The following is a 47187-nucleotide window of genomic DNA, read 5'->3' as shown; positions in this document are numbered from 1 at the left end:
CCGGGGATGTTGATCCAGGGGTTGGCGTCGTCGTTGGTGTAGCGGTAGATGGCTCCGTTGGCGTTGACGCCCCACACGTTGGTGCGGGAGCCCGCCGAGATCCTCGTCAGTCCTCCGGAGATCTGCTTCCAGTGCGCCATGTCAACCGTCTCCATCCATTGGGGGTATTGCGCTGAACTCTCAGGAACACCTGTGGCACGGCCGGTCCGGGGGAGACCGGTGCACCTGTGGGGCGACGCTGAACGCGGAGGGTTTCGGCAGCCCGGACACCGGCCGCTGATCCCCCTTTCCTCTTCCGGAAAAGGGTCCGCTGAACGGGGCGGGCGCGGCGGTGTTCCGCCACTTATCAGTGGAACCGTGGAATTTCCGCCTTTCCCGAACTCGCGCGCCGCTTCCGTGGAGATGCCCGAGGGTGGGAGTAAGTAACCCTCTTGGGCCCGTTGCGGCCAATGTTCAAAACATTGTTCACGCACGAAAAGATTTGTGATATTGAGATGGCAAATGCACTATGGGTGGAAAAATATAAGATTTCCGAAATGTATTTCCGTGTGTCGACGGTGGTCCAGGGGTGTGGAGTGGTCGGGGATCAGGAGTCGGGGGCCGGACGCCGTTCGGCCGACGTCGTTGCCCGCGCGGGCTGTCCCGGCGGCGCAGGAACTCATCGCGAAGCGGTTCCGATCAGGGTCCCCACATGATCGGCCTCCGGGGCCGCCTCCTCCCACACGCGCACCTCACGGAACCCGTGACCAACCAGAATCTCCTCCCACACCGCGGGCTCGTAGGCCCACCGGTACACCCACACCCGGCGACCGTTGAACCCGCCTCCGTACATGCCCTGCACCCCGTACGACCCGGGAACCGCAGGAGCGTGGGAGAACACGAACCTTCCATTGGATTCCAGACGGTCGTGCACCAGCGGGAACAGCACGTCGGGGTCGGTGAACCAGGCCGCTCCCCACACCGAGTAGACGGCGTTCCACCGCTGGCCGGTCCCCGCCAGGAACTCGACCACGTCCGCGTGATGGAACTCCGCGCCCGGGTGTCCCCACCGGCGGCGGGCCCGCTCCACCGCCACCGGTGACACGTCCACTCCCGCGGCCCTCACCCCTCGGGAGGCCAACGCGGCGACGGCCGCCCCCTGCCCGGCCCCCAGCTCCAACGCGGAGGCGGGTTCCCCCAGTAGTTCGAACCCGGGCCCGTGCCCCGGGTACTGGGTCCACTCCAGGGCGGTGGCCAGTGCCTCCTCCGGCTCCTGTGGGGTGACGCCCTGGGCGTAGCGGTCCCAGTAGCTCTGGATGTCCGTGGTCGGGTTGGCCATGGCCGTGGTCCTCGCGGCTCAGGAGACAGAATCCGGACCAAGGTAGCCACGCCGCGGCCGGGACAGCAGGAGAACGGCGAAACAGACCGCCACCCGCGCAGGTGTCTACCTCGCCCGGGTTCGGCGCGGAACAGGCAGCGGCAGCCCGACTCGCGAGTACACGGGACGCCTTGGAAGGCGAAGCCGCTGGGTGTCCGGGGCGGGGTTCGCGAAGTCGGGTGTTTCCGGCCGTTTCTGCGTCTTTCCGAGGCGATCCCATGCCATGATTTTTGTGGTTCGATGATGACAACCGCCTACTACCGATGGGGAAGACACGTGGCTGAGCGCCAGACCGGCACAGTGAAGTGGTTCAACGACGAGAAGGGGTACGGCTTCATCACACCGGAGTCCGGGCCCGACCTTTTCGTTCATTTCAGGGCGATCGAGGGCACCGGCTTCAAGTCGTTGCAGGAAGGCCAGACGGTCAGCTTCGAAGCTGTCCAGGGCCAGAAGGGGATGCAGGCGGACAAGGTCCAGGTGGAAGGGTAGGCAAGGCCCGCCCGAACTGAAGCGCGCGAAGCCCCCGCACCCGGTCTCTCCCGGGTGCGGGGGCTTCGTCGTGTACGGCATATGAAGCGCGGCCCAGGCGGCCCCGGTCGGTGCCGGTGGCGTCCGCGCGGACCACCCGGCCGAGTCCGAAGTGCTGTACCGACCGGGGCGGGGATGGCCACCGGACCCGCGCCGTCCCACAGTGGTGCTTTTCTGTGCCAATCGGAGAATAAAGAGCAAAACCGCTTTATGTGAATTAGCGCGCAAGGCAGACAGTTCAGGCTTCTGGCATGTGCGGACTTGGGGGAAAATTACGCGAACTCGTGTTCGCTGCGCTAGCGTGTTCCCCGAAAAGGAAAATCCCGGTCGGTGCTACCAACACCGAGCCGGGATTTGGCCGACGCCTGCGTAAACAAGCATCCGGCTGCGCCACCTACCTGCTTCAACCAGGAAGGCGACTCGTTGTGGAGTCTACCGCCCCCACTCCCCGTGCCACCACCGAACGCCGTGATTCGGCCCGGTTTTTCGGCCCGCGTCAACGCCCCCGCGGGGCAATGCGCGGAATTGGTTTCATACCGGACATCTGGGTCAACGAAGCCCGCGAGGCCGGACTCTTCCCCACATCCCGCGCTTTCATCGCCGCCACGGTCATCGCCCGCGCCGCCGACCTCGACGGCCGCTGGTGCTTCCTCTGCCTGGACACCCTGGTCAGCCGGTCCGGCCACCTGCTCAGCCTCTCCGTGGCCAAGCGCGCCATCGCGGACCTCATCGCCGCCGGACTGGTCCGCAAACTCGACCCCGGTCAAACCGCGCCTTCTTCGCCGAGGACCTCAGGGAGCGCACCCGCTCACCCGACCGCCTTCCGCTCGTCCTCGAACTGCTGATCCCCGCCGAGGTCTTCCCCGATCCGGTCCGGGAGGAGATCAACGCCGTCCGCGCGGCCCTGGGGGAGGAGCCACTGGACGAGACCACCCGCCCCCGGATCAGGAAGGCCGCGACGGTTCGAATCGACCTCGGCGAGGGGTCGAATCGACCCGCACACCTGTATCCCATTCACCTCTCCTCCGACGAGCGCCCCGATTCCGTCCGGAGGAGCCCAGACACAGCAGGAGGGCCCGAACCCGCGCGAACGAGCACTCACGGACGCCCCCCGCGCACGCACCCTCCGCGCGGTCATCTCCCGCATGCCCAGCCCCAGCACGCACATCGTTCGCACGGACACCCCCTGCTCCGGCACGTCCCCGATGCCGCCCTCAACGACCCGCGCGCCGACCGGGCCGCCCTGACCCGCGCCCTGCTGCGCCTGCGCGACGCGGGCCTGACCGAACAGGAACTCACCGCCCTCGTCCGGGGCGCGGAGAGACTACGCCGCCCCTTCCCGGCCCTCATGCTGCGCCTGCGCGGCCCGGCCGAGGCCCGCGCCTTCCTCACGGGAGTCCTGGGCCGGGGGGTCACGCCCACGACGCCCCGGCAGGCGGGGATTCCCGCACCCCGGAGGCCCGCCGAGGAGAGCGGCCCCGACGACGGCGACCCCTTCGCCCGTCCGCCGGAGTTCGACGTGGACGCCCGGGGCACGGCGGTGCGCACCTGTCCCGACCACCCCGGCGTTCGCAACGTTCCCGGCGGCGCCTGTCGTGCGTGCGGCGGCCCCTGCCGGTCGGTGCCGGACGAACTCGTGCACCCACCGGCCCCGCCGCGACCGCCCGAGCCGGGCGGGGGAGGGGAGGGGCCGGGTATCGCGGAACCGGCGGGGGAGGAGACCTGCGAACTCGAACCGGCCCTCACCGCACGCATCCTGGTATCGCTCATGGGAGGCGGGCCGACCGCCGCCGACGCCGACCCCGCACGCGTGGCGGAAACCGTGCGGGGGACGCCGCCAGCGCACCCGCCCGCGCGTCAGGCGATCATCGACCGGCTCCGCCGACGGCTCGCCGCCCGATGCCCCGGCGGCGGGCACGGCCCAGCGGCAGACGCGGCACGGCGGACACGCGGCCCGTCAGCGGGCCTGGAGCGAGGCGAGGAACTCGTCGGTCCTTTGGACCTCGTCGCGGTCGTAGGTGCTGACGTTGGCGAGCACCTCGGAACCGCCGGTGCGGTCGAGGAGGTCGGTGAGCGCGTCCGCCACCTGCTCGGGAGTGCCCGCGATCGCGGAGTCCATCCAGCCGTGCACCTCCCTGCGCTTCCTCTCCCGGCTCGTCTCGCCCAGCAGCCGACGCACCTCCTCCACGGGTCGGAGCGCGCGGAACTCCCCGACCTCCCGCGAGTCCGCGTACGCCCAGGCCTCGGGCAACAGCAGGTCGCGGGCGCGCTCCTCGGTCTCCGCGACGGCGACGTCCACGTTCACGACCAGGTAGGGAGCGGGCGCGGCCGGGCTCGGACGGAAGTCCTCGAAGTAGGCGGCGATCCTGTCCGGGTCGCGAAGGACCGGCCCTCCGACCACCGCCGGAAGCCCCAGCTCGGCGGCGAGTGCCAGCCCGTTCCGGACGGCGAGCAGGAACACCGGCGGAGGCGCCACGCTGGGTTTGGCGGTGATCCCGGCCCGCCCGCCCAGGTACTCGCGGACCCTTTCGACCTCGGCCGGGTACTCGCCCTCGCCCAGGGCGGTGCGCCCGAGCGCACGCCGGATCGGAGCGGTGAAGCCGAGCGAACCGCCCAGCCCCAGGTCGATCCTGCCGGGGAAGAGCGCCTCCAGGAGCAGCGCCTGCTCGGCGATCACCAGCGGGCTGTGGTTGGGGACCATGACCCCGCCCGTGCCCAGGCGGATACCGCGCGTGCGGGCGCCGATGGCCGCGAGCAGCAGGGTGGGGGCCGAGCTGGCGATACCGGGCACCGCGTGGTGCTCGGCGGTCCAGAACCGGTGGAACCCGAGTTCCTCCGCGCGCACGGCCCTCTCGACGGTCGTCGCGATCGTCTGCGCGTCGGACTCGCCGCTGCGCGTCCGTGAGCGGTCAAGCAGGGAGACCCGCATCGGTTCTCGCCTCCGTCCGTGTGGTGGGACAGCGCATCTTCCTCCGCCCGGAGAGTACTCGCCGCGAGCGCGGATGCGGGTTCCGGGCTCCGGGCTCCGGGCCCGTCAGCGGTTCCCTCAGTCCGGTTCCGGACCGGTACGCACTCCCTCCCACCGGTCCGTCCGCGCGACCGACCGTCTTCGGAGGGGACGCAGGCACAAGCGGCCCCCGGGCGACGAACCGTCGCCCGGGGGCCGCACGCGCCAGCCGGTGTCAGACCCGGGTCATGGTGGAGTCGTAGCCGCCCCCGCCGGGGTAGACCCATGCGCCGGTGACGGTGTCGCCGTCGGCGCTGAAGGTGCCCTCGTAGTAGGCGGGGCCGCCCTTCGCGCCGCCCCAGATGGTCAGCCTGTCGCCGACCAGCTCGTAGGCGTAGTCCAGCGTGTTGCCGACCGAGTCGTAGAAGCGCGAGACCACGTCCGCGCCGACCGGTTCCCCGAACGGCCGCAGGTTGCCGATCACCTCCATGCCGGTGACGACCTGGCCGAACTGCGAGAGTTCGACGTGCTGGAGCAGGAAGAAACCGCCGGGCATCCACTCGTAGCGCACGGTTCCCTCGGCTCCGCCGGTGACCGTCCAGGTGCCGACCAGGCGGTCCAGGGCCCTGAGGTCGGCGCTCGGCTCGTAGGTCTCCGGCATCCCGTGGTTCTCCGACGTCTCGTGGGTCTCGTTCATCTCGGACATCCCGTTCTCCTTGTGTGTCGTGGCGGGTGTTCGCCGTTACCTCGGAGGCGCGGGCCGGTCCTCGACATGCTTTTGATGTGACTCAGGTCACCTTGCAATCGTGTCGAGAACCCCGGACCCGCCACGAGGTAGCGGCAGGAACCCACCAAGGAGGAACCCATGGCCACTACCGCCACCACCGCCGCGACCACCACCACTGCCCCCGCGGCCCGCCGTCCGCCCCCGTCCCCGCGCCGTGCCGTCTGACCGACCCGTACTCTTTCGCCCGAACGTTCGACAGAAGGAACCGCCATGAAGTACCTGCTGCTCAGCTACACCCCGGCCGCCGCCTGGGACGCCGCGACCGCCGAAACCCCCTCCGAGGAGGCGCTGGCGGCGTTCGCCGCCTACCAGGAGTTCGAGCGGGAGCTGATCGAGACCGGCGAGTTCGTCAGCAGCGAGGGCCTGGGGCACCCGGCGGTCAGCACCACGGTCCGCAGGGCCGACGGCGGCGTGGTGGCGACCGACGGGCCCTTCGCGGAGCTGAAGGAGGTCCTGGCCAGCTTCGCCGTGATCGACGTGGCCAGCCAGGAACGGGCCGTGGAGATCGGTTCGCGCATCGTCGAGGCGCTGGGTGAGCCGATCGAGATCCGGCCGATCATGGGCGAGGACTTCACGGCGTGAACGACCGCGACCGTGCGCAGCGGCGCCCGACGGTGGCGGACGGCCGGCGCGACGGCGGGCGGCGGCCCCCCGGCGTGGACGCGGACGTCGAGCACCTGCTGCGCACCGAGGCGCCGCAGGTGCTCGGCGCCCTGGTGCGGCGTTTCGGCCGCTTCGACGCCGCCGAGGAGGCGGTGCAGGAGGCGCTGCTCGCCGCGAGCCGGGCCTGGCCCGCCGACGGCGTGCCGGAGAACCCGCGCAGCTGGCTGATCCGCGTCGGCTACCGGCGCCTGGTCGACCTCCTCCGCGCCGAACAGGCCAGACACCGGCGCGAACAGGAGATCGGCGCCGCCGAACTGGCCATGCGGGAGCCGGACCGGCGGGCGGGGCCCGCCCGGGAGAGCGACGACAGCCTGGCCCTGCTGTTGCTGTGCTGCCACCCCGCGCTGAGCGCCGCCTCCCAGGTGGCGCTCACGCTGCGCGCCGTGGGCGGCCTGACCACCGCCGAGATCGCGCACGCCCACGGGACCTCGGAGAACACCATGGGAACGCGGATCAGCCGCGCCAAGCAGCAGCTGGCCCGCGCCGGAGCCCGCTTCACTCCGCCGACCGACGCCGACCGCGACAGCCGGATCACGGCGGTGGCGAAGGTGCTCTACCTGGTCTTCAACGAGGGCTACACGACCTCCGAGGGCGACCAGCTCGCCCGCGTCGACCTGACCGGGGAGGCCATCCGGCTGACGCGCATGCTCCACGACGCCCTGCCCGACGACGCCGAGGCCACCGGACTGCTCGCGCTCATGCTGCTCACCGAGGCGCGCCGTCCCGCGCGCACCGGCGGCCACGACGAGCTGGTGCCCCTGGACGAACAGGACCGGTCGTTGTGGAACGCCGACCTCGTCCGCGAGGGCACCGCGCTCATCGACGGTGTGTGGAACCGCGGTGAGGTCGGCCCCTACCAGCTGCAGGCGGCGATCGCTGCCGTGCACGCGGCGGCCCCGGTGCCGGAGCGGACCGACTGGGTGCAGATCGCGGTGCTCTACCTGTGGCTCGAACGGCTCAGCCCCACCGCTCCCGTGCGGTTGAGCCGGGTGGTGGCGGTGGCCAAGGCGTACGGTCCGGCGCGGGGACTGGCGCTGCTGGACGACCTCGACCGACGCTTCGGGCTCGGCCGGGACCCCCTGACCCGGCAGCGTGAACGCGCGGTGCGCGCTCACCTGCTGGAGACGACCGGGAAGGGGGAGGGCGCGGCGGCGCTGTACCGGGAGGCGGCCTCCCTGACCGGCAACCGGGTCGAGCGGCGGTTCCTGCTGGACCGCGCCGACCGCCTCGGCTGAGGGCGGGACCGCGACGCCGGTCGGCTCGGTCGTTCGCTGACGCCTCCGCCGGAGGGGCCTGCGGCCCGGGGCCGCAGGCCCAGTCCTGTGCTCACAGGCGTTCCGCGCTCACGAGCGATGATGAAGATCTACATCGTCAAGGCGACGGTTCGCCACCCCCTTAGGAGCCCGATCCCATGCAGCGCACGCCAATGGGAAAAAGTCCGGTGCCGAGGTCGCAAGGCGCCGTCAGTCCTCAGCCGCAGGAGCGCGAACCCCCGGCCGCGCCGGCGGCCGGGGCCCGCTTCCGCGGCACCGTCAGGGGTTGGAGTACATCTGCACCACGACGCGGTCGAAGCGGCGCGCCTTGAGGTCCTCACGGGTGATGGTCCAGTACAGGATCCCCATCGGCACCCCGACCCACTGCGCGAGCAGGACCCAGTCCTCAGGGCTGGACCACTGTTCGCCCTCCTCCGGGAACGCCGAGGCGCGTGCCGGGTCCCCGTAGCCGTCGAAGTCCGCGGCGTAGCCGCCGATCTGCCACTCGCCGCCCCCGTCGGTCTGCTCGGACCAGACCTCCTGCAACGTCTCCGCGTGGGGGTGCTGGGCGAGGGTCTCGTCCTCGACGGGGCAGGAGGGCAGTCCCACGCCGGGGACCAACCGCAGGTCACCGGTGCGCCGCAGCTCCTCGTCCAGGTCCTCGGGGGAGTCGTACTCGTAGGGCTCGTAGCTCGGTGAGGACTCCCGCTCCTCCACCGGCGTCCCCGCCGGGACGTACGCGGCGCCGCCCGGGATGACGAACTCGTCCAGCTCGACGTTCGCGAACAGGAGCAGGTGGCCGTCGGGCGGCAGCGGGATGTCGGTGGCCTCCGGCGGGATCGCGGCCAGGTCGAGCGTCGCGATGAGCTGGTGGTCGTCGCGGTTGTCGGGGTCGCCGTCCCACACCGTGCCCGGGGTGGGCGCGTCCGGCGGGAGCATCAGCGGAGTGCCGAGCCTGCCGACGACCGGGCCGCCGCCGTCGCGCGCCGTCCGCAGCTTCGGGCGGGCCAGCCCGAGCCACCGGGCGACGTCGTCCGCCGGAACCCCCTTGTCGAGCGCCTGCTCCCGGAACCTGTCCAGCCACCACAGCACCGACGCGGGCAGGGCCCTGACCGACGGGTGCAGCACCCCCGCGCCGAACTCCCAGCCGGGCTCCGGCGCCACCACGCCCGGCTCGTCCAGCCCCGCGAGCCACTCGGCGGCGGACGAGCGCGTCCCGGCGTCGGCGTCCGATAGCGCGGCCACCGCTGCCGCCCGGGCGTCCGGGTGGTCGCCGAGCACGCGCCGGGCCGCCAGCCGGTGGCGGTTCGCGCCGAGCGCGAGCGAGGTCAGGCGCGGGACCAGGGCCTCGGGGGCGGCCGGGAAGCGTTCGAGGATGGTCAGGATCATCGCCCTCGTGTCCACGGCGGACTCGTCCGGATGCCGCCTCCCGTCGCCGCCGTCGAGGTACTCGTCCGCCAGGTCCAGGCGCTCGGCGAACAGGGGCCACCAGCGCTCGGCGTCCTCGGGGGTCAGGAAGGCACCGATCTTGCGCCTGTGGGAGTCCGTGCGGGTGACCAGGAGCGAGGCGGTCCGCCGGTCCGCGTCGGACATCCCGGCAGCGCGGAACGCGTCACGCAGGGCGCGGACGTCGGGCATCAGCGCCGTCCTCCCCTCGACGCCGTGCCAGGAACGGTCCCCGTCGGACCCGCCCCCGGCCCCCAGCGTCCGCAGCTCCTCCGCCAGGTCAGCGTCCTGCGGTGCGGCGACGTCGGGCACGGGGACGGCGGCCTCCGCGGTCCTCAGCGCCCGCACCCGGGAGGCGGCCCGGCGCAGCAGCCGCTCGCGCTCGGGGTCCTGAGTTCCGGCGCCGTCCTCGGCCAGGACCTCCTCGATCGCCGCGGCGCCGCCGTCGAGGTCGGCCAGGCGGGCCAGGACGTCCGGCAGACGGTCCGGCGGTGCGGTCCGCAGGTGCCGTCGCAGCAGGTCCACCTGGCGGGGGCCGTCGATCCGGGCCAGGGCGGACAGTGCCTGAGCGCGAACGCTCGCCTCGGCGTCCACCGCCAGTTCGGCGGCGAGTTCCGCGTGCGTCTGCGGGCTGTGCGCGCACCGGTCCGCCACGTATCTGCGAGTGTTCAGAGCGGACCCGGTGACGACGTCCGCGAGCGCGTCGGCATGCCGGGCGAGGAACGCGACGCCCGCCTCGCTCTCCAGGAGCCGGTGCCGACGGAACGGCCAGTGGCGGGAGTCCGTGTACAGCAGCGCCGACAGGGCGGCGTGCACGGGAGTCCGACCGGGTGCGCCGCCCGCCCGGGCGACCTCGGTGAGGGTGTGGGCGTCCCATCGCCGCTGGGCGTCGTCGGCGTCGGTCCCGCCGTCCGCGCCCTGGACACGGAGCACGTCGTCGGCCAGCACGAGGAGCCACGACGGCTCCCCGGACGACGGGGCGTCGCCGGTGACCGCGTGCAGCACCTGTCCGAACCGGACGAGCAGGTCGATCGGCGCGAACCGGTAGAGCACCAGCCGTGCCGCGTCGGCCTCCCGGAGCGACCAGCCGGGATGCGCGTCGGCGACGGCGGCCAGCCGGTCGGCCGACCAGACCGCGTCCGGTTTGGCGACCATGTCGGCGCCGGTCGGCCGCTCCCGCAACGCCGCCAGGGCCTCCGGTCGGGTGCCGCTCAGCACGTGCTCGACGACCGGTTCGTGGGCCTCGGACAGCCGCAGCGGCGCGAGGCAGTCCCGTACCGCCGCCGCCACCCGGGCAGCGGTGTCCGTATCGCCGCCCGAGACAGCCGTTCCTGCTTCAGATTCGTACATGCCGGAAGACTAGGGGCAAGTTCGGACACACGCCTTCGCAGCCGCGTCTTCGGTCGGACCCGCGCCTACCGGATCGGGAGGTGGCCACCGAGGCACCCGGCGGCGGCGGACGGCCCGCCCCGTCAGAGCAAGCCCTTCAGGTAGGAGGCCGTGCGGCTGTCCGGGGCCGCCGCGACCTGCGCGGGCGTGCCCTGAGCGACGATCCGGCCCCCCTGCGATCCGCCGCCCGGGCCCAGGTCGATGACGTGGTCGGCGGTGGCCACGACCCGCATGTCGTGCTCGGCCGCGACCACGGTGGCGCCCGCGCCGACGAGGTCGCGCAGGCGGCCGACGAGGACGTCGGTGTCGTGGGGGTGGAGACCGGTGGTGGGCTCGTCGAGCAGGTAGACCGTGTCGGCGACCCGGCGGCGCTGGAGTTCGGTGGCGAGTTTGATCCGCTGGGCCTCGCCGCCGGACAGCTCCGTCGCGGGCTGGCCCAGGCGCAGGTAACCCAGGCCCACCCCGGCGAGGGTCTCCAGGGAGCGCCGCACCGACGGCTCCTCGGTGAAGAACCCCGCCGCCTCCTCCACCGACATCGCGAGCACGTCCGCGACCGTGCGCCCCCGGTACCGCACCCGGAGGGTGTCGTCGTTGTAGCGCGAGCCGCCGCAGGCCGGACAGGGGGCGTAGGTGGTGGGCAGGAACAGCAGCTCCACCGACACGAACCCCTCGCCCTCGCACTCCGGGCAGCGTCCCCCCACGACGTTGAAGGAGAACCGGCCGGGCCCGTAGCCGAGCGCGCGGGCCTCCTCGGTGGCCGCGAACAGCTTGCGCACCGTGTCGAAGAGCCCGGTGTAGGTCGCCAGGTTGGAGCGCGGCGTCCGCCCGATGGGCTGCTGGCTGACCCACACCACCCGGCCGTGTTCGGCGGCCAGGTCCGCGATCTCCGCCAGCAGGGAGGACTTGCCCGAGCCGGACACGCCGGTGAGGGCGGTGAACACGCCGAGGGGGATGTCGGCGTCCAGCCCTTCGAGGTTGTTGCGGGTGGCCCCGCGCAGCTCCAGGTGCCCGCCGGGGGTGCGGGGCCGGTGCTCCGGGAGGTCGCCGCCGAACAGGTAGCGGCGTGTCACCGACTCCGGGACCCCGCGCAGGCCGGGGACCGGGCCGCTGTACAGGACGCGCCCGCCGTGCTCGCCCGCCCCCGGCCCGACGTCGACGATCCAGTCCGCGCCGCGCACGACGTCCAGGTCGTGCTCGACGAAGCACACGGTGTTGCCCCCGTCGCGCAGGCGCCGCAGGGTCTTGGAGAGCGCCTCGACGTCGGCCGGGTGCAGGCCCGCGGAGGGCTCGTCCAGGACGTAGACCACCCCGAAGAGCCCCGTGCCCAGCTGGGTGGCCAGCCGGATCCTCTGGAACTCCCCGGTGGACAGGGTCGGCGCCGGTCGGGCCGCGCTCAGATAGCCCAGGCCCAGCTCCGCCAGAATCCCGACCCGTGCCGTGATCTCCCCGACCAGCGCCCCCGCCGCGCCCGGGTCCTCCGCCCAGGGGCGCAGCAGCGTCACCAGTTCGGTCAGGGGCAGCGCCGCCAGTTCGGCGATGGTGTGCCCGGCGAAGGTGACGCGCAGCGCCTCCTGTCGCAGCCGCCGACCGCCGCACTCCGGGCAGGTCCGGTCCACCATGAACTCGGCGGCCCTGCGCCGCCGGGCCTCACTGGCGGAGGAGGCGTACGCCTTGAGCACCAGCCTGCGCGCGCTGCTGTACTTGCCCTGGTAGGGCCGGTGGACACGCCCCGCCTCACGGACCGGGTGGACGGTCACCACGGGCTGCTCCTCGGTGAACAGGATCCAGTCGCGCTCGTCTTGGGGCAGCTCCCGCCAGGGCCGGTGGATGTCGTACCCGAGGGTGTCGAGGATGTCGCGCAGGTTCTTGCCCTGCCAGGCCCCGGGCCAGGAGGCGACCGCCCCCTCGGCGATGCTCAGCCCGGGGTCGGGCACCAGCGAAGCCTCGGTGACCTCGTGCTCGACCCCCTCGCCGTGGCACGTCGGGCAGGCCCCGGCCGCGGTGTTGGGGGAGAAGGAGTCCGAGTCCAGGCGCCGCGCCCCGGGCGGGTAGTCGCCCGCCCGGGAGAAGAGCATGCGCAGCGTGTTGGACAGCGTGGTGAGGGTGCCCACGGTGGAGCGGACCGAGGGCGCCGAGCGCGGCTGGGCGAGCGCCACGGCGGGCGGCATCCCGGTGACCTCGTCCACCTCCGGGGCCGGGAGCTGCTGGAGCAGGCGCCTGGCGTACGGCGCCACCGACTCCAGGTACCGGTGCTGGGACTCGGCGTAGAGGGTTCCGAAGGCCAGGGAGGACTTCCCCGACCCGGAGACGCCGGTGAAGGCGACCAGGGCGTCGCGGGGCAGCTCCGTGTCCACGTTCTTGAGGTTGTGGATGCGGGCGCCGCGCACCCGGATGCGGTCGTCGTGGTTGTCCATGGGACAAGGATTACCCGGTCACGGAACCGGAGCGGACCCGCGGACCGCCCGGGCACGGCGCACCTCGGCGCGCACCGGCCCTCCCGCCGGGGGATGCGGGCGGGGCCGGAACCGGCGGGTTCCCCGTCCGCGTCGCGACGAAGAAAGCCTCCCGGCGCGGCCGACCTCCCCACTCGGCGGGGCCGTCGCCCGGGTGGAGCGGCGGCGGGTGGGCGGCGTCGCGTCGCCGCCCACCCTTCACCGGGTGCCGGGGTTGCCTGCCGTGCGGCCGGGGCTGCCCGGGGCCGGGGTCAGCGGCGCGCGGCCCACACGGCGCGTTCGGTGCGCACGGCCAGGTCGTCGCGGCGCAGGATGCTGTGCGGGCCGTCGGTGTCCAGGAGCCGGTCGAGCGCGGCCAGGTCCTCGGGGGAGAGCTCTCCGGCGACGCCGGTGCGGATGCGCCGCAGGCCGCTGAGCGCGTAGCGGCCGACCGCTTCGCTCTGGGAGCCCCCGATGTCCACGGCGATCGTGCGCTCACCCTCGACCGTGAAACCGGCGGCGGTCAGCATCGGGCCCCAGTCGGCGCCCCGGTGGGGCATGTGCTCGGTGTGGAGGCGGTCGGCCGCTGCGTGGACGCGCTCCTCCAGGCCGGGCCGCTCCTCGGGGGCGTCCTCGGGCAGGAAGCGGGGGAACCCGGCCAGCTCGACGACGGCGAACAGGCCGCCGGGCGCGAGCGCGTCGTGGACGCTGCGCAGCGCGCGGTCGGGGCGGGCCATGTGGTGCATCGAGGCCGAGGCCCACACCAGGTCCGGTGAGCCCAGGTCGGGCCAGTCGGGGGCGTCGAGGTCGGCCCGCACGGTGCGCACCCGCTCCTCGACGCCGAGGGTGCGCGCCTTGTCGCGCAGCCGCTGGAGGTGTCCGTCGGAGGTGTCGACGGCCGTGACGCGCGCGTCGGGGAAGCGGTCGAGGAGGGCGAAGGTGCCCGCGCCCGTGCCGCAGCCCAGGTCCACGATCCGACGCGGGTCCGCCGTCAGCGGCAGCCACGCCGTGATGGAGTCCGTGTGCTCGGCGAGGACCTCGGCGTCCAGGTCGAGGATCTCCGCCTGGACGTCGGCGTCGTACTCCTGGTGGTCGTGTTCCCGGTGGTCGTGTCCCTGGTGGTGGTCGTGCTGGGCGCCGTGGCCGTGGTCGTGCGAGTGCGTCTGGTCCATGGTCTCCACGGTAGGACGCCCATGCGCCCCAAGCATGAAGGTTCCCGTTTTGCGCAAGACAATGGCCGGATGTGCTGCCCGACGCGCAAGACGCGGTCCTCGCGCGGTCGGCGCGGCCGATCCTCAGGCGTCCTGGGCGCCTGGGCCGTCCTCCTCCCGCTGGTGGCCGCGGCGGGCGTCGCGGTCGAAGATGCCCAGGATCTCGCACGGTCCGCCCTCGGCGCCGATGGCGTGCGGCGTCATCGTGGGGAACTCGGCGGCCTGGTTGGTCTCGACGCGAAAGCGCCGGTGGCCGAGCATCAGCGTCGCGGTGCCGGACAGGACGACGAGCCATTCGCGCCCGGGGTGGGCCCGCATGCGGGCCGGGTTGTCGGGCGGCGGTTCGGTCACGCGCTGGCGCACCACGCTCATGCCGGGGTCGCCCTTGACGGGCCAGCGCATCCGGCCGCGGGCGCCGTCGATCATCGGGCTGATGACGACGTCGTCGTCGGCCGCCTCCACGAGCTGGTCCAGTGTGGTGTCCAGCGCTCGGGCGAGGGTGACCAACTGGTCCAGGGCGAGGCGGCGCCGACCGTTCTCGATGCGGCTCAGCGAGGACTGGCTGAGGTGGGCGCGTTTGGCCAGTTCCTCCAGGGACCAGCCCTGCGCCACCCGCAGGGCGCGGATGCGCCTGCGCACGAGGCCGTCCAGCTCTCCGTCTTCTTGCGTCATGGGCATCATGGTATGCCTTTGATGCAAAGCCGAAGGCGGCGGCCCGTGCGGGGGCCGCGTTCACCGCCGGGCGGCCAGCACCGCCGCGAGGCCCTCCCACAGGTCGTCGACGGAGTACCCGGGGACCTCCAGCGACAGGAAGTGTCCGCCGCGTTCGGGGGACCCTTCCCCCAGCCGCTGGCCCGGCCCTTCCGGGCGGGCCCTACCCCGGGTGAGCGGTCGTCGGGAGGGCGTTCTCGACCAGGTCGCGCAGTTGGGAGCGGGCGGTGACGCCCAACTTGGGGAAGCTGCGGTAGAGGTGCGAGCCGACCGTGCGCGGAGAGAGGAAGAGCTTCTCGCTGATCTCCCGGTTGGTCAGCCCGCGGGCGGCGAGCCTGATGATCTGCTGCTGTTGCGGGGAGAGCCGGGAGAGCGCGTCGGGGGCCGCGTCCGTGACGTCGAGGCCGGCGGCGCGCGACTCGGACCGGGCGCGCTCGATCCACGGACGCGCCCCCAGACGCCGGAAGACCTCCAGAGCCTCGGTGAGCGGCCCCCGCGCCTCGGTGACGCGCCGACGGCGCCGCAACCATTCGGCCAGGTCCAGCAGGGTCTGGGCCCGCTCGAAGGGCCAGTGCTCCAGCCGCGGATCGGCAAGGGCCGCCCGGAAGTGCGCCTCGGCGTCCTCGGGGTCCGCCAGGAGGGCACGGGCCCGGCTGATCAGCGCGCGCAGCCGGGGCGAGGCGCCGTCTCCGAGCGCGCGTGCGCAACGCTCGACGATCGCGGCGGCCTCCGCGCGCCGACCGCCGCGCGCGGCGGCGGCCGCCAGGTCCGCGAGGGCCGGGTAGGAGGCGTGGTAGTGCACCGGAGCGCCGTCCGCGGTGAAGACCATGCGGAGTTGGTCGTACGCGTCCTCGTACCCGCCTTCCGCGACCGCCGCGGCACCGAGCGCGCGACGGGCGTAGACGGACACGGATCGGCTCTCCATCGGATCGATCAGGGCGAACACGTCCCCGACCCGGGCCCGGGCCGCCGCCGTGTCCCCCTGGTAGGCCAGCACGGTGGCCTCCACCGCGGCCGCGCACGCCACGGCGTGGTCGAGACCGGCCCTCGCCCCGACGGCGGCGGTGCGGGCACAGGCCTCGCGTGCCCGATCCCACCGCCCCTGTTCCACGTAGCTCCAGGCGGCAGCACCCTCCAGGCCCTCCGGAAGCGGCCCCTGTGACTTCCAGCGGTCGAACGCCTCGTCGAAGGCGCGGACGGCCTGCGGGGTCTCGTCCAGGAGCCACGCCATGACCGCGAGAGCGGTGAGCCGGTCGGGCTGACGCTCCGCCTCGCGGACCAACCGCGGAAGCAGGGAGAGGAGTTCGGCCCTGCCCTCGAAGGGGTCCGACACGGCCCTCACCCAGACGCGTGGCCATGCGTGTGACGCGTCCCCGGGGAGTCGCTCCAGGGCGGCCTGGATCCGGCGCCGTTGGGCGTCCTCCCCGGAGTAGAAGCGGACCACGGCGGCATCGGCCAGCAGGTCCAGCGCGGTGGCGGGCCGCGAGACCGCCGCCTGCTCGGCGGAACGGACCAGTCGTGAGAAGACCACGGTGTGGCGCACGGTCAGCACCGCCAGCCGTCCGACCTGCGCGGTGACGGATGCCAGGAGCGATGGGTCCTCGGTGTGCGCGCGTGCCTCGGCGGCCAGTTCCTCGACCCAGGAGATGTCGCCGGTGAACACGGCCGCCGAGGCCGCTTCGACCAGCAGCCTGGCCCTGTCCTCGCGCCGCGGTGCGAGTTCGGCGGCGCGTCGCAGGGCACTGGCCGCCGCCGCGTGGCCGCCGCGACGGCGGGCCCGACCGGCGGTCCGCTCCAACTCCGCCGACACGGCCGCGTCGGGGCCTAGGCAGGCGGCGGCGAGGTGCCAGGCACGCCGATCCGGTTCGTCCCGCAGTAACTCGGCGAGTGCGAGATGGGCCTCGCGCTGTGAGGCGGGGGACGCGGCGTGGTACGTGGCGGACCGGGTCAGGGGGTGGCGGAACCGGACGTCGAGACCGGTCCGCCGGACCAGCCCGGCCCGTTCGGCGGGCAGCCACGCGTCGTCCCCGGCGTGCGGCAGCCCGACGGAGGCGACGATCGCGGAGTCGACGCTGTCCATGGCGGCCAGGAGCAGCAGGGCCTGCCCGCTGGAGGCGGGCAGGTCGTTCAGACGGGCCGCGAAGACCCCCTCCAGGTGATCGGTGAGCGGGAGCGGACCCGGGGAGGGCGGCCCCGCGGCCGCGTCGTGCGCGGCGGACGCCCTCGTCAGTTCGGTCAGCGCCAGCGGGTTGCCGCCGGCCTGGTCGAGGATCCGCGCTCTGACCCGGCCGACGGGACTGCCCGGCTGCATGTCCAGCAGCCGGTTGGCGGCGGCGTCGCCGAGTGCTTCCAGCGCGAGCGTCGGCAGGTGGCGGTCGAGCCCCGGCAGGCGGTCGCCGGTGCGGACCCCGAACAGCATCGTCACCGGTTCGCCCTCCAGCCGTCTGGCGGCGAAGGACAGCACGTCCAGGGAAGCGCGGTCGAACCACTGCGCGTCGTCGAGCACCACGAGCACGGGGCGCCGGTCACCCAGGGCCGAGAGCAGACTCAGGACGGCGACCCCGATGAGCATGGGGTCGGATTCTGTCGTGGCCGACCCCGCGCCGAAGGCGTCGCGCACCGCCGTGCGCTGCCTCTCCGGCAGCGCGTCCACCCGGGCCGAGACCGGCCTCAGCAACTGGTGCAGCGCGGAGAACGCCAGGCCCGACTCCGACTCGCTCCCCTCGGCGCGCAGGACGCGGGCACCGCTCGCTTCGGCCCGGCGCGCCGCGGAGCCCAGCAGCGCGCTCTTTCCCATGCCCGGGTCGCCGACCAGCACCAGGACCCGGTCGGTCGACGTCGAGTCCACCGCGCGGAAGAGGCGCGCCAACTCCATGTCCCGGCCGACGATCGGTTCCGCTGGATCCGGGTCCGGCCACGTGACCGCACCGGGGCCGCCTGCGTGCTCGCCCACGGGGTCTCCAGGAGTCGTGGCTCCCCGGTCGGAGCCGCCTTGCCTTGGCCCACCCAGGCTACAAGCGGCGGAGCCGGTGCCGGGGCGTGTGCGCAGGTGCAGTCACGTGACGGATACCGCGTGCACCGAGGCCGCCCCTAGGGTCCCAAGAAAGCATCCGAATCACTGAGGAAGCCTCATGGAACAAATGCAACTCGGCAATGTCACGATCACCCGGGTCCGGGAGTACTACGGTTCCGTGGAAATGACGCCCGACACCTTCTTCCCGGAGGTTTCCAAGGAGCTCTGGGACGACGGCGCCCCCTTGCTGAGCCCGTATTTCGTGGATTTCGAGGCCAATACGGTGAACTCGGCGATCCAGACCTGGGTGCTGCGCAGCGGGGGCAAGACCATTCTCGTCGACACCGGTGTGGGCAATCACAAGGAACGCCCGTACGCGCCCGTCTGGAGCCGTCTCGAAACCGACTTCCTGGCCAATCTCGCCCGCGCCGGAGTCGCGCCCGAGGATGTGGACATCGTGGTCAACACACATCTGCACATCGACCATGTGGGCTGGAACACGTACCTGGACGGGCGGAACTGGGTTCCCACCTTCCCCAACGCCACGTACCTGATGCCCAAGGACGACTTCGACTTCTGGAACCCCGAGAACGGCCACAATCCGCGGTTGGGCCGCGGCAACCAGAACGTCTTCGAGGACAGCGTGGCCCCCGTGCACGAGGCCGGCCAGACGCTGCTGTGGGAGACCAGCCACCAGATCGACGCCGACCTGCGCCTGGACGCGGCTCCCGGGCACACCCCCGGTTCCTCCGTGCTGACCCTGGCCTCCGGAACGGACCGGGCCGTGTTCGTCGGCGACCTGCTGCACAACCCGGTGCAGATCCTCGAACCGGACGCCAACAGCTGCTTCTGCGAGGACCCCGCGGGCGCCCGCGCCACCCGCCGCGAGGTCCTGGGCAGGGCGGCCGACGACAACACCCTCGTGATCCCCGCGCACCTGGGCGGCCACGGCGCCGCCGAAGTGGTGCGCGACGGGGACAAGTTCGCCATCAAGGGCTGGGCCCCCTTCGCCCCGTACACCCAGCAGGGCTGAGGCCAGCGGAAAGGCATGCCTGTGAACCACCACCCCGACCCCGTCGTGACCACCGCTCGGGGAGCGGTCCGCGGTCGACGCCACAACGGCGTCACCGCCTTCCTGAACATCCCGTACGCCGCCGCTCCCCGCGGCGCCGACCGGTTCGCGCCGCCGCGACCGCACGAGCCCTGGGACGGCGTACGGGACGCCACCGTGCCGGGACCCAACGCGCCCCAGGCCGAACGCGGACTCGGCGGCGTGGACATGACCCCCTACTTCGGCGACGGTTGGAGCCGCGGAGACGACTACCTCACCGTCAGCGTCTGGGCGCCCGAGACAGCGGACGGCGGCCTGCCCGTCATGGTGTTCGTCCACGGAGGGGGGTTCGTCGCCGGCTCCACACGCTCCGCGATGTACGACGGCAGCGGTTTCGCCCGTGACGGCGTCGTCCTCGTCACCCTGAACTACCGGCTCGGTATCGCCGGGTTCCTCGACATCCCCGGAGCACCCGCCAACCGCGGCCTGCTCGACGTCGTCGCCGCGCTGGGCTGGGTCCGCGAGAACGCCGCCGCCTTCGGCGGTGACCCGCGCCGGGTCACCCTCTTCGGCCAGTCGGCCGGAGCGACCATCGTCGGCGCCGTCCTCGCCACCCCCGAGGCCACGGGCCTCTTCCGGCGGGCGATCGTCCAGAGCGGCAGCGGACTGGGGGCGTTCACGACCGAGCAGGCCGCCCGCGTCACCGGCGCCGCGGCCGAACTCCTCGGCGTCCGGCCCCATGCCGACGCCTTCGCGCAGATCTCCGACGACCGCCTGGTCGAGGCCGCCTCCAAGCTCGCGGGCATCGACCTGCGGACCGGGACGCACCACGACCCGCTGATCGGCCTCAGCCCCTTCAGCCTGGTCCTCGACACACAGCCCGCCGCATCCGTCGCCGCCGGGCTCAGCGCGGACGTCGACCTGCTCATCGGGACCAACACCGAGGAGGGGAACCTCTACCTGGCCCCCGTGGGCGCCTACTCCACCTCGACCGCGTCCGACGTCGACGCGGCCGCGGCGCGCTCACACCCGGATCCGGCGCGGCTCGTCCGGACGTACCGGAGGGCACACCCTCAGGCGTCCTTCGGTGAGCTGCGGTCCGCCGTCATAGGCGACGCGCTGTTCGGCGCGGGCAGCTGGGCCCTGGCCAGCGCCCACGCCTCCCATCCGGGGTCCACCACCTTCGCCTACGAGTTCGCGTGGCGCTCCGACGCCCTGGACGGAGAACTCGGCGCCGCCCACGCGGTCGAGCTGCCCTTCGTCTTCGACCTCGCGCACCTGCCGCGGTTGCGCGGACCGGGCGGTCTGCTGGGGCGCGCAGAGCCCCCCGCGGACCTGGCCGCCCGCGTTCACGGGACCTGGATCCGGTTCGCCGGGACCGGCGACCCCGGCTGGGCCCCCTACGACGACGAGCGCCGGGCCACGATGCGCATCGACACCGAGTGGACCCGGGTCGACGACCCCCGGAGCGCGGAGCGGCGGGCCTGGACGGCGCCGTGACGTTCCGGGGCCGCCGTACCGCTCCCGCCCGCCCGAGCTGAGGAAGGGCGCTGGCCCCTCGGCCCGGCGGGACCGCGGTTCGTGGAGCACCCGTGCAACCGGCTGTCGCGCCGGCTCCGGCGTCGTCCGGGCAGGGGGAGGAGCAGCTCCCGCTAGTGCCGTGACGAGGGCTCGGGTGCCGCGAGGCGGAGCTGGAGACGGGTGAGCTTGTCGTGGTCCAGGGTGCCCGGCTCCGCGCTGAACACGACCACGCGCAGGTCGGTGCCCGGCACGGCCAGGGTCTGGCAGTCGAGGTCGAGCACGCCGAGTTCACCGTGGTCCACCCGCTTGCGCAGCGTCGCACGCGGCCGCACGTCGTGCCGCCGCCACTGCTCCGCGAACCCGGGGTCGCGCGCGGCGAACTCGCCGACCAGCCGCCGCAGCGCGGAGTCGTGCGGGCGGCGGGCCAGCGCCTCGCGCGTCTGGGCCGCCGCCTGCGCCGCGAACCCGCCCGCCGACTCCGGCGGCGCCGAGCACACCGTTCCGCCCAGGCGCATGGACAGCCGCAGCACGTTGCGCTCGGCCGGGGCCAGCGCGGCGAAGTCCGTGATCAGCGCGGACGCCAGGCCGTTCCAGGCCAGGACGTCGTGGCGGGCGTCGCAGACGTAGGCGGCGACCGGGCCGAGCCGCTCCAGCAGGGCGAGCACCCCCGCGGGGACCTGTCCGTCCGGGCCGGGCCGGGCGGGAGGCGCGTGCCCCGCGAGCCGGGACAGGTGCGCCCGCTCCGCCTCCGACAGCTCCAGAGCCCGCCCGATCGCGTCGATGACCTGCGGTGACGGGCGCGGCGCCCGGGCCTGTTCCAGCCGCTCGTAGTAGTTCACCGAGACCCCGGCCAGGTCGGCGACCTCCTCGCGCCGCAGCCCCGGTGTGCGCCGCGCGCGCCCGCCCGCGGTCTCGGGCAGGCCGACGTCGGCCGGGCGCAGGGCCTCGCGGCGGGCGCGCAGGAATCCGCCGAGTTCTCGTCTGTCCACGCCCCCAGCCTGCCACGCGCGCGGACGGCCAACCACGGACCACTGGTCCGGGGACGACGCGGCCGTTCCCCCGCGCGCCGTGCCCCGCCAGTGTGGCGGACGACGGACCGAACGACACGGGCCGAACGACACGGACCGGACGACGCAGGCGCGGACGGACCGAACACCCGAAGGGACCGAAGACATGAGCATCCTCGTCACCGGCGGCACCGGCAACACCGGCCGCCCCCTCACCGAGACGCTGCGGGCCCGCGGCGCGCACGTGCGCGTGGCCAGCCGCAGGCCGGGGCCCGGCGGCGTGCCCTTCGACTGGGCCGACCCCGTCACCCACGCCCGGGCACTCGACGGGGCGCGGGCCCTGTACCTGGTGCCGCCGCCGATGACCCTGGACCCCATGCCGACGGCCGGGCCGTTCCTGGCGGCGGCCCGGGCCGCAGGGGTGCGGCGCGTGGTGCTGCTCGGCTCGCTGGCGCGGCTGTCCGGGGCCCCGGGCGTCGCGGAGCTGGGCGAGGCCGTGCGGTCCTTCCCGGAGTGGGCGGTGCTGCGTCCGTCGGGGTTCATGCAGAACTTCACCGGGGCGCACCCGGTGGCGGCGGGTATCCGCGAGCGCGGCGAGATCCGCTCGGCGACGGGCGAGGGGAAGCTGGGATGGATCGACGCCGCCGACATCGCGGCCGTCGCGGCGCAGCTGCTCCTGGCGCCGGGTCCGGTGGCCGGTGAGCACGTGCTCACCGGCCCGGAGTCGTTCGGGTACGCGCGGGCGGCGGCGGTCATCGCCGAGGCCACCGGTCGGCCGGTGCGCCACACGCCCGCCCCGGTGTCCGAGCTGGTCCGGCGCAACCTGGACGCGGGCATGCCCGATCCCTTCGCCTCGGCGCTGGTCCGGGTGGACACCGACATCGCCGGGGGTAGCGAGGACCTCGTCACGGACACGGTCCACCGCCTGACCGGCCGCCCGCCCCGCACCTTCGCCGACTTCGTCCGTGCCCGCCCGCGGGAGTGGTCCGCCGCCTGATCGGCCGGGCGGGCCCGCCCGGTGGTCGGCGGTGCGGGGCCGTCGCCCGTCCCCGGGCGCGGCCCGGTCCTGCCCCGGCACGCGGACCGGCACCCCCGTCTCTCCTCTCGTCCACCGAGGTGAGGCGGGGTCACCGCACCCGGGGCACTGGTGTACGTTCTCTGACGTAGTCGTGGCTGGTTGCAGGCCGGTGCCGGGAAGGAGCTCCCGGCACCGGAGTCCCGCCAGTGCCGGTTGCGGTGAGACCCGTCCAGCCCGTCGAACGGATACGAGTGTCTCCGGCCCCGCCCGCGGAGGGTGTTTCCTCGTGGGCGAGGCAGGTACGCACCGGAGTGGCAGGTACGCACCGGACATGCCCGACCCTCGGCCTGGGGGTGTGCGAAGGTCCGTCGGACAAGGAGACGCTGTGGACGAGGATGCCGGTACGTACAGCGATTCGACCGGTGTGTCAGGCCGACACCGGTTCCTCGCGGAGGCGCTGGACAGCCTGAGCGCGGGTGTGTACGCCGTCGACGAGAGGGAGCGGATCGTCGCGGTCAACGCCACCGCTCTGCGACTGCTGGCCCGTTCGGCGGACGAGACGCTCGGGCAGGACCTGCGGTCGTTGCACCGGGACGCCCGGGGGCAGGCGGTCGTCAGGGAGACACGCGACGCCTCCCAGGAGGCGCCGTCCGGTCCCCTCTCCCGCGCGGGGGAGTCCTGGTTCGAGCGCGGCGACGGCACGCTCCTCCCCGTGTCGTGGTCCGCCGTGCCCTGTAAGCCCGACGGCTCCCAGGTCGCGGAGCTGGTCTTCTTCCAGGCCGTCGAGCAGGACGAGGAGACCCCCGGGCGCTCCGCCCCTCCCCGCCGGACACTGTCGGAGACGGAGCGGCTGGCCCTGCTGGCCGACACCACCGCACACCTGATCAACAACATCGACGTGGAGAAGTCCCTGCTCCGGGTGGTGGAGTTGATGCTTCCACGACTCGCGGACTGGGCGATCATCGACCTGATCACCGAAGGCGACGAGGTGTCCCGCTCCCTGGTGGTCCAGGCGGACCAGGGCAGGACCACGGTGCGCGAGGACCTCCAAGGGCCGATGCCCCCGGTGCCCCCGACCTCCAGCATGCCCCTGTCCAAAGCCCTGCGAGGCGCCGCCTCCACCCTCGTCAACCGTGAGATCTACTCCGGTCCGCCCGACACGGGTATCGCGGTGGAGCAGCGCAGGCTGTTCGAGGCGACGGGCATCAACACCGCGGCCATCGCCCCCATCCGCGGGCCCCGGGAGGTGCTGGGCGCCGTGACCCTGGGGCGCACGGGCTCCCAGCACCCCTTCGCCCGCGACGACCTCGCCCTTCTGGAGGACATCGCCCGGCGCATCGGCCTGGCCCTGGAGAACGCGCGCCACTACCAGCGCCAGCGCCAGGTCGCCGAGACCATGCAGCGCTACCTGCTGCCCCAGCTCCCCCAGCTGGCGGGAGCGGAGATGACCGCCCGGTACCTGCCCGCACCAGACGTCTCGCACGTCGGCGGTGACTGGTACGACGCCTTCCCCCTGCCCCACGGCGACACGGCCCTGGTCATCGGCGACGTCGTCGGCCACGACCTGGAAGCGGCGGCCGGCATGGCCCAGCTCCGCAACATGCTCCGGGCCTACACCTGGGCGCAGGAGCAGTCCCCCCACCGCACGCTGGAGCGCATGGACCAGGCCCTGGAGCACATCAGCGACGTCTACATGGCGACCCTCGTCCTGGCCCACCTGACGGTCGACGAGGCCGGACGGTGGGAACTGCTGTGGGCGAGCGCCGGCCACCCCCCGCCCCTGCTCGTCCACCACGACGGCATCACCCACTACCTGGAGGAGGGGAACGGGGTCCTGCTCGGCACGGGGATGGCGCGGCCGCGCGCCGACGCGCGCATCGCCCTGCCGCCCGGGTCCACGCTCGTGTTCTACACGGACGGCCTGATCGAAGCCCGGGGGCAGACGCTGGACACGGGCCTCAGCCGCATGCGCCAGCACGCGGCCTCCCTCGCGCACCGCCCCCTGAACTCCTTCGCCGACCAGCTGCTGGAGCGCGCACGGCCGAGCGCCAACGACGACGACGCCGCCCTGCTCGTCATCCGCATTCCGGCGGACGCGACCGACGGCTGAAGCGACGGCCGCCCGCGGGCTCCGTCCTCCGGGCGGTGACGCCGGAGCCCGTTCTGGGATGCGCGTCCACGGCCCGTGAGCGCCCGACCCGCTGGAGAGGTCCGCCACCGGTTATATGTAGACTGGTCTACCTAGTCCGATAGCGGAGGTGCACCATGGCGCAGGTCGAGGAGGCCCGTCCGCGTGCGGGATCGGCCAGGGAGAAGCTGCTCAGCGCGGCGGCGCGGCTGTTCTACGCCCACGGCGTGACCGCCACCGGCATCGACGCGGTCACCGCCGAGGCCGGTGTGGCCAAGATGAGCCTGTACAACAACTTCTCCTCCAAGGAGGACCTGACGCTGGCCTACCTCCAGGAGCGGCACCGGGAGTGGCTCGACCTGTACCGGCGCCGACTGGAGGAGGCCCACACCCCCCGGGAGGGGGTCCTGGCGGTGTTCGACGCCTACGTCGACCACGCCTCGGCCGCCTACGAGCACGGGTTCCGCGGCTGCGGGCTGCTCAACGCCGCGGCCGAACTCCCCGCGGGCGCACCGGGCAGGGAACGGGTGCGCGAGCACAAGGAGCAGGTCGAGGCGCTCGTGGCCGGGCACCTGGAGCAGATCACCGACCCCGACACGGCGGCGCGCACCGCCCGGCACTGCTCGTTCCTGCTGGAGGGCTCCATGGCCCGGGCCGGGCTGGAGGGAGCGCCGGACCGGCTCCTGGAGGCACGCGCGATCGCCGCGGCCCTGGTGGACGCGCTGTGAACCGCCACCGGACGCTGGGCATCGCGGCCATCACGGTCACCTCCGTCCTGTGGGGCACGACCGGCACCGCCGCCACCTTCGCCCCGCAGGCCGGGCCCCTGGCCATCGGCTCGGCCGCCCTGGGGATCGGCGGCCTGCTCCAGGCGCTGATCGCCCTGCCCGCGCTGGCGGCGGCCCGCTCCCGGCTGCGGGAGAACCTGCCCCTGGTGGCGGTGGGAGCCCTGGCCGTGGGCGTCTACCCCCTGGCGTTCTACGGTTCGATGCACCTGGCGGGGGTGGCGGTGGGCACCGTGGTGTCCCTGGCGTCGGCACCGCTGGCCTCCGGCCTCTTGGAGCTGGTGGTCCAGCGCACACCGCTGAGCCGGTGGTGGATGCTGGCCGCGGCGGTGGGCATCGTCGGCGGCGCGCTGCTGTGCGTGTCGAACACGGCCGCCCCCGCCGCCTCGCCCGGCGGGACCGCGGCCGGTGTCGCGCTCGGGCTGGTGGCGGGCCTCACCTACGCCGCGTTCTCCTGGGCGGCGCACACCCTCATGGGGCGCGGCATCGACCGGGCGGCGTCCATGGGGGCGGTCTTCGGTTGCGGCGGCGTGCTGCTGATGCCGGTGCTCGTGCTCACCGGTGCCCCCCTCGTGGCCTCCGCGCAGGCCTTCACGGTGGCCGCCTACATGGCGCTGGTGCCCATGTTCCTGGGCTACCTCTTCTTCGGCTTCGGCCTGACCCGGGTCTCGGCGAGCACGGCCACCACGGTCACGTTGAGCGAACCCGCGGTCGCGGCGCTCCTGGCGGTCCTGGTCGTCGGGGAGACGCTGACCGGCACGGGGTGGTTCGGGCTGGGGCTCATCGCCCTGGTCCCGGTCACGCTCGCCCTGGCACCGGCCTCCGGCCCGGGAACGCCGCCCGTGGAACCGGCCCGTGCGGCGGGCACGCCCGCGAACGCGGACCGCGAACCGGCGTGAGCGCCGGGTCGCGGGGCCTCACGGCGCCGGGGAGGGCGCGGCTCCTCGCCCCGAGTCCGGGGAGCGGGGCCTCACAGTGACAGGGAGGCGATACCGCCGGTCTCCAGGGCGACCCAGACCGTTCCGTCCGCGGTGACCGTGACGCCGTGGGGTTCGCGGGAGGGCGCGGGCAGGTCGAACAGGTCGATGTCGCCCTCCGCCGTGATGTGCCCGACGCGGTTCGCGCCCCACTCGGTGAACCAGCAGCCCCCTCCGGGGTCCGCGGTGATGGCGTGGGGGCGTGAGTCGCGCCGGGGGAGGGGGAACTCCCGGATGTGTCCGTCCGTGGTGAGGCGGCCGATCCGGCCCGCGGCGATCTCCACGAACCACAGGGCGCCGTCCGGACCCGCGGTGATACCGACGGGCCCCGCCTGGCCGGTCGGGAGGGGATGAAGGGTCACGTCCCCGCCGACGGTGACGCGGCCGACGGCGTCGGCCTGGTTGAGGGTGAAGTACAGGGCTCCGTCGGGCCCGGAGGCGATGAACGACGGGACCCCTCCCCTCGTCGGCACGGAGAACTCGGTGACCTCCCCGTCGGTGGTGATACGACCGACACGGTCGGCGTTCATCTCGGTGAACCACAGCGCCCCGTCGGGCCCGCTCGTGATGCCGAAGGGCTGGGCGCCAGGGGTCGGCAGCGCGAAGGAGTCGGCCTTCCCGTCCGCGGTGATACGGCCGATCCTGTCGTCCTTGGCACGGGTGAACCAGAGCGCGTGGTCGGGGCCCGTGGTGATGAGCGAGGGCGCGCACGCGGTGGAGTCCAGCGGGTACACGGTCGCGGAGCCGTCCGGTGCCATACGGGCGATCCGGCCGTGGTGGACGAGCGTGACCCACAGCGAACCGTCGGTCCCGGCGGTGATGCCGTACGGGCCGGAGCCCTGCGCGGCCACGGGATACTCGCGTACGGAACGCTGCTGGATGCGGTGTGTCACAGGTGTTCTCCGGTTATGCGGTGGGTCGGGCGCGCACGACGTCCCAGATGACGCGGGCGAGTTCCTCCGGGCGGGCCATGGGCACGTTGTGGTGTGTGCGCATCTCCACGAGTGTGCGTTCCGGGCGTGCGGCGACGAGGGCCCGTACCTCGTCGCGGCGCGCGGCGTAGAAGCCCCGGTCGGGAAGGACGACCGTGAGCGGGCAGGTGAGGCGCTCGTAGACGTCCACGCTGGGGTAGACGGCCGCGTCCGGCGCGGGGGCGCTGATCACCGCGATCTGCTCGGCGGTCGGACGCCGCAGCCACGTGTGCTGTTCCCTGCTGAAGGAGCGCTCCAGCACGCCGCGCACCAGGCCGGGGCGGCAGTCCCGGTTGAGTTCGTCCCCGGGGGCCTCCCGCACACCGCGCTCGATGTACTCGCGCGCCTGTTCCGGGGTGGCGGACCACCCGTAGCCGAACCGGGCGCGCACCCGCTCCATCGCCTCGGGCGTGGTCCAGCGTTCCTGGTTGGCCACGGCCTGCTCCCGGGTGTCCAGGACGAGCCCGTCGACGACGCACACCGCGGCGGGGCGGACCAGTCCGCTGGCGGTCACGGCGGTGACGGCGTAACCGCCCAGCGAGTGCCCGACCAGCACTGGGTCCTCCCAGCCGAGGGCCCGGACCGCACCGGCGAGGTCGCGCCAGTACTGCTCCGCGTCGTGGGAGTCGGCCCTGGTCCGGCCGTGTCTGCGCAGGTCGACGGCGACGACCCGGCAGTGGTCGGTCAGACGGGCCGCCACGTCCGTCCAGGCGGCCGCGTTGTGCCCGCTGCCGTGAACGAGGAGGACCGGGGCGCCCGCGCCGCCGAAGTCCAGCGCGGCCAGGGCCCCGTGGCCGAGGTCGAGTGTGGTCTCCCGGGTATGCACCGGATCATCCTGGGCCCGGTGCGTCCTCGCCGCAACCGTATTTCCCGTGTCGCGGCGCGGACGCCCCGGGGGCTGCCTCCGGAGTCGGTGGACTCGGGGACTGTCATGGGCGACGACGTCGAGCGGTTCGTACGAGTCGGCTCCGAGAGCCCGTTCCTCCTCTCGCGCGCCTGAGCGGCTGCCGGGGACGAAGGCGGCCACACGCTCTCGTGGGGGACGTCCCCACAGGCGCCGTTCAGGCCAGGCCCAGCTGCTCAACCACACGGGCCACCCGCTCCCGCTCGGCGGCGGGCAGTCCCAGGACCGGGCGGGGCAGGCAGCGCGGGGCCACCAGCCCCAGGTGTTCGGCGATCGCGGCGACCACGCGCAGGCTGCCGTGGGAGGCGAACAACTCCCACAGCGGACGCAGCCGTTCCGACTCCGCCGCCGCCCCCTCGGCGTCACCGCCCAGGGCGGCGCGGACCAGGGGCAGGGCGGCGGCGGGCAGAGTTCCGCCCACCACGGAGAACCAGGCCCGACAGCCCGCGTTGAGCCCCGTCGCGGCGACGCCGTCACCGGAGACCCCGATGCCCACGTGGTCGGGCACGGCCGCGCGGACCGCCGCCACACGTTCACGGGCGGCCACCGGGTCCGCGGGCACCGGCGGGATCTTGATCGCGGCCACGGCGGGCAGCGCGGCGACGCGCGCGTACAGTTCGGTCGAGAAGGTGAAGCGCGTCGTGCCGGGGTTGTCGTAGACCACCAGGGGCACCGACAGCTCGGCGGTGACGTCCTCGTAGAGCGCGAACACGTCCTCGTCGGTGAGCGGCTGGTAGCTCACCGGAGCCAACAGCACGGCGGACGCACCGGCCTGCTGGGCGTCCTGGGCCAGGGCCTGCACCTGGGAGGTGCGCAGTGCGCCGATACCGACGACCACCGGTGTGCCGTCCGCGTGCTGTACCGCCGTCCGGGCCGCGCGGCGGCGCTCCTCACGGTCCAGGTAGGCGTAGGAGCCGGTCGATCCCAGCGCGCCGATGGAGTCGACGCCCGCCTCCGCCAGGCGGGTGACCAGCCCCGCGTAGGCCCGCTCGTCGAAGCGGTCGTCGTCCAACGGGGTCAGCGGAAAGGCGCTCAGGCCGGTGAACATGGTTTCTCCTCATGTGTGCGGGGCGGGTGTGGCGGCCGGGCACCCCGACCCCGTCCCCTGCTGTTCGCGGGGGGCGCGGTGTCGGAGAACACCTTCCGCCCGGTCGTGCTATCGGGACCGCTGGTGCGCCTTCCACTCCCGGTGGAGTTCACGCCGACGCTCGTACTCCCTCTTCGCGCGGTGCTGCGGATCGGTCTCGGGGGTCAGGGATGCCGGGCCCATGACGTGCAGGAGCGCGTAGTTGATACGGAACCCCGTCCTGTACAGCAACGAGAACGAGTCCTTCCCACGCGGCTTGTCCATGGCCGTCCACCTCACTGTTTCCAGGATCGCGGACGCGCGCCGCGAGAGTGCGAGAGAGCGGGGAGCCCATCGCCGCGGAAGCGGCGGCCCTCCCCGCTCAGCAGCGTATCCGCCCGGTTTCCGCCGCCCCGTCCGACCCATCCTGTACGAGTACGGCCTCCGAACGGCTTCGCGGCTTCCGCCACCGCGGCAACCGGACCGCCGTCCGGGCCGCGCGGCGTCGGTCGTCCCGCTCTCCCCGCCTGCGGGGCGGGCTCCTCACCCGGGTCGGCGGACATCGGCCCAGGTCAACCTCTGTTGACCGGTGGTGGCGGCCGTCATACCGTGGGAGCGCGCGGTCGGCCGAACCGGCGGCGCCCCCTTCTGTGAAAGGCACCCACATGGCCACCATCCTGGTCACCGGCGCGTCGGACGGACTCGGCCGAGCCCTGGCCGAGGACCTCGCGGGGGCAGGGCACCGGCTCCTGCTCCACGGCCGCGACACCGGACGGCTCGCACAGGTCGCCGCGGACACCGGCGGCGAGGTCTACCGGGCCGACCTCTCCTCCCTCGCCGGGGCCAAGCGGCTCGCCGCCGAGGTCGCCGCCCGCCACGACCGGCTCGACGTGCTCGTCAACAACGCCGCGGTGGGCTTCCGGATCGACGGCGCCGAGCGCACGACCTCGGCTGACGGCCACGAGTTGCGCCTGGCGGTCAACTACCTGGCGCCGGTGCTGCTCACGAGGGAGCTGTTGCCGCTGCTGCGCCGGTCCGCTCCCTCACGGGTGGTCAACATCGCCTCCCGGGGACAGCAGGAGTTGGACCTGGAGGACCCGCAGTTCGAACGCGGCTTCACCGAACCCGCTGCCTACCGCCGGTCCAAACTGGCCCTCATCAGCCACACCCTGGACCTGGCCGAGGAACTGGTCGGCAGCGGGGTCACGGTCAACTCCCTGCACCCGGGGACCTACATGGAGACCTCCCTCACCAGGGCCGCGGGCGTGGAGTTCCACGACCCCCTGGAGAAGGGGGTGGCCGCCACACGCCGTCTGGTGGACGCGCCCGAGCTGGAGCGGGTCAGCGGACGCCACTTCGACGACGGCGTGGAGACACCGCCCTCCGTCCCCGCCGCCCTCGACCCCGGATACCGTCGTCGTCTCGCCGAACTGACGAACGAACTGCTGGAGAAGTCCGGTGTCTGACCGGTGGGGCGGGCCGGCCCCCGACGTCGGTTGAACGGCGGAGGCCGGGGCGGTGGAGTCAGCGTTCCTCGGGCTCGGTCCCGGTCTCCGACACCTCGACGCGGTCTTCCCGTCTCACCACGGCCCCTTCGGGGGCGGTCTCCGAGGTCTCACCAGCGTCCGGGTCGTAGCCGTCGGCCCACTCCCCGGTCCCGAAGTCGAAGCCGACCGGTTCGCCCTCCTCGTTGGTGCGCTGGTACCACTCCGTGTAGCTCTCGTCGGTGGAGTCGATGCCCGCCCCGGCTCCGTCCCCGGGCCGCGATTCCACGACCTTCAGGGAGAAGTCGTCGCCGTAGCGGTCCACCCCCTCGGTCACGGCGTTGTCCATCGCCGTGTCGATGTAGTGCATGCGCAGGGTGAGGGGGTCGGTGCGCAGCTCCCTGAACCACGCGACGACGGCGAGGACCAGCACGAGCGCGAAGGGCACCGCCGTGACGATCACCAGCTGCTGCAGGCCCGTCAGCGCCGTCGCGTCGCCCAGAAGCAGCATCACGATCGCGATCCCCGACATGACCAGGCCCCAGAAGACGACCACCCACGGGCGCGGGTTCTGGTCCCCCTGCGTGGTGAGCATGCCCATCACCACCGAGGCCGAGTCCGCGGCGGTGATGAAGAAGATCGCGAGCACCACGATCACGACGAAGGGCAGCCACTCGACGTACGGCAGGTTGTCGATGAGGGCGAAGAGCACCTCGGGCGCGGGCATGCCCTCGGTGAGACCGGGGGCGCCCTCCCGGTACATCCAGATGGAGGTGCCGCCCATCACCCCGTAGGCGACGAAGAGCAGCGAGGACGGGATGATGATCGTGCCGAGGGCGAACTGGCGGATGGTGCGGCCGCGGGAGATGCGCGCGAGGAAGATGCCCACGAAGGGCGACCAGGAGATCCACCACGCCCAGTAGTAGACGGTCCACAGCGACTGGAACTCCTGCGTCTCGGGACCCCACGAGAGCGATCGGCCCATCATGTCGAACAGGGAGCCGAAGTACTCCATGACCGCCGAGGGGAGCAGGTTCAGCAGGAACAGTGTGGGGCCGAGGAAGAGGAAGACCGCGACGATGCCGATCGTGAGCACGATGTTCACGTTCGACAGGAGCCGGATGCCCCGTGCGACGCCCGAGACCGCCGAGACGACGAAGCCGACGGTCAGGACCGCGATGATGACGACCAGGGTGTTGTTCGTGAGGTCCCCGGCGCCCGACACGATGCTGACGCCGGAGCCGATCTGCATCGCCGCGATACCGAGGGCGGCGGCGGTGCCGAAGAGCGTGGCGATGATCGCGAAGATGTCGACGAGCTTTCCGGCGAAACCCTCGGTGAGCCGTCGTCCGAACAGGGCGCGGAAGATCGAGGACATGAGCAGGGGACGGCCGCGGCGGTACGCGGCGTAGGCGACGGCCCCGCCGACCAGCGCGTAGATGCCCCACGCGTGGAAGCCCCAGTGGTAGTACATCTGGGCGAGCGCCGTGTGCATGGCCTCGACCGACTCCGGCTCGTTCGTCAGCGGAGGCGGTGAGATGAAGTAGCCGAGCGGCTCCGAGGGTCCCCAGAACAGGACCGCCACACCCAGTCCGGCGGCGAACAGCATGGCCGTCCAGGAGAACGTGCTGAACTCGGGCCGCTCGCCGTCCTTGCCCAGCGGGATCCTCCCGTAGGGCGAGAACGCTATGCCCACGGTGGAGACGAGCACGACGATGGCCACGACGTTGAACATCCAGCCGAGGTTGTCGGTCGACCAGTAGAACGCCGTCTCGGCGACCGCGGCGACGCTTCCCGGCGACCAGATGCCCCAGACGACGAAGGCGACCGTCAGCGAACCGGCGATCGCGAAGACGAGCCAGTCGATCCGGTAGCTGCGGCGCTGGTCGTCGATCGAGATGCCCGGAACGAGGACCGGGTGTGTGTCGTGGGGATACGTTGGGTGCTGGTAGTCCAGGCTTCCGAGCGCGGTGTGGCCCGTCCGGCTCCGCGATCCCGAGGACTGGCCTTTGCCTTTATCGTTTTTGTGTTCCTCCCTGCGGCGGCTCGTCTGCTCTTTGTCTTTATGTGGTTTTTCGGGCATGGCGAACACAGCCTCACGAATAGTGGAGCAGGGGTGCGAACCGCGCCTGGGGCACGAACGCACGCCGGAAAGTTTGGTGAAAAGGGTGGGAGAACCGGCGGCCGTGCCGCCCGGTACCGGCGGAACTAGCAGCCGCCACCGTCGGGTGCGCCACCGCACAACAGTGTCGGCCGGGTCGGCGGGGTGGCCGGGCCGCCGGACGCGGTTCGGGCCGTAGGTCCTCTTGTGCGCCCGCGCCCGGGTCGGCCCTGCACCGACGATGCGAATTTCGACATAAGCGATGACGATAACTGTGCCGTGGATGGTTGTCAACAAGAAGTACGGCGTTTTGGTGCGACAGTCGGGTTGTGCGACCGCGGTTGAAATTTATTGCCCCTTGATTTCTTCTGGGTTTCCCTCCCTCTGGTTCGGAAGCGGCCACACCCCCTCATCCGAATTCGGCTCCCGGGCGCAGCCCAGGAGCTGGAGCGCCGTCAGCCGCTCCCACCGGGCCATTGCCCGGCGCGCCCTCGCTTCGACATGACGACGATCGTTGTTCCACATGAGTGCGATCGGCCTTCGGAGCGAGGGTCCTCGCCTTTTCCGGGGCTGGCAGGAGGGCTGCGGAGACCGCGGTGTGCGCCGGGATCGGTTCCCGGCACTCCTCACCTGTCTCGGGGGCGAAGACCCTGAAAAGGCTGCTTCCCTCAACCGCCTGAGCGCAGAAAAGGCGGGTTCAGAAGATCGGCGGTTCCTTTTCGGTAGAGAGCTGCCGGTCGGCCGGTGGCCTGGAGTCTTTGATCTCCTGTCGGTTCCACGAACCCTTTGGCCTTGGTGGCTCTGCGCCGAAAATTGCTGGGGTCCAGGGAGCGCCCCCACACGACCTCGTAGACGTTGCGCAGTTCGGGAAGAGTGAAGGGTTCGGGACAGAAGGCCGTCGCCACGGTGGTGTACTCCAGTGTCCTGCGGGTGCGCTCCACCGCGTCCTCGACGATGCGCGCGTGGTCGAAGGCCAGCGATCCGGGCTCGTCGAGAAGGTCGGAGACCGGGGCCCAGTAGGCGTGCGCGGCGTCGGTGCCGCCCACGGGTGCGGGCAGGTTCGGGCCCAGGGCGAGGTAGGCGATGGTGACGACGCGGCCCCGAGGGTCCCTGCCGGGATCTCCATAGGCGCCGAGCTGTTCCAGGTGCAGCGGCGCGCCGTCGATGGCGGTTTCCTCCAGCAGCTCCCGGTGTGCGCCCTCGTCGAGGGTCTCGTCGGAGCGCACCCGTCCACCGGGCAGCGCCGCGCGTCCGAGGAAGGGCTCCGCCCCGCGCTCCACGAGCAGCACCATGAGCCTGTCGTCCCTGATCGTGAAGATGGCAAGGTCAACGGTCACCAGTGACAGCTCGACGCCCACGGACCTCTTCAGGCGTTCGTCTGCTGCGGCATCTTTAAAGGTCATCTTGACTTTAACCCCGTCTCCTGCTTATGGTCACTGTGACCATTATCCCTCCAGGGTAGGTAGGCGTATGACCACGCTCCATGCGGCTCCGCCGGGCCAGGAAGCCCCTGCGCGAGCATCCAGCGACGCCACACGCCACCTGTGTGCCGGTGTCTACGTCAATGAGAAGTTCCGGGACCTCGTCATCGGGAAGGTCTCCACCGCGTCCCTTCGTCGGGTCGCCCCCTCCTACGGCTTCGACCTCGTCCCCGTCGTGCGGCACGCCTGGAGAGCGGCGCTCCTGGCCGCGGTCCCCCGAGCGGTGATCCTCGCCGCGGCGCTGGCGCCACTGGCCTGGGAGCTGACCGCGACATCGACGATCGTCGTGTGTGGTCTCCTTCTCCTGCTGCTCCTGCGGAAGGCGCTGCGCCTGTCGGCCCAGGTGGCCAGTGAGGAGAAGTTCTTCTCGCACAGAAGGCGCAAACGAGGCGCGCGACGCCGTCGACTCTCTTTGGAAGGGTGGCGCTGGAAGAAGGAAACCCCTCAGCTCAAGCGCACCGCGGTGTGCGCCCTCGTTCTCGCCGTAATCGGACTTGTCGGTTTCGGTGTGTCCCCGGACCAGGGAGAACTGGCGCTGCGCCTGATGGGGCTGATCGTGGCCACCACGTTCGTGACCGGCGTGGTCCGCCAGTTGCACGTCAACCATGTCCAGAAGGCGTCCCGGCTCCGGCCGAACAGGCTTTCCCGCCGTGAACGGGCCATCGATGAGCAACAGCAGCACGACTGCGCCGTTTACCGGCGTCCCCGCCACAGCGGCGAGGAGACCGACGAACAGGACCCACTCTCCCTGTTCGGTGAGGAGTCGCCGTTCGTCGGGGCGGGCGAAGCCGTCTACCAGTGGGATCCGCCCATGAACGTGCAACTGCTGCGGCCCAGCGAGGACGAGAACGAGCCCCTGCGCAGACGTGAGCACGCGACTCCACCGTTTCGCGCACACGAGCTGGTGGAGCGCCTCCGCCGTGAAGTCAACGAACTCCGCACGGACGAACCGAATGTCCGCCTCCCGGTCGAGGTCCGGGACCGCGTCTACGCGGCGGAAAGCGACGTCTCAAAGGACCGTTCCCTGCTCGATCCGGCGGGGATCGACGCCGAACGCATGCGCGGTCTCATCGACGGCGAGGACACCAGCGGGCTGCACTTCATCGAGGTGAGCGTGCCCAGCCACGGTTGCGAGCTCGTCACCACCGTGTTCCTGCACGTCAGACTCCAGGGCCGCACACTGACCCTGTTCTGCGTGGCCTGTGCGCTGACCCGCAACCCACGTGAGTTCCAGCGCTCGGAGGAGTATGGCCAGAGCGGCAAAAGAGCCGCTGTGGCAGCGGGAGGCCAGGCGCTCCTACGCCTTCCTCATGAGGTCTCCTCCTGTTGGCGCATACTCCGCTACGCCTACTACCTGGCCAAGACGTTGGTCCTCGGACCGGACGGGACGCGGCGCCCGCTGCGCAACATCGAGATCGGCAGCCAGGTCAGCGCTCGCGAAGAGCACGCCCAGGAGTGGCGCCAGGTCCAGTTCGACCAGTCCCAGGTTCTCAGCCACATGAAGACCGTCGAAGAACGGCTGCTCAACGCGATCAGCGATTTCCTGCACGAGAACAACGTCGACAACTCCGAGTTCGACAAACGCGCCAAGAAGCTGGTGCAGAACAGCTTCAACATCGGCAGCAACACCACCATCCTGGGCAGCGCGGTGGGCCCCGGAGCGCACTCGGCCAACACCGCCGGATACACCGGCAACGCCCCCAACCCCTCGAACGACGGAGGACAGCAGTGAAGTACGGAGACTTCCATCTGGGCGACAACGCACAGATCAGCCACAGCGCCGTCGGGCCCGGCGCCCGCTCAAGCAACACCATCCCTCCCGCTCCGGTGTACTCGCCGGCCGCTGACGCCGCGGCAGCGAAGGTTCGATCGAGCTGTGACGTCGGGATCGTCACGATTCTCGCCAAGGAGATGCAGGCGGTCATCGATCAGTTCGACCTGAACACCGACAAGAAGCTCGACGGGCTGTTCTTCGCCACGGGGGAAGCCACCACCGAGAGCGGTACCGTCACGGTGGTCGCCACCCAGACCCACAGTCCTGGTCAGCGGTCCGTCATGTCCGCGCTGGAGCACCTGCGCCGCCACTTCTCTCCTCGCCTGTGGATCCTCGTCGGCATCGGGGGAGGGCTGCACCCCGAGCACGCCCGGATCGGCAACGTCATCGTCTCCACCCGAGTCGTCTACTACGAATCCCGCAAGATCCAGGCCGGCGGTCGGGTGCAGCCACGGGGTGAGGAGCGTCAGGCCCCCGCCCGGATCGGGCACGCGGTGAACCGCTACTTCACCGACCATGGCGAGCCCGCGATGATCCGCGGTCAGGCCAAGGGCCACCGGAAGCGGACCTTCGAGGTGCTTCCGGGGCTGATCGGTTCCGGAGAGGCCGTCATCGCCGACCGGGACTCGGATATCCGCAGGTTCCTGACCGGCTACAACGACAAGGTCCTGGCCGTGGACATGGAGTCCGGCGGGTTGAGCCAGTACTGGCAGGAGAACTCCGTGGGCGGAGCCCTCAACCCGGACTGGGTCGTGGTCAGGGGCATCTCCGACAACGCCGACCAGGCGAAGAACGACGATGGCCACGATCTGGCCGCCCGCAACGCCGCTCACGTCGTCCGGGACCTCCTGCCCTATCTGTGCTGAACCGCGGAGAGGACGACGTTCTTCCACCCCGTGACGATGGGACTCCCCATGACCGCATTCCTTCTCGGCGTGTTGAGCTCCCTGCTGGCGACCGTTCTCGTCGTCGTCGCGGGGTGGTTCCGTTCCGGTCGGCCCCGTTGGTGGCTGGTCGGACTGCTGTCCCGGCTCACCGGGACCGGGATCACGCGTCTGTACCGACAACAGCGTTTCGCTGAAGCGGACCTCGCCCGCGACATCACACGGGCCAAATGGGTGAAGGTGCTGGCGGGTAGGGGAAACGTACTCACCCGGGATGCCTTCGCCCCGTTGTGGTCGGGGAACTCGTGCACGGTCCAGGTCCTGTTGCCCGACCCCGGGAGCGACCAGCAGTCCTGGCTGTCCAGGAGGGGAGAGGACCTGGGTCGGGCCGACCTCGGCATCAGCCCACCGATGCTCGCGGCGCAGGTGCGGGCCAACACCGCCTACTTGGAGCGGATCCGGCTCCACAATCCCGCCGTGGACCTGCGGCTGTTCGACTTGCCGAACATTTTCCGGGTGATCGCGACGGACCGGGGCGCGTACCTCACCTTCTACAGCCGACACGGGCACGGCCGACACTCCCTCTGCCTGCACCTGAGCCCCTCAGGCGCGCTGTACGACGCGGCCCTCGGACTGTTCGAATTCTCCTGGGCGAACAGCTCGCCCACGCAGGGCCCGGAAAGCGACGGGTGAGAGACGTGCCGGGGGATCGCGCCCCGACTGCCTCGCGCGGAGGCTGATGGAAACAGCGGTGGGAGCCGCGCCAGGCGTTCCGGGTCCACAGATGTCGCTGGATCCGTTCCTCCTCCAGCATCCCGGTTCGGCGGGCCAGCGCACCATCACCCTGGATGCGGACACCATCAAGGTGCTGCGGGCCTGGAAACGGTTCCAGAACGAGGCCCTGTTCAAGGCCGGAGCGGTATGGACGGACAGCGGTCTGGCCTTCACCAAGGAGAACGGTTCGGGGTGGCATCCGGGGCAGGTCAGTGACTGGTTCCTGCGCATCGCCAGGGCAGCTGGGTTGCCGCCGATCACGTTGCACGGGCTCCGCCACGGAGCCGCCTCGCTGGCGCTCGCCGCGGGAACGGACGTGAAGATCGTGTCCAGCGAGCTGGGGTACGCGACCACGCACTTCACCCAGGACATCTACCAGTCGGTGTTCCCGGACGTGGCCAAAGCGGCGGCTGAGGCTACCGCCGCGCTGCTGCGCGGCCCGGCTCCGGTGGGGCCGGGTAGCCGAACCGCCGAGCACACCCCGAACCACACGACACCATCAACCCCAGGCCAGTGCACGGGTTCACCCCGGCTGGCCTGGGGTTTCCTCATGCCCGGGCCCGGCAACCTATCGGATCAAAGGTCCCCTGGGCGGGTCACCCTTCAGGTAGCTCGCCCTGCCAGCGTTGCGGGATCTGCTTGCTGGCGTGAGTGTCTGCCGATTCTGTTGGCTTCTGCGGAGCCAAGTTCATGGCTCCTGATCGGTTTCGCCCGCCTCGCCGACCTGACCGGGATCACCGATTCCGAGGCCGCGGTGCCTGCGAGCGTGGGGCGATGAGCCTGGGGAGGTCGCCGCTCACGATTGCGGGTACCACCAGTTCGATGGGCGGACGTGGAGGAGCCCCGCTGAGGGCTCCTCAGAGTCCCCTATCTACGCTTTCCCTTAGTGAACGCATCGAGGAAGGGGATCTGGGTGAGTGCCTCGCGGTGCCTGAGAACGGAGATGATGTTGTCCGCCTTAGCACCGACCATGTCCAAGAGGTGCTCGACTTCGAAGAGGTGAGAATTCGGGTCGTCGGGTACCGTCTCCCCCTCCCTGTGCTTGGCAGCCACGATCCTCTTCGCGATGCTGGAAGCATCGCTGAGTATCGCGGCGGACTCCGCGACACGTTCCTCGGCCATGAGGACGGCGCTGATGTTGAGACAAGTCGTGAACTCACGCTGCTGATTCCCGAGTGACTGGTAGATCCCCCGTGCTGCGGAGAAGGCATCGACGGCTTCGGCCAGGCTTCCCATACGGTATAGAACGGTGCCGAGTCTGAGGAGGGAGTCGGCCTCCCCATCCGGATCGCCGTGCGTGTGGCAGATATCGCGGGCGTTGCCGTGTGCCTTCCTGGCTTCTGCGAGATCGGAGATCTCCGCGAGGGCACCGCCGATGTGGTTCCAGGCCGCCGCCTCCCCTCGCGGGTCCTTCAGTGAGCGATAGACCTCCAGTGCGCGCCGGTAGACGGTCAGCGCGATGGCTTCGCCGTCGCGCTGTTGGAGCGCGATACCCAGGTTCAGTTCGGCTGCCGCCTCTCCACGTCGGTCGCCCAGATGCCGGTAGGCGTCTCGTGCCTGTTCGAGTGAGGTTGCCGCTTCCTCGAAACGACCGGACTGAACGAGCGTGAGCCCAAGGTTGTTCAACGCGTCGGCTTCACCGTGATGGTCCGCCATCCCCTGACACAGGTCCCTCGCATGGGAGGACACTGTGATCGCCTCGTCAGGGCGGTTTGCCTGGCGGAGTGCGTTACCGAGATTGTTGCAGGCGGCTGCTTCCCCGCGGTGGTCACCCAGACGCCGATAGGTTTCCCGTGCTCGCGAGTGCGCCGCAATTGCCTCGTCGAAGCGCCGTAGCCGCTGCAGGGTGTTGCCGAGGTTGTTGGACGCGGTCGCCTCGCCGCGGTGGTCGTTCAGTTGCCGGTAGGTCTCCTGGGCCCGTGAATGCGCGGCTGTCGCTTCGTCCAGGCGTTGCAGCTCCTGGAAAGTGTTGCCGAGGTTGTTCCACGCAACAGCCTCACCAAGGCGGTCGCCCTGCTCACGGTAGGCGTGACGAGCCCGTGTGAGCGGTTCGATCGCTTCTTCGAAACGGTGAGACTGGCGCAGGGCGATTCCAAGATTGTTGAGGGCGTGGGCCTCGTTGGCTTCACCCGTACCGTCGCGCGCTGTTTCACACGCGATCGAGCTGACGGTGACAGCATCGTCGACGAGTCGGCGTACCTGCAGATACTCGGCCAGGTGAAGCGACAGGTGGGTCGCCGTGTCGGAGTGGGAGTCGCGGGTATGGGCCACCACCGAGACGAGGTTGGCCCGTTCGGCATCGAGCCAGGCGAGCGCGGCCTCCCGTCCACTGAACTCGTTGGATTCGACATTCCCTGGCAGAACGCTCAGATGACGGTCGGCCTCTTCGGTCAGGCGTTGGTAGAAACCGAATAGCCGCCGCTCGGCGGCGGCGTCCGCCTCAGCCATGTTCGGGCTGGCGTGCGCGTGCTCCTGACGCCGCTCGGTTGCGTAGTCGCGTACGAGGTCGTGGAAGGACCATCGGCCCTTCTGATCAGAGGCTCCCCTGCCGATGAGGTGTGCGGACGCGAGCCTGCGCAGGCTCTCTCTCGTCTCGTGTTCCTCACAGCCTGTGAGGACGGCCGCAGCCGTGGTGGACAGGTCCGGGCCGGGGCTGAGCGAGAGCCGCTGGAAGACCTCCCGTTCGCGGGGGTCCAGCCGATGGAAGGAGACGTCGAACGCGGGTCGTATGGCTCGCTGTCCGTCGTCCAGCTCACCGAGCCGACTCCGCACGGCGGTCAGCGCAGCCAGGAGCGCCTCTGCTAGTTCGGTGACCTCCTTGTCCGGATCCCTGCGGAGGAGCGCGGCGGCGATTTGCAGCGCCAGCGGGAGCGCGCCGCACAGTTCGACCACATCGCGTGCAGCAGCGATCGCATTGGTGATTCGGTCATCAGATGGGTCGTGGATGCGCAGTGCGGAGTCGAGCAGCCTGGCTCCATTGGCCAGGGACAGCACACGAAGATCGATGTTCCGTGCTGGGAGCGTGTGAAGGGTCTCCCTGGATGTCACCAGCATCCGGTGCGGTGAGCCCCCAGGCAATAGCGGGGTGATCTCCTGGGACGCGGAAACGTTGTCCGCCACGATCAGGACTGGTGCTCCGGTCTCCTTCATGATCGCGTTCAGACGCGACCGGTAGAGGGCCGCGCGTTCGGCCAGGGTCGGTGGAATATCGGTGTCACGGACTCCAAGGGCCCGGAGCATCGCGTCCAGTGCCTGGGCCGTCTGGACGGGGCGTTCGTTGTATCCGCACAGATCGATGAATATCGCCGAGCTGAACAGGCCACGGGCATAGGCGTCGTGAGCCGCGATTAGGGCGAGCGCAGTCTTTCCTATTCCCCCCATTCCGGAGACGCTGCACGTGGTGAGATCACCAAAGGGTGAAGTCCTCCCAGGGGCTAGGAAGGTCTGTAGTGTGGCTAGTTCCGCCTCGCGGCCGGTGAAACCTGCAGGTGCGGGCGGCAGTGACGAGCGGGCCGTCACCACATCAGAGGTGTGGTCATGACGGTGGATCTGCTGGTGGATGGTGCCGAAGTTCTCCCGGAATTGGAACACCTGTCCGTCGTTGAGGTCTCGGAGCGTGTTGTGCGTCCCGCCCCTCTCTTGCCACTTTGCTTTTCCCTGCGAAGCCGTTGGAGGGGTGTACGCGATTGGCTGAGGGGCCTGCCCGGTTGTCTTCAGGTCGTCAGGGCCTTCTATTTCCGGATTGCGACCGCTATCAGGAAGAAGATCCTCATGGCAGTGGAGCGTCGCTTCCTGCGGTTCCAGTTCGGCGGCATCTAGGTTCCGGGACCATTTCCTCAGTTCTGCTCCGAGTGAGGCCTGATTCTCACCTGGCAGGCTCTCCATAAGGAGGATGATCCGAATCTTCCAGTCCAGCTGGATGTCGAACCGTAGCTGTTCCGGAAGTTCGCTGATCGCGACCTGATTGGCGAGATCATCGAGTTCCTGCTGGACCTGACGTTCACTGGCGAGACCGTGCCGTGCGAGAACGTTGGCGAGATTAACGCTCAGGTCCTTCCACACCGGTGAACCAGCTGATTCTGCCAGAGCTTTCGCCGCTGCCTCCACGGCCTCTTCCAGGTCTAGTCCGAGCACTTGTCTCTCCACCGCGATCCCACAGTTGCTGGAGGTAACATTCCACCACCACGAGGCCCCGTCCCCTAAGGTGACTGCGAATCAGATCAGCGTCACCCTGCCCCGGGCACGGGATGGGGCTGGTTGGCCTGCTTGCCGATGACGGCGCCGTCGAAAGTACAGCCGCGGAAGTCGATGTGGCCCCCGCCACAGGAGGGCTTCTCCACTCATATGTCCCGAACCTGGATGGCGGTGCTCCTAGAGACGTCCCCGTTGACAGAGTTCACGACGCTGCTGCTTCCACCCTTCGGAACCGGAGGCGGTGGAGAAGAGGACTTGGAAGTGACCGCCCAGGCGACGATGGTAATGAGCAGGGCCAGGGCGGTGGTGATACCCGCAGCCCAGGACGCGGCCTCCCACCCCTCGCGTGAGGTCGGTCCGCCACCGAACCACAATCTCGCTGCCAGCGCCGCCACGATAGCGACGGCCGCCGCTACTGCACCGACCCATCTCGCCTTGGTCATATCACCGATTGTGGCTCTTAATGCTCTGCGGGGTAAGGGTTTTGGCGGAAACGGCCGTATGCGGCCTGCGGGGTTATGCGGCGTAACGGCACTGGACCGCATGGGTTCGGGCGGCTGCGGGGCACTTCAGCCGGGCCCCCAGGGTCACGGGACGGCAAAGTGCTCCGCGAGGTGGGTGCCCACCTGTACTGGACCCTGCACTGCGGAGCACACATGGAGGATGTCAGGCCCCGATCCGGGCCTCGCGCCTCGTCTGTTCGGCTCGCGCACCCCTTCTGAACTGGGATTTTGTGGCGCACTCGGCAGGATTCGAACCTGCGACCATCGGGTTAGAAGTCCGGTGGTCTGTCAGACGAGCTAGAGGCACGCGACATCTTCGTCCGGGTCGTGTATCCGTGCAGCACTGTCGCCATCCGCAGTGGTGCATGGACGAGGCCGTTTCGGTTCCTCGGCGTGCGGACGGAGCCAACACGGCCCCGGGTGTGGTCGCCTGACCGGGCGACGGGCGGGATGTGTGCCGGGACCACGGGGACGCGGCAGACGGTGCGGCGGCGCCCCCGGACGGTCCCGCGGCCCCGGCCGGCCCCTCAGAAGCGGCTGCCAGGCCTGGCCACGCTCACCGGGCCGGAGAACCCGCGGGCCGCGTGCAGGGCGCCCTCCTCCCACATGCCGGGGTCGGCGAAGTGGGTGAGGACCAGGCGGTCGACCCCCGCCTCGGCGGCCAGCTCACCGGCCATCGCGGCGGTGAGGTGGCCGTGGCCGGTCAGGGCCTGGTCGTCGGCCTCCAGGTAGGTCGACTCGCACACGAACAGGTCGGCCCCCTCGGCCGCGCGCACGACGGCCTCGCAGTACCCCGTGTCGGAGGAGAAGGAGACGACTCTGCCGCCGTCGGGGTCCTCGAACCGCAGCGCCGCCGAGGGGACGCTGTGGTGGGCGCGGAAGGAGCGGAAGGAGACTCCCGCCGCCTCGTAGCGGGTGGTCCCGTCCATGGCCATCTCCCTGGGCTCGAAGGACTGGGCGATGGGGCTGTTCATCGTGGGCAGCGTCGGGATGCCGAAGACCGCGTCGAAGGCGGCCAGGCGCTCGGCCTCCCCCTCGGGGTAGTACAGGGGGATGCGCGGCAGCACCTCGGGGAAGGTCCACCGGTAGGCCCAGGCCATGAGGTCCAGGCTGTGGTCGGCGTGCAGGTGCGTCACCACGATCCCGCGCAGCCGGTCGAGCCCGTAGCGTGCGCAGTAGGCCAGCAGGGACCCCGGCCCGGCGTCGACCAGCAGGACGCCGTCGTCGGTGTGCAGAAGGTAGCAGGAGGCGGGGCCCTCCGGGGTGGGCGCGGTGGCGTTGGAGCCGAGGATTTCGAGTTCGAGCACGGGTTCCTCCGTCGTGGGGTGGTCTGGCGGCACGGGGCCGGAGCCGGGGTGCTGCTCTCAGCGGGCGGTGCCTCAGCGGGCGGTGTCCTCAGGGCACGCTGGTCTCAGGGCACGCTGGTCTCAGGTCGCGGGAACGAGCAGGGTGGCGCGGCCGGGAACGACCGCCAGCGACACGGAGCGGCCGATCCGGGCGTCGGGCGGAACCCGCACGCCGAACACGTGGCCGTGCGCGTCGACCGTGAGGCGGACGGCGTCGCCGACGAACTCGGCGTGCGTGACCTGGGCGGTCACTGCGCGGGCGTCGTCGCGGTCGGTGACGGTGAGGCTGTCGTCGCGCAGGAGCAGGCGGGTGCGGCCGTGCCGGGTCGGCCCGGTCCGCAGGTCCGCCGCGGGGATCCTCCACCGGCCGCCGAGCACCGCGGCCTCGCCCTGGGAGGGTTCGGCGTCCAGCAGGACCGCGTTGGCCAGGAAGTCCGCGACGAAGGCGTCGGCGGGGTCATCCCAGAGTTCGCGGGGCGTTCCGAACTGCACCAGGGACCCCTCGCGCATCAGGGCGATCCGCGACCCCAGGGACAGGGCCTCGCGCTGGTCGTGCGTGACGATCAGTGTGGCGCACCCCGAGGAGGAGAGCATGGCGGACAGCTCCCGGCGCAGGCCGCCCCGCAGTTGCGGGTCCAAGGCGGCCAGGGGCTCGTCCAGGAGCAGGACGTCCGGTTCGACGGCCAGGGCCCGGGCCAGGGCCACGCGCTGGCGCTGGCCGCCGGAGAGCTGGTCGGGCCGCCGCTCCGCGAGTTCGGTGAGCTGGGTCAGTTCCAGCATCTCGGCGACCCGGCGGCGCCTGCGGTCGGCCGGGAGCCGCCGGGCGCGCAGGCCGTAGGCGATGTTGCCCGCCACGCTCAGGTGCGGGAACACCGCGTAGTTCTGCGGGACCAGGCCCACGCCCCGGCGGGCCGGGTCCAGGTGCGTGATGTCGCGCCCGCCCAGGCCGATGCCCCCTTCGGCGACCGGGGTGAGTCCGGCGACCGCGCGCAGGGTGCTGCTCTTGCCGCAGCCGGAGGGGCCCACGACGGCCACGGTCTCGTCGGGCAGCACCTCCATCGACACCCCCCGGACGGCCTCGGTGTCGCCGTAGCGGATGGTCAGGTCGGACACGGTGAGGCCGGACGCGCGGGCGGCGTCGTCGGGCGCGGGAGCGGCGGGGTCGGACGCGCGGGTCCCGGGTTCACGGAGATCGGTCACGGAGTGCTCCTCAGGGCGTGCCGCCGGGCCAGCACGATGGCCGTCAGCACCGGGGCGACGAAGGCGATGAAGATGATCGACTGCGCGGACGCGGGTTCGAGTCTCTGGGTGGAGTAGGAGTCGAACAGGGCGAACGGCACGGTGGGCGTGGCGGGCGGGTTGACGAAGAAGGAGATGTTGAACTCGCCGAAGGACAGGGCGAAGACCATCGTCATCGCCTGGGTGATCGCGATGAGGCAGCCGGGGACGGTGACCGTGGCCAGGGCCCTGGCGGGTCCGGCCCCCAGACTGCGGGCGACCTGCTCGTTGAGGCGCAGGTCGTCGTCGGCCAGCGCGGGCACCAGGGCGGCCAGGGTGAAGGGCAGCGTGAACACCACGTGGCCCATGACCAGCAGGATTCCGCTGGGGCGCAGCGCCGCGTAGGCGCTCACCAGGGCGACGCTCAACGCGATGCCCGGCACGGCCAGGGGCACGTTGACCAGGTATCCCGTCAGCCGGGTCAGCGGCGAGGGATGGCGGGCCACCCACCAGGCCAGCGGACCGCCCAGGGCGAGGTTGAGCACCACCACCAGCGCCGCCACGGCCAGGCTGCGGCCGATGACGGGGGCCAGCGGGGGCCAGGCGTAGGCGAACCAGTCCAGCGTGAACCCGCCGCCCCAGGGGCCCTGCGAGAAGTCGACGCTGGTGGCCACCACCAGGGTCGCCAGGATCGGGACGAGGACGAAGGCGCAGACGGCCCAGGTGACGACGCGGTTCACGAGGCCACCGCCCGTCCGACCAGGCGGCCCAGGCCGCGGCCGAGGACCAGCGCGGCGACGGCCATGGCCGCCAGCAGCACCGCCAGGGTGGAGGAGGCGGCCAGGCGGTAGCCGGTGGTCAGTTCGTTGGCGACGTTGAGCGGGAGCAGGCGGATCCCCTCCGAGAGCGTGGCGACCGTGCCGTACCCGCCCAGGGCGATCGCCGCCGCCGTGCCCCCGGTCTCGATGAGCGCGGGCAGCAGCAGGGGCAGGGTGACCGTGAACAGCACCCGCACCCTGGAGGCGCCCAGGGTGCGGGCGCTCTCGGTGAGCGAGGGCGCAAGCCCCGCCGCGGCGGCGCGCAGCGGCCCCAGGACCCGGGGCAGCGAGAAGTAGACGTAGGCCACGAGCAGGCCGGGCAGGGTGTAGGCCAGCCCCGCGAAGCCCTCCCACAGCGGTGCGAGCAGCCCGGTCCTGCCGTTGAGCACGATCGCGAAGAACCCGATGATGATGCCGGGCAGGGCGATGGGCAGGGTGAGCAGGGCGTCGGTGGCGGCCCCGCCGCCCCCGGCGCGGTCCTGCCGCGCCTGGTGCAGGACGACGGGGACGGCGATCACGAGCGTGGCCAGGACCGCCACCCCGGCGACCAGAGCCGACGCGGCCAGGGACTCGCGCACGGCCGCCGAGGCCAGGGCGTCGGCGTAGTGCTCCAGGGTGGGTCCCCCGTCGGCCGGGGACTGCCCCAGGCCCAGGGAGTTGGCCACCAGCACCACGACCGGGTAGGCGCTGAACAGGCAGACGAGGGCGAGCGCCGGGAGCGCCGCGGACCACGGGGGCGGCGCGGCGCGGCGTACGCGCGCGGTACCGGGGGACACTAGAAGCCGACCTCGCTCTGGTACAGGTCGATGAACTCCTGCTGCCGCTCGCCCTGTTCGAGGTAGTCGATGGTGATCGCGCGCTCGTAGTCGGACTCGGGCAGGACCTGGTCGGCGAGCTCCTCGGGCATCTGGCCGACCACCGGGCGCATGTACCCGTCCGCGAAGAGGCCCTGTCCCTGCTCGGAGAAGTAGAAGTCCAGAAGCTCCCTGCCGTTGTCGGCGTTGGGTGCGCCCTCGACCAGGCCGACGATGTAGGGGATCTGCAGCGAGCCCTCCTCGGGGATGACGACGCTGACGTCGGCTCCCTCGTCGCGGAGCTTGTAGCCGTTGAAGTCGGTGTCGATGAGGATGGGGATCTCGCCCTGGGCGACCTTGGCGGTGGCGGTCTGGGCGGAGGTGGAGGCGCCGTTCTCCTTCAGCTCGGCCAGGTAGTCCAGGCCCGGCTGCCAGTCGGACAGGTCGCCGCCGAGCGCGTGGTTGACCGCCGTCGCGGCGGAGTAGCCCACGGCCGCCTGGGTGGGGTCGAGGTAGCCGACCTTGCCCTCGTAGGCGGGGTCGAGGAGGTCCTCCCAGCTGCTCGGCACGGGCGCGCCGTCCAGGTGGTCCTCGTTGACGATGAAGGCGATGGTGCCGGTGTGGACGGCGGTCCAGTTCCCGTCGGGGTCG

Annotated in this window: 37 protein-coding genes and 1 pseudogene (1 of these 38 only partly in view); 15 read left to right on the top strand and 23 right to left on the bottom strand. The window is 71.6% G+C overall.

Features of this window, described 5'->3' with window-relative positions:
- Both G011_RS32935 and G011_RS0104590 read right to left on the bottom strand, forming a co-directional pair.
- Window positions 1-140 (bottom strand): tectonin domain-containing protein (locus tag G011_RS32935; protein ID WP_369757054.1); only part of this gene is annotated, 140 nt, incomplete at its 3' end.
- 518 nt (window positions 141-658) lie between these two features.
- Window positions 659-1318, bottom strand: coding sequence for a class I SAM-dependent methyltransferase (locus G011_RS0104590; RefSeq protein WP_019607455.1), 660 nt, complete (start codon window positions 1316-1318; stop codon window positions 659-661).
- Window positions 1319-1633: 315 nt separating this feature from the next.
- On the opposite strand from G011_RS0104590, the gene G011_RS0104585 reads away from it, so the two are divergent.
- Window positions 1634-1846, top strand: coding sequence for a cold-shock protein (locus tag G011_RS0104585; protein WP_013152914.1), 213 nt, complete (start codon window positions 1634-1636; stop codon window positions 1844-1846).
- A 554-nt stretch (window positions 1847-2400) separates the two neighbouring features.
- Complete coding sequence (locus G011_RS32300) at window positions 2401-2730, top strand: hypothetical protein (RefSeq protein ID WP_231391374.1); 330 nt, start codon at window positions 2401-2403, stop codon at window positions 2728-2730.
- Window positions 2731-3842: 1112 nt separating this feature from the next.
- Here G011_RS32300 and G011_RS0104570 read toward each other — a convergent pair.
- Together G011_RS0104570 and G011_RS0104565 are read right to left on the bottom strand one after the other, a co-directional pair.
- A complete protein-coding gene (locus G011_RS0104570) occupies window positions 3843-4814 on the bottom strand; it encodes an MsnO8 family LLM class oxidoreductase (RefSeq protein WP_019607452.1) in 972 nt (323 codons plus the stop codon).
- Between the two features lie 253 nt (window positions 4815-5067).
- On the bottom strand, window positions 5068-5538 hold the full coding sequence (locus G011_RS0104565) for a hypothetical protein (RefSeq protein ID WP_019607451.1): 471 nt from the start codon (window positions 5536-5538) through the stop codon (window positions 5068-5070).
- 291 nt (window positions 5539-5829) lie between these two features.
- Here G011_RS0104565 and G011_RS0104560 point away from each other — a divergent pair, with 291 nt between their 5' ends.
- Together G011_RS0104560 and G011_RS0104555 are read left to right on the top strand one after the other, a co-directional pair.
- Window positions 5830-6201 (top strand): YciI family protein, encoded by a 372-nt coding sequence (locus G011_RS0104560; RefSeq protein ID WP_019607450.1) that lies wholly within the window; start codon window positions 5830-5832, stop codon window positions 6199-6201.
- Window positions 6198-7517 carry an RNA polymerase sigma factor gene (locus G011_RS0104555; RefSeq protein ID WP_019607449.1) on the top strand — a complete coding sequence of 440 codons (1320 nt, stop codon included), beginning with the start codon at window positions 6198-6200 and terminating at the stop codon, window positions 7515-7517. The genes G011_RS0104560 and G011_RS0104555 overlap by 4 nt, the downstream gene beginning before the upstream one ends.
- Before the next feature lie 297 nt (window positions 7518-7814).
- On the opposite strand, the gene G011_RS0104550 is transcribed toward G011_RS0104555, so the two are convergent.
- The 5 genes from G011_RS0104550 to G011_RS0104530 all read right to left on the bottom strand — a co-directional run bounded on the left by G011_RS0104550 (window position 7815) and on the right by G011_RS0104530 (window position 17677).
- Entirely contained in the window at window positions 7815-10331 is a 2517-nt protein-coding gene (locus tag G011_RS0104550; RefSeq protein ID WP_026338016.1) for a DUF1963 domain-containing protein, read from the bottom strand.
- Between the two features lie 122 nt (window positions 10332-10453).
- Window positions 10454-12784 carry an excinuclease ABC subunit UvrA gene (locus G011_RS0104545; protein WP_019607447.1) on the bottom strand — a complete coding sequence of 777 codons (2331 nt, stop codon included), beginning with the start codon at window positions 12782-12784 and terminating at the stop codon, window positions 10454-10456.
- Window positions 12785-13074: 290 nt separating this feature from the next.
- Window positions 13075-13974: a trans-aconitate 2-methyltransferase gene (locus G011_RS0104540; RefSeq protein ID WP_231391373.1), complete on the bottom strand. Its 900-nt coding sequence runs from the start codon at window positions 13972-13974 to the stop codon at window positions 13075-13077.
- A 123-nt stretch (window positions 13975-14097) separates the two neighbouring features.
- Window positions 14098-14685, bottom strand: coding sequence for a helix-turn-helix domain-containing protein (locus tag G011_RS0104535; RefSeq protein WP_019607445.1), 588 nt, complete (start codon window positions 14683-14685; stop codon window positions 14098-14100).
- 202 nt (window positions 14686-14887) lie between these two features.
- The gene (locus G011_RS0104530; protein ID WP_026338014.1) at window positions 14888-17677 is read right to left on the bottom strand and encodes a LuxR family transcriptional regulator; all 2790 of its coding nucleotides are present in this window, start codon (window positions 17675-17677) and stop codon (window positions 14888-14890) included.
- A gap of 187 nt (window positions 17678-17864) precedes the next feature.
- Between G011_RS0104530 and G011_RS0104525 the strand changes: the two genes are divergently transcribed.
- Window positions 17865-18770 carry an MBL fold metallo-hydrolase gene (locus tag G011_RS0104525; RefSeq protein ID WP_019607443.1) on the top strand — a complete coding sequence of 302 codons (906 nt, stop codon included), beginning with the start codon at window positions 17865-17867 and terminating at the stop codon, window positions 18768-18770.
- Between the two features lie 15 nt (window positions 18771-18785).
- Entirely contained in the window at window positions 18786-20288 is a 1503-nt protein-coding gene (locus G011_RS0104520) for a carboxylesterase/lipase family protein (RefSeq protein WP_196808484.1), read from the top strand.
- Between the two features lie 152 nt (window positions 20289-20440).
- Here the strand turns inward: G011_RS0104520 and G011_RS0104515 are convergent, their stop codons facing one another.
- Window positions 20441-21298, bottom strand: a complete 858-nt coding sequence (locus G011_RS0104515) for a helix-turn-helix transcriptional regulator (protein ID WP_019607441.1) — start codon at window positions 21296-21298, stop codon at window positions 20441-20443.
- Between the two features lie 184 nt (window positions 21299-21482).
- Here G011_RS0104515 and G011_RS0104510 point away from each other — a divergent pair, with 184 nt between their 5' ends.
- The 4 genes from G011_RS0104510 to G011_RS0104495 all read left to right on the top strand — a co-directional run bounded on the left by G011_RS0104510 (window position 21483) and on the right by G011_RS0104495 (window position 26146).
- Window positions 21483-22313, top strand: coding sequence for an oxidoreductase (locus tag G011_RS0104510; protein WP_019607440.1), 831 nt, complete (start codon window positions 21483-21485; stop codon window positions 22311-22313).
- A 406-nt stretch (window positions 22314-22719) separates the two neighbouring features.
- Window positions 22720-24444 (top strand): SpoIIE family protein phosphatase, encoded by a 1725-nt coding sequence (locus tag G011_RS0104505; RefSeq protein WP_019607439.1) that lies wholly within the window; start codon window positions 22720-22722, stop codon window positions 24442-24444.
- 155 nt (window positions 24445-24599) lie between these two features.
- Window positions 24600-25190: a TetR/AcrR family transcriptional regulator gene (locus G011_RS0104500; protein WP_019607438.1), complete on the top strand. Its 591-nt coding sequence runs from the start codon at window positions 24600-24602 to the stop codon at window positions 25188-25190.
- Window positions 25187-26146 (top strand): EamA family transporter, encoded by a 960-nt coding sequence (locus G011_RS0104495; RefSeq protein WP_019607437.1) that lies wholly within the window; start codon window positions 25187-25189, stop codon window positions 26144-26146. The genes G011_RS0104500 and G011_RS0104495 overlap by 4 nt, the downstream gene beginning before the upstream one ends.
- A 71-nt stretch (window positions 26147-26217) precedes the next feature.
- Here the strand turns inward: G011_RS0104495 and G011_RS0104490 are convergent, their stop codons facing one another.
- The 4 genes from G011_RS0104490 to G011_RS0104470 all read right to left on the bottom strand — a co-directional run bounded on the left by G011_RS0104490 (window position 26218) and on the right by G011_RS0104470 (window position 29450).
- Window positions 26218-27117 carry a virginiamycin B lyase gene (locus G011_RS0104490; protein ID WP_019607436.1) on the bottom strand — a complete coding sequence of 300 codons (900 nt, stop codon included), beginning with the start codon at window positions 27115-27117 and terminating at the stop codon, window positions 26218-26220.
- A gap of 13 nt (window positions 27118-27130) precedes the next feature.
- Window positions 27131-28021 carry an alpha/beta fold hydrolase gene (locus G011_RS0104485; RefSeq protein ID WP_019607435.1) on the bottom strand — a complete coding sequence of 297 codons (891 nt, stop codon included), beginning with the start codon at window positions 28019-28021 and terminating at the stop codon, window positions 27131-27133.
- Between the two features lie 235 nt (window positions 28022-28256).
- Window positions 28257-29147, bottom strand: a complete 891-nt coding sequence (locus G011_RS0104475) for a dihydrodipicolinate synthase family protein (protein ID WP_019607434.1) — start codon at window positions 29145-29147, stop codon at window positions 28257-28259.
- A gap of 108 nt (window positions 29148-29255) precedes the next feature.
- Entirely contained in the window at window positions 29256-29450 is a 195-nt protein-coding gene (locus tag G011_RS0104470; protein WP_019607433.1) for a hypothetical protein, read from the bottom strand.
- Window positions 29451-29830: 380 nt separating this feature from the next.
- Between G011_RS0104470 and G011_RS0104465 the strand changes: the two genes are divergently transcribed.
- Window positions 29831-30631, top strand: a complete 801-nt coding sequence (locus G011_RS0104465) for an SDR family NAD(P)-dependent oxidoreductase (RefSeq protein WP_019607432.1) — start codon at window positions 29831-29833, stop codon at window positions 30629-30631.
- 58 nt (window positions 30632-30689) lie between these two features.
- Here G011_RS0104465 and G011_RS0104460 read toward each other — a convergent pair whose 3' ends face one another.
- Together G011_RS0104460 and G011_RS0104455 are read right to left on the bottom strand one after the other, a co-directional pair.
- Complete coding sequence (locus tag G011_RS0104460) at window positions 30690-32732, bottom strand: BCCT family transporter (RefSeq protein ID WP_036552244.1); 2043 nt, start codon at window positions 32730-32732, stop codon at window positions 30690-30692.
- A 686-nt stretch (window positions 32733-33418) separates the two neighbouring features.
- Window positions 33419-34153, bottom strand: coding sequence for an NrtR DNA-binding winged helix domain-containing protein (locus G011_RS0104455; RefSeq protein WP_036552201.1), 735 nt, complete (start codon window positions 34151-34153; stop codon window positions 33419-33421).
- Window positions 34154-34220: 67 nt separating this feature from the next.
- On the opposite strand from G011_RS0104455, the gene G011_RS0104450 reads away from it, so the two are divergent.
- The 4 genes and pseudogenes from G011_RS0104450 to G011_RS29515 form a co-directional block, all read left to right on the top strand.
- Complete coding sequence (locus tag G011_RS0104450; RefSeq protein ID WP_026338012.1) at window positions 34221-35963, top strand: hypothetical protein; 1743 nt, start codon at window positions 34221-34223, stop codon at window positions 35961-35963.
- Window positions 35960-36871, top strand: coding sequence for a hypothetical protein (locus G011_RS0104445; RefSeq protein WP_019607428.1), 912 nt, complete (start codon window positions 35960-35962; stop codon window positions 36869-36871). Before G011_RS0104450 ends, G011_RS0104445 begins: the two co-directional genes overlap by 4 nt.
- Window positions 36872-36919: 48 nt before the next feature.
- On the top strand, window positions 36920-37582 hold the full coding sequence (locus G011_RS0104440) for a hypothetical protein (RefSeq protein ID WP_036552241.1): 663 nt from the start codon (window positions 36920-36922) through the stop codon (window positions 37580-37582).
- Between the two features lie 127 nt (window positions 37583-37709).
- Window positions 37710-38117, top strand: a pseudogene (locus tag G011_RS29515) (tyrosine-type recombinase/integrase); the annotation flags it as partial.
- A gap of 413 nt (window positions 38118-38530) precedes the next feature.
- Here the strand turns inward: G011_RS29515 and G011_RS29510 are convergent.
- From G011_RS29510 to G011_RS0104405, 7 genes are all read right to left on the bottom strand, one after another.
- Window positions 38531-41797, bottom strand: a complete 3267-nt coding sequence (locus G011_RS29510; protein ID WP_155979710.1) for a tetratricopeptide repeat protein — start codon at window positions 41795-41797, stop codon at window positions 38531-38533.
- 206 nt (window positions 41798-42003) lie between these two features.
- On the bottom strand, window positions 42004-42300 hold the full coding sequence (locus tag G011_RS31605; protein ID WP_155979709.1) for a hypothetical protein: 297 nt from the start codon (window positions 42298-42300) through the stop codon (window positions 42004-42006).
- 587 nt (window positions 42301-42887) lie between these two features.
- On the bottom strand, window positions 42888-43667 hold the full coding sequence (locus G011_RS0104425; protein ID WP_019607423.1) for an MBL fold metallo-hydrolase: 780 nt from the start codon (window positions 43665-43667) through the stop codon (window positions 42888-42890).
- A gap of 120 nt (window positions 43668-43787) precedes the next feature.
- Window positions 43788-44906 carry an ABC transporter ATP-binding protein gene (locus tag G011_RS0104420; protein ID WP_019607422.1) on the bottom strand — a complete coding sequence of 373 codons (1119 nt, stop codon included), beginning with the start codon at window positions 44904-44906 and terminating at the stop codon, window positions 43788-43790.
- Window positions 44903-45664 carry an ABC transporter permease gene (locus G011_RS0104415; protein ID WP_019607421.1) on the bottom strand — a complete coding sequence of 254 codons (762 nt, stop codon included), beginning with the start codon at window positions 45662-45664 and terminating at the stop codon, window positions 44903-44905. Before G011_RS0104415 ends, G011_RS0104420 begins: the two co-directional genes overlap by 4 nt.
- Entirely contained in the window at window positions 45661-46518 is an 858-nt protein-coding gene (locus G011_RS0104410) for an ABC transporter permease subunit (protein ID WP_019607420.1), read from the bottom strand. The genes G011_RS0104415 and G011_RS0104410 overlap by 4 nt, the downstream gene beginning before the upstream one ends.
- Window positions 46518-47187, bottom strand: the 3' portion of a protein-coding gene (locus tag G011_RS0104405) for an ABC transporter substrate-binding protein (RefSeq protein ID WP_019607419.1). The gene runs 377 nt beyond the window's last position; 670 of the gene's 1047 nt are visible here — the last part of the coding sequence; its start codon lies beyond the right edge, outside the window — the gene reads right to left on this strand; it ends in the stop codon at window positions 46518-46520. Before G011_RS0104405 ends, G011_RS0104410 begins: the two co-directional genes overlap by 1 nt.

Origin of the sequence: Nocardiopsis sp. CNS-639 (genome assembly GCF_000381685.1) — a bacterium.
GTDB lineage: Bacteria > Actinomycetota > Actinomycetes > Streptosporangiales > Streptosporangiaceae > Nocardiopsis > Nocardiopsis dassonvillei.
The sequence above is the reverse complement of the archived record's forward strand: the minus strand, read 5'-3'. Positions and strand labels throughout refer to the sequence as shown.

Excerpts from the sequence above, each read along its gene's own strand:
- G011_RS0104590 (WP_019607455.1), bottom strand. The coding sequence starts at position 1,318 with ATGGCCAACCCGACCACGGACATCCAGAGCTACTGGGACCGCTACGCC.
- G011_RS32300 (WP_231391374.1), top strand. The coding sequence starts at position 2,401 with ATGCGCGGAATTGGTTTCATACCGGACATCTGGGTCAACGAAGCCCGC.
- G011_RS0104570 (WP_019607452.1), bottom strand. The coding sequence starts at position 4,814 with ATGCGGGTCTCCCTGCTTGACCGCTCACGGACGCGCAGCGGCGAGTCC.
- G011_RS0104565 (WP_019607451.1), bottom strand. The coding sequence starts at position 5,538 with ATGTCCGAGATGAACGAGACCCACGAGACGTCGGAGAACCACGGGATG.
- G011_RS0104560 (WP_019607450.1), top strand. The coding sequence starts at position 5,830 with ATGAAGTACCTGCTGCTCAGCTACACCCCGGCCGCCGCCTGGGACGCC.
- G011_RS0104550 (WP_026338016.1), bottom strand. The coding sequence starts at position 10,331 with ATGTACGAATCTGAAGCAGGAACGGCTGTCTCGGGCGGCGATACGGAC.
- G011_RS0104545 (WP_019607447.1), bottom strand. The coding sequence starts at position 12,784 with ATGGACAACCACGACGACCGCATCCGGGTGCGCGGCGCCCGCATCCAC.
- G011_RS0104540 (WP_231391373.1), bottom strand. The coding sequence starts at position 13,974 with ATGGACCAGACGCACTCGCACGACCACGGCCACGGCGCCCAGCACGAC.
- G011_RS0104535 (WP_019607445.1), bottom strand. The coding sequence starts at position 14,685 with ATGACGCAAGAAGACGGAGAGCTGGACGGCCTCGTGCGCAGGCGCATC.
- G011_RS0104525 (WP_019607443.1), top strand. The coding sequence starts at position 17,865 with ATGCAACTCGGCAATGTCACGATCACCCGGGTCCGGGAGTACTACGGT.
- G011_RS0104520 (WP_196808484.1), top strand. The coding sequence starts at position 18,786 with ATGCCTGTGAACCACCACCCCGACCCCGTCGTGACCACCGCTCGGGGA.
- G011_RS0104510 (WP_019607440.1), top strand. The coding sequence starts at position 21,483 with ATGAGCATCCTCGTCACCGGCGGCACCGGCAACACCGGCCGCCCCCTC.
- G011_RS0104500 (WP_019607438.1), top strand. The coding sequence starts at position 24,600 with ATGGCGCAGGTCGAGGAGGCCCGTCCGCGTGCGGGATCGGCCAGGGAG.
- G011_RS0104475 (WP_019607434.1), bottom strand. The coding sequence starts at position 29,147 with ATGTTCACCGGCCTGAGCGCCTTTCCGCTGACCCCGTTGGACGACGAC.
- G011_RS0104470 (WP_019607433.1), bottom strand. The coding sequence starts at position 29,450 with ATGGACAAGCCGCGTGGGAAGGACTCGTTCTCGTTGCTGTACAGGACG.
- G011_RS0104465 (WP_019607432.1), top strand. The coding sequence starts at position 29,831 with ATGGCCACCATCCTGGTCACCGGCGCGTCGGACGGACTCGGCCGAGCC.
- G011_RS0104460 (WP_036552244.1), bottom strand. The coding sequence starts at position 32,732 with ATGCCCGAAAAACCACATAAAGACAAAGAGCAGACGAGCCGCCGCAGG.
- G011_RS0104455 (WP_036552201.1), bottom strand. The coding sequence starts at position 34,153 with ATGACCTTTAAAGATGCCGCAGCAGACGAACGCCTGAAGAGGTCCGTG.
- G011_RS0104450 (WP_026338012.1), top strand. The coding sequence starts at position 34,221 with ATGACCACGCTCCATGCGGCTCCGCCGGGCCAGGAAGCCCCTGCGCGA.
- G011_RS0104440 (WP_036552241.1), top strand. The coding sequence starts at position 36,920 with ATGACCGCATTCCTTCTCGGCGTGTTGAGCTCCCTGCTGGCGACCGTT.
- G011_RS31605 (WP_155979709.1), bottom strand. The coding sequence starts at position 42,300 with ATGACCAAGGCGAGATGGGTCGGTGCAGTAGCGGCGGCCGTCGCTATC.